The organism is Mesorhizobium newzealandense, assembly GCF_042682145.1.
Taxonomy (GTDB): domain Bacteria; phylum Pseudomonadota; class Alphaproteobacteria; order Rhizobiales; family Rhizobiaceae; genus Mesorhizobium; species Mesorhizobium newzealandense.
In genome coordinates this window covers 169,866-223,276 of record NZ_JBHUGZ010000008.1, presented here as the reverse complement: position 1 = coordinate 223,276, position 53,411 = coordinate 169,866, and the positions used below count along the sequence as shown (strand labels likewise).

Here is a 53,411-nt window from a genome sequence, read left to right as displayed (position 1 = left end):
AGGGTCGTCATCAGCGAGGCCGCCGAACAAGACCTCGTGGATTTGCTGACCTATCTGGTTCCGGAAGCCGGCGAAGGAATTGCGCGAGCCTATGTCGATCGCCTCATTGATTACTGTACGGGATTTGAGACGTTTCCCGAACGTGGTTTGCGCCACGATGACATCCGGCCGGGTCTCCGCACCGTGGGCTTTCGCCGGCGAGCGACGATCGCATTCACCATCAAGGACAAGACGGTGACGATCCTGCGAGTCTTTCATGGCGGGCGGGACGTTGTGCTCTCCGATGAAGATGACGCCTCCTGACGACCGTCTGCTCGTCACGGACCCATCAAGCCCGCCTCGACCCCTCCAGTGGCACGTCGCGGTCGCTCAGCATCTGCGCTTCGCTACGCACTCGCTGGCGCTCGTCGATGAACGCTGCCTGGATCGAAACCGCCACGCCCGGCAGCCCCTCGGCACGGCAGGCCGAACAGACGATGCGGCCTGAAAGGGCGGCCAGCGGCGTGTTCCCGGTCACACCGAACCGCTTCAGTTGATCGGGCCGCCACCACCTGTTGCGGCCGCAATCGGCGCACTCGACCGATATCGAGGCGACATGCGCGATCACTGGTTCCTTGCCTGGCAGTGGCATCGCCCCTCCTCGCCTTTTGTTCCTGATTTGTTTGCATATTCCTGCGTTTTCAACCCGGAGTCGAGTCGCGCCTTTCAAAGATTCCCAAAAGTTTCTCTTCTGCATTTATTTGAGTTATGCTTATATTAACTCACAAATGTGAGTCTGGCGCTAGCCACTTCGGCGCATCATATCCGGGAGCAACGATGGACGCCCTTGCCGCCGATTTCGCCCGCGCCTGCGGTTACACCGGCGACAGCCCCGCTCTGCTCGAAGCCTTCGAGGCGATCCGCCGCAACGGCATCGAGCGCGCCCGCCAGGATCATCTGAGGCGCAAGGCCGTCATCGATGAACTGAAGCATTCAGAGGCGCTGTTCCTGGCGGCGATCGGCCCGGCGCTGTCGGCTGAGGAAGCCATCGAGGACGCCGCCCGCTTCATCGCCTTCTGGCGCAACATGCCGCGCTGGCGCCAGGAGCGCCGCCTGCCCGACCTCATCAGAGCCAGACAGCAGCGGCTGGTGGCGCGCTTCTTCCGCCGCTACGGTCACCTTCTGTGGGCGCTGGCAGCGGCGTGACGCCCTACCTTCGCACCCGTGACTTCAGCCAGCGGTCGAACGCCACCGCCACGATCAGGATCAGGCCGATGACGATGCTTTGCGTGTAGGACGACACGTTGGTGAACTGCAGTCCGTTCTGCAGCACGCCGATCAGGGCCGCGCCCACCACCGTGCCGCCGACCGAGCCGATACCGCCGAACAGCGAGGTGCCGCCGATGACGACGGCCGAGATCACAGTCAGCTCGTAGCCGATGCCGGCCACCGCTTCGGATGAATTCAGCCGCGCCGACAAAACGAAGGCCGCGAGCCCGGCGAAGAACCCGACGATGACATAGACCGAGACCAGGATGCGGTCGACGCGCAGGCCCGACAGCCGTGCCGCCTCGGCATTGCCGCCAACGGCATAGACGGCACGGCCGTAGCGCGTGTAGCGCAGCACGATGTGGCACAGGATCGCGGCTGCCGCGAAGATGAGCGCCGGCACCGGCACCGGGCCGATCAGGCCGGTTCCGAACCAGCGCATCGAGGCATCGAAGCCGGAGATCGGCCCGCCGTTGGAGATGGTCAGCGTCAGCCCGCGAAACACCGTCAGCCCGCCCAGCGTGACGACGAAGGGCGGCACTTTCAGCCTGGTGATGACAAGCCCCTGCACGCCACCGGCGGCCGCTCCCACCACGACGGCGGCCAGCAGGGCCGCGAACCAGCCATAGCCCTGCGTGCCTGAGGTCGACAGCGACAGCGTGTTGGCGGTGCCGCCCTTGGCAACCACGGCAGCGACCATGCCGCAGAAGGCGAGCAGCGAGCCGACCGACAGATCGATGCCGGCGGTGAGGATGACGAAGGTCATGCCAAGCGCGATCAGCCCGGTGATCGAGATCTGCCGCGTGATGTTGAACAGGTTGATCGGGTCGATGAAGCTCGGCTTCAGCACGGTGAAGACGACGACCAAGGCGGCCAGGAACAGCAGCGGCCCAAAGCTCATCAAGAGCCGCGTCATGTTGATGCCGCCACGCTGGTTCTGTTCTCCCGCCACGCTCATCGTGCCTCCCCCTTCGCGTCTGGCCCCTTCGTGTCCTGTCTGTCGAGCGCCATCAGTTCCATCAGTTTTTCCTCGTTTGCCTCGACGCCCGGCATCTCGCCGGTGATGCGCCCCCGGCGCATGGTGACGATGCGGTCCGAAACCGCCAGCACCTCGGGCAACTCGGACGAGATCATCATCACCGCGATGCCGCGCGCCGCCAGCTGCACCAGGATCTGGTGCACTTCGGTCTTGGCGCCGACATCGACGCCGCGCGTCGGCTCGTCGACGATCAGCACCTTTGGATCGCGTGCCAGCCAGCGCGCCAGGATCACCTTCTGCTGGTTGCCGCCCGACAGGCCCTCGATCGCCTGCTCGGCCGAGGCCATGCGGATCGACAGCATTTTGCGAAAACCGGCAAGCGCGTCGCGCTCGCGCCGCTCGGCCATGAAGCCGAAACCATTGCTGAAGCTGCCGAGCGAAGCGACCGAGAAATTCGGCAGGATGCCGAGCGCCGCAAAGATCGCCTGGTGCTTGCGGTCCTCCGGCACCAGGCCGATGCCGAGCGCGATGGCGTCGGCCGGGGACGCCGGCGCGATCGGCTTGCCGTCGAGCGTGATGGTTCCGGCCGCGATGCGGTCGGCGCCGAAGATGGCGCGCGCCAGTTCAGTGCGGCCGGAGCCGACGAGACCGGCGACGCCGAGGATCTCGCCGGCCTTGAGGTCGATGTCGACACCGTCGAGCACGATGGCGTGCGGCGCCTCGGGATCGCGCACGGTGCGCAGGCCGCGCACAGACAGCCTGACATCGCCGGCGACCGCGCGCTGCGCCGGCCGTGCATAGAGTTCGGATGCGGCGCGGCCGACCATCCTTTCGATGATCCTGGGCAGCGCGATCGGTCCGCCTTCGCGGTTGAGATGCCCGGCCAGCCTGCCGTCGCGCAACACCGTCATGCGATCGCAGATGGCTGACGCCTCCTCCAGCCGATGGGTGACGAACATGATGGCGACCTTATCCCTGCGCAGCCGGTCCATGATCGACAGCAGGCGCTGCACCTCGGTCTCGGTCAGCGCCGAGGTCGGCTCGTCCATGATGATCAGCCGGCTCTTCAGCGACAGCGCGCGGGCAATCTCGACCAGCTGCTGTTCGGCCACCGACAGTGCCGAGACCGGCGTCATCGGGTCGATGGAGAGGCCGACGCGGGCGATGATCGCGCGCGAATCTTCCTCCATCTTGCGCCAGCTGACCAGCCCGAGCGGACCGACCGGCGCGCGGCCGATAAAGATGTTCTCGGCCACCGTCAGCGTCGGGATCAGGCTCAGTTCCTGGTAGATGGTGACGATGCCGAGCCGCTTGGCGTCCTGCGGGCTGGATGGATGATAGTCGGCGCCGTCGAAGATGATGTGCCCGCTCGACGGCGGCATGACACCGGACAGGATCTTCAGCAGCGTCGACTTGCCGGCGCCGTTCTCGCCCAGGAGGCCGAGGATTTCGCCGGGCCTTATGTCGAGCGAAACGTCGCTCAGCGCGGTGACGCCCGAGAAATGCTTGGTGACGCCCTCGACGGCAAGCAGGATGGGCTCGGGCGATGCGGCTTCAGCTGGCGACAAGGGTTGCTCCCGGATTGCTGCAGGCAGCGGGACAGCGCCCCCCTCTGTCCTGCCGGACATCTCCCCCACAAGGGGGGAGATTGGCAGTTTTGCCGGCAGCGCCTCTTCTGCAAGGCCGGCGATTGGCGAAAGCCAAAGCGACGGCCGATCTCCCCCCTCGTGGGGGGTAAGGAGTGGTCCGCGAAGCGGACGGAAAGCCAATTGCTTGGCTTTCCGAACGACGAACGCCCGGAGCGACAGCGAAGGGCTGGATCCGGCAGGACAGAGGGGGGGCGCGACAAAGCGCGACCTCCATCCGCCATGCGCCTGGCTCTCACAGACTACTTCGTCTCGCCAATCCGCTCGGCCTTGTCGAGATTGTCCTTGCCGATGACGATTGGCGTCAACAGCACCAGCTTCTCCTTCGGCTCGGTCTTGTCCTTGGCATAGGCGACCGCGATGCGCACCGCGGTGCGCGACTGCTCGCCGGGGAATTGCTCGACGGTGCCGGCAAGCTTGCCGTCGCGCACCGCGACCAGCGCTTCCGGCAGCGCGTCGAAGCCGTAGATCTTCACATCGGTGAAGTTGCGCGCCGCGCAGGCCTCCATGGCACCCAGCGCCATGTCGTCATTGGCGCAGACGATGGCGTCGGGCTTGCCGTTGGCGGCAAGGCCGGCTTCGGTCACCGACAGTGCCTCGGCGCGGGCGAAGTTGGCGGTCTGCTCGAAGACGATCTGGTACTTGTCCTTCAAGGGATCGAGCACGTTGTGCACGCCCTTGTTGCGGTCGATCGCCGGGCCGGCACCGGGCTGGCCCTGCAGGTGGAAGATCTTGGCGCCGTTCGGGAACGCCGCCACCATGGCGCTGGCCTCCGCCTCGCCGCCCTTGACGTTGTCGGCGCCGACATGGGCCAAAATACCCTCGACACCATCGACGCGGCGGTCGATCGTCACCACCGGAACACCGGCCTTGACCGCTTCCTCGATCGCCGGCGCCAGTGCGTTGACGTCGAGCGGTGAGATGACGATGGCGTTGACCTTCTGCACCAGCGCCGCCTCGATGTCGGCGGTCTGCTTGGTGGCCGAGTTCTGGCCATCGCTCTCGGTCAGGTTGACGCCTTGCGCGGCGGCCTCGGCCTTGATCTCGTTCAGCATGTGCACGAAGAACGGAAAGCCGAGATTGGGCACCGAGCCCAGGATGGTGAGTTTGTCCTCGGCAAACACCGAGGGTGCGGCAAGCATCATGGCGCCAAAGGCCGCGGACGACAGCAGGACTTCACGTCTGTTCATAGGATCCTCCTCCACAGAGACGCATCATCCCCAAGGCCGGGATCGGTCTTGGGAAGGGATCATGCGCCGGTTCAAAGTGTTGGAGCATCCTCCGTGCGCCCGAAGACGCGTGCCGCTCCAGCTGGTCGCCGCTGTTGAAAAGTGCCTCCCATCGACGTCAGCCCGGGGATGCTAACCCAGGGGCAACACTTTGCGCAATAATCGATGGAACGGAACTGTTGGGCAAATTATCGGAATTGTCGGATTTTTGGCGCGGGCGCCGCCTTACCGCTCGCAGACCGCTTTCAGAATGTGCAGGGTCGGCCCCCAGTAGAGATCGGCATGCGGGCGGATCGATGGCTCGGCGAAATCGCTCAAGGTCAATACCAGCAGCGTCCCGCCATCCGCCGGCGTCAGCTCGAAGCTGACCACCGTGTGGTTTTCGGGCGCGTCCGACAGCCGCGAAGCCGACAGCGTGCTCCAGTAACCGTAGGCGAAGCTGCTTTCCGGCTCGAACGCCCGGATGGTGCCGTGGTTCTCGAACGGCATTCCATGCAGCAGTCCGCGGATCATGATCTCCCCGCCGACGCGGTCCTGCAGGCTGACCGTCAGCTCCTCGTCGGACATCCATTGCGGGATCATCCCAGGCGTCGTCAGCACCTGCCAGACCCTGGCCGGGGCGGCTGCGATGACGACGGTCTTGATGATCGGCGCGGAGGAAACGCTCATGCCAATCGGCCCTGTCCGGCAGGCTCGGGCGCCAGCGTCAGCCCGATGTCTTCGGGCGCCTGCGTGGCGTGGCGTCGGCTCATGGCCGGCGTCGTGCACCGGCGGCGTGTGGCTCGCTGACATGCGGGCGCCAGCCATGGACCCGGTCCCGCCCCGCCACCTTGGCGCCATAGAGAGCCTCGTCGGCGCGCCTGAGCAGGTCGGCGATCTCGATCGAGGCGCTGCCCGGATCGAAGGTCCCCACCCCGATGCTGACGGTGACGATGCCCTTTTCGCTGCCGGCGTGTGCGAGCCGCAGGTCGCGCACGCCGCTTCTGAGATTTTCGGCGATCACGAACGCGCCCCGCGCGTCGGTTTCAGGCAGGATGAGGGCGAACTCCTCTCCCCCATAGCGGGCTGCCGCGTCGGCCGGCCGTCGGGCCGTGGCCTTGATGCAGCCGCTGACGGCGCGCAGGCATTCGTCACCCGCGGGATGGCCATAGTGGTCGTTGAACCGCTTGAACCAGTCGACGTCGATGATGAGCAGGCTCAATGGTGTCGCGTTCCGCTTGACGCGGGCATATTCGCGCGCCAGCGCTTCGTCGAAGGCCCGGCGCGTCAACAGCTCGGTCAGGCCGTCACGGTTTGCGAGCAGCTTCAACTTCTCGTTGGCCGCCAGCAGTTCAGCCTCGACATGCTTGGCCTCGGTGATGTCGGAATAGACGCTCAGGCTGCCGCCATTGCTGGTCGGCCTGGTCCTGACATCGAGCCAGCGCCCGTCGGCAAGCCTGACCTCCTGACGGTTGCTGGGAAGCTTTCGCGACGCCACGATGTCGCCGATCCAGTCCTCGACCCTGTCCGGCGGCACAGTCTGTTCGCCGCGCGCTGCCGAGCCGCGCAGGATGTCGCGATAGTCGGCACCGGGCACCCGGATGTCGGCCGTGTGGGGAAACATGGCAATGTATTGGGCATTGCTGAGCACCAGTTTGCCGTCCCGGTCGAACATCACCAGGCCGTCGGCCATATGCGTCAGGGCGTCCGCCAGCGTGACACGACTTTCCGCCAGTTCGGTCTCCAGCTGCTTGCGCATCGTGATGTCGCGATTGTGCGTGATCAGCCCGACGATGGTTCCGCCATGATCCCGAAAAGGCGCCTTCAATGTCGACAGCCAGCCGTTGGTCCCGTCGTCATGATGAAGGCGCTGTTCGATGGTGGATGGCACGCCGGCCGCGAGAATGGCGAGCTCGTCCTGGCGGAATTTTCGCGCCGTTTCTTGTGGGAAGAAATCGAAATCGGTTTTGCCGATCAGCGCCTTGGCGTTTGTTGCATGCATCAGGTCCGCCGTTGCCGGATTCGCGGCGATGAACCGCCCATCCAGGTCCTTGACGTTGAGGCAATCGGGCAATGCCTCCACCACCGCCTTGAAGATGCGCCTGGACTGCAGCGCCTCGAGGCGGCGCCGTTCCTGATAGAGTGCAAGTCCCGACAGCATGATCGAGACGAAGATCAGCAGCGAAGTCGGCAATGCCACCTGCGGCAGCACCGCCTGCATGATCTCCCGTGGCAAGGCGAGCAGGCTGAGCAGCGAGCCTGCGGCGGCCGTCGCGGCCAGGATCAGGACATCGACGCGTTCGGGGGCGCGGCCTCTCAGGACGAGATGACCGGCAATACCAATCAACGTAGCGATCGAGATTCCCATGGCGCCGGCGAACACGCCGATACCGCCTTCGTGGAAGCGGAAAGCAATCGCAAGCAACCCCGCGATGACGCAAGCGACCGGGCCGCCGAAGAAGCCTGCCAGTGCGATCATCGTGGCGCGCAGGTCGATGAAGACGCCCGGCTGCAACTGCATTGGCGTCAGCATCAAGGTGACGGCGCCAGCGCCCATCAGGAGGCCGAAGGCCGTCGCTCTCGTCAAGGCAGCCTTGCGATCCAGCCAGACATGCGTGTGGATCCAGACCGAGACGAACATCGCAACGACAGCAAGATTGGCCAGCAATTCGGACCAGGGCGAACCCATTGCGCGCCTTTCCTTTTGCATCGGCTTTCGCCGCATCGCCTCCTCGATATGCCTCCAATGACAACAAAGTGTTACGTCAGGCCAATTGGCCGGCGAGCAGAAAAGCGGTCAGGAGCCGTCGGCGGGCCGCTCGCCGTCGGTCTCCTGGCTGGACTTGATCCGCCGAGTAGGCCGGCTGACGACCTTCACCATCGCGATGACCGGCTGTGTCACGGTCCAGCGGAAACCAGACCCGATGGCTGCGGCAGGCGGCCCTCGAACAAAGCACTCTGGTCGCGGATGCGCGCCAGCATATGTTCGCGAAACACCCTGACGCGCTTGGTTCGCCGCAGGTCCGGATGGTAGAGCAGCCAGAGTCCGAGATCGTGGATCGGGTCCGGTTGGCGAAAGCGCTCCAGCTCCTCGGCGCTGTCGCCCATGAAGCATGGCAGATAGGCCAGGCCGAGCCCTTGTTTCACGGCGGCGAGCGTCAGCAGCGTGTCATCGACGAAGAAACTGTGCCGGTGTTCCGGGCATGCCGCATGGGTCCAGGATTGGTGGAATGCACAGCACTCGACGCCGATCCAGAGCGGCCTGGCACCGCTGGCGCGCAGCCCCTCCAGGTAGCGCCGTTCTCCGTAGACGGCCGAGGCCACAGTGGCGAGCCTGGTGCCGACCAGCGTGTCCAGCGGCGTATTGGTCAGCCGGATGGCGATGTCGGCATGACGTTCGGCCAGGCTGACATATTTGTTGGAGACCTGCACATGCAGCCGGATATCCGGATAGGCCTCGCTGAAACCGGCGAAGATCGGCATCAGCACGGATGAAGCCATGTTGTTGATCGCCGATACCCTGAGTTCCCCGGCGACACGGTCTTCCTGACCGCCGAGCGCGCCCTCGACCTCTAGCACCTCCAGTTCCATCTTGCCGGCCGCCATCCTCAGCTCGTCGCCGGCCGGGGTCAGCTCGTATCCGGATTTCTTGCGCTCGATCAGCCGCGTGCCAAGCTGCGTCTCCAGCAGCCGGATGCGGCGCGACACGGTCGAGTGCTGGATGTTCAAGCGTTTTGCGGCGCCGCTGATCGAGCCGTCGCGCGCGACGGCCAGGAAAATCCGCAAGTCGTCCCAATGCATCCTGGACCCCGATCCGTGCAATTTTGCAAAATGGGTGTCGAGATTTCGAGAATGGTACCAGAACTACGCGATCCGTACGGTTTGCGGCAAGGCAATACTGCCTTTGAGGAGCAAGCCATGACCGTGCAGCAACCGATTTTCGATCCGGTCAAGTTCAAGGACACCACCCGAAAGCAATGGGACAGCGCCGCCGAGGCCTGGAACCGCTGGGGTCCGCTGCTGACCCGCTGGCTGGGGCCTGCCACCGAACTGATGCTTGACATGACCGATATCGGCAAGGGCAGCCGGGTGCTCGATGTCGCCGCCGGTGCCGGCGAACAGACGCTGACCGCCGCGCGGCGTGTCGGGCCGACGGGCTATGTGCTGGCCACCGACATTTCACCGGGCATTCTCGGCTTTGCCGCCAGCAACGCCAGGCTGGCCGGCCATGCCAATGTCGGCACGGTCGTCGCCGACGGCGAAATGCTGGATGCCATTTCAGCCGAACCATTCGACGCCGTGATCTCGCGCGTCGGGCTGATCTATTTTCCCGACCAGAACCGGGCGCTGGGCGGCATGCGCGATCACCTCAAGCCGGGCGGCAAGGTCGGCGCCATCGTCTATTCCACCGCCGACAGGAACCCGTTCTTCTCGATCCCGGTCGGCATCATCCGCCGCCGTGCCGCCCTGCCCGCACCGCTACCCGGCCAGCCCGGGCCGTTCAGCCTGGGTGACCCGGCGGTGCTTGCCAAGCGCCTGACCGATGCCGGTTTCCATGACGTGCGCATCGAGAAGGTCGACGCGCCGGTGCGGCTGCAATCGGCCCTCGAATGCCTGCAGTTCGAGCAGGAGTCTTTCGGCGCCCTGCACCAGATGCTGGCCGGCCTGTCGCCCCGCGAACAGGACGACGCCTGGGCGGAGATCGAGACCGCGCTTGGCCAGTTCGAGCGTGACGGACAATTCGAGGGGCCGTGCGAAATGCTCGTCGCCGCCGCGACCAGATAGTCGGCCCTGCCAGTGGCTTGAGCCGGACCGGATGCGCGTGATAGCCAAGGCGCGCGTCGGCAAGCCCGACCACTCACCAAACGACCGTGTCGGCGGCAGGTCCGCCGGCATACCCAACCGGACACATCGTCCGGAATGACAAAGCAGGACATGACACCACGCCAGCCACGAACCACGGGCAAGCCAGCCGGCGTCAGCCTCAACCGCGCGCTGTCGAAGCTCGGCCTGTGCTCACGCACGCAGGCCGAGGTGCTGATCGCGGAAGGGCGCGTGCGCGTCGGCGGCAAGGTGGTGCGCAATGCCTCGCTGCGCGTCGACCTCAACCGCGACCGCATTGTCGTCGACGACAGGCCGGTGGTTGCCGAGCGCAAGGTCTATCTCATCCTCAACAAGCCGCGCGGGCTGGTCACCACGCGCGACGATCCGCAGCAGCGCGACACCGTCTATGCCTGCCTCGAAGGGCTCGACCTGCCCTTCGTTTCGCCGGTCGGCCGCCTCGACAAGGCGAGCGAAGGCCTGCTGCTGATGACCAACGACACCCAGTTCGCCAACCGGCTGATGGACCCGGCCTCGCACATGCCCAAGACCTACCATGTGCAGATCGGTACGGTGCCCGACGCTGCGATGCTGGCAAGATTGCGCGCCGGCGTCACCGTCGACGGCGAGACCCTGACCACCAACGCCATCGAGCTCTTGCGCAGCGGCGGCCGCACCGCCTGGCTGGAGATCGTGCTTGACGAGGGCCGCAACCGCCACATCCGCCGCCTGCTCGCCGCCCATGACATCGAAGTGCTGCGCTTGATCCGCATCGCCATCGGCCGCCTGCAACTGGGCGACCTCGCCAAGGGCACGGCGCGGCATCTGACGCCGGAGGAGTTGGTGTTGCTGGGCGGGTGAAATGGCGGCCTGCAGGAGCGCTCTATGGCGCCCACGCCGGTCCGGCCTGCGCTCTGACTGTCCTATTCGACAGTTACCTTCACGACCACGCTGCGGGCGTTTCCCGAGAACGTGTGGATCGAGAGACTGACCTGGTCCTGCCCCTTGAAACCTGGGGCTGACTTGTAAAACGCCTGTACTCCGTCATCGCCCTGCAGATTGCATTTGTAGCGCTCGCTGTCCTTGGGGAAGTTAGGATAGACCTTGCCATCCACGATCCGGATCGATCCGTGGCTTGGCCCCGATGTCGCCTGCACGTCGTCCAGGCCTGCACTCGTGCAGTCCGGGTTCAGGTTGGCATCCTCGAAAATATAAATCTCCTGCCCGGAAAGTGCTGTCTTTTCATAGGTTATCGGCCGGCTGCTCCCGGCCATCGCAGAGCCAGTAAACCCAACCATTGCAGTCATTGTTATGATACAAGCCATCCGGCGCGTCATTTAGCCTATCCTTCAGATGATAGAGTATTACCTCTAGTTTTTCTATAGAAATCGCAAACAACACGCCTTGCATTGGCGGCGTGATCGTCCGCACTATTTCAGATACCTGAAGCAGACGCGTCTATTTTAGCATTGTATAATCTTTCCGGCTGCCTTTGTACTGATACGCACGATCAAATTTCCGTCAGGGCCAGCGACAAACGCCGTTCACCCGGGAGCGCCCCGCCAAAGTTTCTTTTTGCCCCCACCGATGATTTCCACCCGCCCGCGCTGTCTTCACCTACAGGCGCCGGAATCCTCCGAGCCGGAAGAAGCGAGGTGAGCCATGCATTCGTTGAAAGGTCAAAATGTCGTCGTGGTCGGAGGCAGCCGAGGGGTGGGCCGCTCGATCGTGGAAGCTGCGCTCGGCGAGGGAGCAACCGTGCTTGCCGTTGCCCGCGGCGCGGCCGATCTGAAAGAACTCGCCTGGGAGGCGTCAGGCGTGAAGACGCTTGCCGCCGACGCCACGCAGGAGGCGGCGCCCGATGCGGTGTTCGCCGCACTTCAGCCCGACGTGCTGGTGATCTGCGCCGGCGCACTGGCCCCGTCCGCGCCTATCCCGGAACAAAGCTGGGAGGACTTCTCGGCGAACTGGGACATGGACGTCAAGGCGTCGTTCCTGTTCTGCAAGGCAGCATTGCAGGGCCGGCTGAAGCCGGGCAGCCGGGTGGTGCTGATCTCCAGCGGCGCCGCACTCAGCGGCGGGCCGCCGAACTCCGGCGGCTATTCCGGCGCCAAGCGCATGCAGATGTTCCTCGCCGGTCACAGCCAGAAGGAGGCCGACCGGCTTGGCCTAGGCCTGCGCTTCATGGCGCTGGTGCCGATGCGCATCATGGCCGGCACCGGTGTCGGCCAGCGCGGCATAACAGGCATTTCGGCCTATCTCGGCATCAGCCCGGCGGACTTCCTCGCCAGCATGACCGATGTGCAGTCGCCGGCCGATGTCGGACGCGCCGTGGTCACGCTCGCCGGCGGCAAGACGCAAGGCATCTCCTTCACGGTCAGCGGCAGCGGACTTGCGGCGGCGGCATGAGGCGCGCACGATGCCAACCGAAATCAGCACCACAGGCTCGAAATGACAGACGCTCCTGGCCCGCTTGAGCCATTGGGCACGCAAGGCCAGCCGATCCTCGATCGGCTGGCCTTCGAGCGCCTGACGGCAGCCCACCGCCGCGCGCTCAAGCTGCACTGCTACCGGATGATGGGTTCGCTGCACGAGGCCGACGACCTCGTCCAGGACACGTTTCTGAAGGCCTGGCGCGGCCGGTCGCAATTCGACGGACGCGGCTCGCTGCGCGGCTGGCTCTACACGATCGCCACCAACGCCTGCCTCAACGCCATCAAAGCGAGATCATCGGCGCATCGCATTGTCGAGCCGCCCGGGCGGCCGCCGACCGAGGGGCGCGCCGCCGGCGGGCCCGCCGCCGAACTCGCCTGGCTGGAGCCCTACCCCGACACCGAGCTGCCGGATCTCGTCGACGGCGAGCCCGGCCCGGAAGCGCGCTACGAGACCCGAGAGGCCGTGCAGCTTGCCTTCGTCGCCGCGATCCAGCTGCTGCCGCCCAGGCAGCGCGCCGCGCTTTTGCTGTGCGACGTGCTGGGCTGGTCGGCGCTCGAGACGGCACAATTGCTGGGCGGCTCGACCGCTTCGATCAACAGCGCCCTGCAGCGCGCCCGCGCAACGCTTGGCGAGCGTTATCCCGAAGGCCGTCCCCTGCAGCGCGCGCGAACCAACCGCGAAGAGAGCCTGCTGCTCGAACGCTACATGCAGGCCTGGCAGGCCGCCAATCTCGACGGCTTCATCGAACTGCTGCGCGAGGATGCCACCTACCACATGCCGCCATGGCTGGACTGGTATCAGGGCCGCGAGGCGATCCACGGTTTCTTCAGGACCGTCTGGGGCAATTTCGCCGGCTACCACGCGGTCGCCACCCGCGCCAACGGCCAGCCCGCGGTCGCGGTCTACGCGCGCCGCCACCAGGATCCCGAATGGCGCGCCCAGTCGCTGCATGTCATCGAGCCGGCCGATGGCGGGATCGCCTCACTGACGGTCTATGTCGGCCCGCTCGGCCCAGACCTTTTTGCTCCCTTCGGCCTGCCGCTTGTCTGGCCGGTTTCCTGACAGGAAGCTGTCAGGAGCCCTGGCCTATAAGGCGATCACGGGAGCCCGGCAGCGGCTTAGCAATCAGGGAACAAAACAATGAATTTCGTCTCCGTCCGCATCATCACGTCAGACGTCCGGCGCCTCGTGCACTTCTACGGCGAGGTCACCGGCATGCCGGTGACGATGTACACGGAAGACTTCGCCGAACTGGTGACACCGGCCTGCACGCTGGCGATTGGCAGCACGCGCACCTTGCAGCTGTTCGGCGGCGACGTCGCCCGTCCCGCCGACAACCACACCGCCATAATCGAATTCCGCGTCGGCGACGTCGATGCGGAGTTCGCCAGGCTGTCCGACACCATCAAGGACGCAACCGTGCAGAAACCGACCACCATGCCCTGGGGCAACCGCTCGCTGCTGTTCCGCGACCCGGATGGCAATCTGGTGAACTTCTTCACGCCCGTGACCGCCGAGGCGATCAAGAAATTCGACAAATAGCGCGTTGCCGACTGGCGACCCGGCTGCGCAGGCCGAAACGCGAGTCAGTTCGAATTCCGGGGGACCGGCGGGTGCTCGTCCAATAGTCCTGGGCGGTCGCATCCGTCCATTCCATGTCTGGCGCCAGCAGCGAAATCCAGGTCTCGGCAAGCTTGCCGCCCTCGATCCGGTAGCTTTGCATGCCGGCCCGGCTGCGCCGCTCTCCGGTCTCGGGATCAGGCCACACGAACGAAAAGCGAAACCACGCGCTGTCAGCCGTGAAGGCGTGATCATAGACGACGACACGTATGCCCGGCCGCCCTGCCCGGACGGCCGCGAGTTCCGCCGCATAGTCCTCTCGCGTCACCGTGCGGTCGCCTTTTTCGTCGTGCCTGATGTAGTGCGATCCGACGCAAGCCGGGATCAGGTCGTATTGGCCATCCACCCAAACCCGTTCCCACCTGTCGAACAGGTCGCGCACCAACTCCCTGGACATGGACAAATCCCCTTCTGACTCACGCGTCTACCATACACCGGAGGCGCGGAATTTCTGTCAGGAGACTGAAGCGCGCCGGAGCGGCAATTCGCTATTTCTGGTTCCATTTGCGAATGACCGGCTCGGTCAGGTCATGCTCGTAGCCGAGCACGCTGATGCTGGCCGTATCGAGCACGAACAGCGCGCCGCCTTCCGGCGGCAGGCCGATCCAGCGCGCCGCCAGCACGCGCAGGAAATGCGCGCTGGAAAACACCAGTATGCCAGTATTGGCCTTGCGCAGCGCAGCGATGATCGTATCGGCCCGCGCGCCGACATCGGCCTCCATCTCGCCTTTCGGGCAACCGTCGCGAAACACGTTCCAGCCCGGCCGCTCGGCCAGGATCTGTTTTGTCGTCAGCCCCTCATAGGCGCCATAGTCCCACTCCTGCAATTCGTCCTTCTTGATGCTCTCGGCGCCGAAGCCGGCCAGCACGCTGGTGTTGTAGGCGCGCTGCGACGGGCTCGACCACACAGCCGAGAACGACAGGCCCTTCAGCCGATCGGCGACGCCGCGTGCGGCGGCCTCCCCGGCCGGCGTCAGCGGCATGTCGGTGCGGCCGGTGTGCTGCCCCGAAAGGCTCCACGCCGTCTCGCCATGCCGGACCAGATGGATCTGCGGATATGCGCTCATTGTGATGCCCTTCGATGTCGCCGGCACCTTAGATCACGATCTGCCGAAGGGGAATCCGGCTGACGCGAAAGTGTGTGGTCGCCTGGCCCTGATCGGCAACCGAGATCCCGGTTCTGGTGGTTCGCTAGATCGCGGCCTCGCCCGCGAGATAGACCCCCAGCGCCAGCAGCCCGATGAAGAACACCATGCGGAAGGTCTCGACGCTCATCCGCCGGCGCAGCACCTGACCAGCGAACATGCCGGCCAGCGCCGGCACAAGGGCTGCGACCGATCCCGCCAGTTGCGCGGTTGGCGAGGCGAAGGCGCCGGTCCGGAACAGGCCGATGGCAAGGGCTGCCGTCGACACGGTGAAGGACAGCCCGAGCGCCTGGATCAGGTCCTCCCTGCCCAGCCGCAGCGATTGCAGATAGGGCACCGCCGGGATGACGAAGACGCCGGTGGCGCCGGTGACCAGCCCGGTCGCCACGCCGACCAGCGGCGACGCCCACGCCTCGTGGCGCGCCGGCGTGGTGAAGCCGGCCCTGGCGAGGCCGACAAGGGCATAGAGCACCAGCGCCGCGCCCAGCCCTGCCGACGCCAGCGCCGTGTGCGCGCCGGTCAAAAGACCGGCACCGGCCACGGTGCCGAGCACGACGCCGGCCATCATCGTCCACAGCCGCTTGCACAGGCCGGCGAAGGACGGGCCGGTGAGCAATTGCCAGAGATTGGTGACCAGCGACGGGATCAGCAGCAAGGCGGCGGCCTGCGCCGGCGGCATCGTCACCGCCAGCAGCCCCATCGCCACGGTCGGCAGCCCCATGCCGACGACACCCTTGACCAGGCCGGCGGCGAGAAAGACGGCGCCGATCCAGGCGATGACGCCGGCGCTCAGCACGGTGACAGCTTCAGGACAGCGGTCGGATCAGTCATGCAGCAGCATGTCCGTCGCGTCGGTATCCGGGCTTGCGGTATCGGGAGAGGCTTTTGCCGGCGCGGCATCGCGGCTGACGGAAGCGACCGTCGGCGTGCACCCCTGCAAGCCAGGCTCCGCCCGCGCCACGGCAAGGCTAGCCACCGCGATGGCCAGCACGATCGCCATGCTTTCAAGAATGCCGGGTCGGCCTGATGCTTGTTGGCTCATCATACATCTCCACCCGAAACCGTTTGACGCAGATGCGAGCCGGCCACAATGTGGAAGTTGCGGTGTCAGCCTTCGGCTAGGCCGAAGGCTGGAGTTGGAGGCCGCCCGGCTTTGCCTGGCTGTCCAACCGTTTGCAGGAGCAAGAAATGCGCTTCGATCTGGTCGATCTCCGGCTGTTCCTGCTGGTGGCCGAGCGCGGCAGCATCACCCATGGCGCCGAACTCGCCGGGCTGGCCCTGGCCTCGGCCAGCGCCCGCATCAAGGGCATGGAGGAGCGGCTCGGTGCGCCGCTGCTGGAGCGCCGCCGGCGCGGCGTGGTGCCGACGGCGGCCGGACAGGCGCTGCTGCATCATGCGCGCGCCGTGCAGAACCAGATCGAGGCGATGGCCGGCGACCTCGCCGCCTATGCCACCGGCCTGCGCGCCCGCGTCCGGCTGCTCGCCAACACCGCCGCCACCGGCGAATTGCTGCGCGACATCCTGCCGGCTTTCCTGGTCGCGCATCCCCGGATCGACATCGATCTCGACGAGCGCCCCAGCCACGAGATCGCCGAGGCGGTGGCCAGCGGTGCCGCCGATCTCGGCATCGCCGCGACCTGGGCCGGCCTTTCGCATCTCGAGCAGAAACCGTTCCTCATCGACCGCCTGGCGGTGATCGCCGCGCGCGACTGGCCGGGGCTGCCCGGCCTGCGTACCGCCAGCCTCGCCGACATTCTCGGCCAATCCTTCGTCGGCCTGAGCACCGGCCATGCGCTGCAGGAGCACATCACGCGCCAGGCCGCTCGCCTTGGCGGCCATCTGCATGTCCGTATCCGCGTGCCCGGCCTCGACAATGTCTGCCGGCTGGTCGCGCAAGGTGCGGGCATCGCCATCGTGCCGGAAAATGCGGCGCGCCGCTCGGCACGCACACTGCGCAGCCTGCGGCTGACCGACGACTGGGCGACGCGTCAGCTCAATCTCTGCGCCCGCCGCTTCGACGATCTGACGCCACAGGCGAAATTGCTGGCCGCAGCACTGGTCTGAAGCCGCGCCAGCATCTGCAACCGCACCCGGCCGGCGCCCGACATATCCCCATCGGCGTGAAATCATTACCTTGCATTTCAAAAATCAGTGACGTAGCTTGTTTGCACATTGGCAAAGAATTTGCCGTATTTTTTTCTTTTTATGAAAGACAAGGCCTTTGCGGGAACATCTCGATCTGACCGATCGGCGGCTGGTCAAACAGCTGTCGCAGGACGCGCAGCCGGGCATCAACCGCCTCGCCGAGATGTTGGCGATCTCGGTGCCGACGGTGCGCACGCGGCTGCGCAACCTGCTCGACCGCAACCTGCTCAAGATCGTCGGGCTCTTGAACCTGACCGAGCGCCCCGAGCTGATTTCGGCCATTGTCGGCATCAACGCCCAAGGCCGCGGCCGGGCCCGCGAACTGGCGCAGCGCATTTCCGAACTGCCCTTCGTCAACTCGGCTTCGGTGGTCACCGGGCGCTTCGACATCATCGTCGACGTGACGGTGGCCGGTGACGTCGCCGATCTCTACCGCGTCACCAGCGAGCTGATCCCGGGTGCCGGCGAGCCGGGCGAAGTCGTGCGCAGCGAGACCTTCGTCGTCATGGCGTCCTGCAACAAATGGGTCAGCCTGCCGGAAGGCTGCTGGTCGGACGACAGCATCCGCAAGGAGCCGGCATGAAGATCGCCGTTCTCGGCGGCCTCGGCCTGCAAGGCCGGGCGGCCATCGCCGATCTCGTCGCCAGCGGTGTCGAGGACGTGGTTTGCGTCGACACGGCACCGGATGGTGCGGCTCGCCTTGCCGGCCTGACCGATCTTGCCCGCGTGCGCTTCGTGGTACCCGAGGGTGCGATCGGCCCGGCGCTGGCCGGCGTGCTGGCGGATGTCGACGCCGTCATCGACCTGTTGCCGCAGCCGCTGATGCGCGAGGCGGTCCAGGCCGCGATCGCTACACGCACACCGCTGGTCACCACCAATTACGGCAAGGCCATCGCCGACCTGGCGCCGGCCGCCGAACAGGCCGGCGTCTCGATCATGACCGAATGCGGGCTCGACCCCGGCATCGACCTTGTGCTCTACGCCCGCGCCGCAAGGCAGTTCGATAGCATCGCCGCGATCGATTCCTATTGCGGCGGCATCCCCGAGCCGAAGGCGATGGCCAAGCCGCTGTGCTACAAGGTGAGCTGGAACTTCGACATGGTTCTGGTCAGCCAGAACCGCGACAGCGTGATGATCGAGGACGGCGAACGCGTCGCGGTGCCGGCCGGCCAGCAGCACGACAATCCTTTCATCCACGAGATCGAGGTCGCCGGCCTCGGCCGGCTTGAAGCCTTCCCCAATGGCGATGCGCTGCACTATGTCGAGATGCTGGACGCCGCCAAGGGGCTGCGCCGTTCCGGCCGCTACACGCTGCGCTGGCCGGGGTGGTCGGCGTTCTGGGCGCCGCTGAAGGAACTCGGTTTCCTCTCCGAAGACAAGGTTTCCGGCACCACTGTGAGCCCGCGTGAATTCCTCGGCCGGCTGCTCGGCCCGCAATTGCAATATGGCCCGGACGAGAAGGACCTGTGCGTGATGCGCAATGTCTTTTCCGGCCTCGAAGGCGGCCGCCGCAAGACGGTGACGTCGGATCTGATCATCGAGCGCGACCTGGCCTCGGGTCTGTTCGGCATGAGCCTCGGCGTCGGCTACCCCGCCAGCATCGTGGCGCAGATGTTGGCGCGCGGCGACATCAGCAAACCAGGCCTGCTCAACCCGCTGCTCGACGTGCCCGATGGTCCCTTCTTCGACGAACTGGCCAGGCGCGGCATCAAGGTCGCCGAGACGGTGGCCTGGGACTGAGGATTTTCGAACGGTGGCTGCCGCCGGCAACGGCGCTGCCGCTCAAAAAAGCACCCCGAAGGGTGAAGCAACAACGCGGAACAATAAAACAAGGAGGAATGCCAAAATGAAGATTGCCAGACTTTTCATCGCCGGACTTGCGCTCGCCGGGCTGACCACTGCGGCCAGCGCCGGAACGCTGGACGACATCACCAAGCGCGGCGAACTGCGCGTCGCCGTGCAGACACAGGGACCGCCCTTCTCGCTGGTCGGCGCCAATGGCGAACGCACCGGCAGTTCGGTCGAACTGGCCGAGCTGATGGCCAAGGAAATGGGCGTCAAGATCACCTTCCTCGACTTCGACTGGGACGGGCTGATCCCGGCGCTGCTGTCGGGTAAGGCCGACCTTCTGGTCGCCGACATGACGCCGACACTGGCGCGCGGCATGAAAGTCGCCTTCACCACACCTTACATGTATACGGGCAGCACCGTCTTCACCAAGGCCGACAGCAAGTTCAAGTCGACCGACGACTGCAAGGCCAAGGGCACCAAGATCGCCGTGCTGCTCGGCGCCACCGGCGAAAAGGAAGCCAAGACCGCCTTCCCCGATGCCGATATCAAGAGCTACAAGGGCGGCGGTCCGCTGCTGCTCGACGCCGTCAACAACGGCCAGGCCGATTGCGGCGTCAATGACGTCTCGGCGGTCAAGGGCCAGTCGACCGCCTATCCGGCCGGCACCTTCACCATCATGCCGGATCTCTTGTCGAAGGAGCCGCTTGCCTTCGCCACCCGCTATGACGAGCCGGACCTGCTGGTCTGGATGAACCTGTTCCTCAACCAGGTCAGCATCGACGGCCGGCTGCAGAAGAACCTCGACTATTGGGTCAATTCCGACGCCTGGAAGAAGGACCACTAAGCAGCACTTCGTTCGGACGAAACCGCGCCAGACTGGATCGGCGCGGTTTCGTCCAACACTGCCGTTACGGATAGACTTCGCTCTGGGGACTTACCCAACGATGCTCGAAAATTTCAGTTTCCGCACCATCGTCGAGTACCTGCCGCTGTTCGGGCAGGGCCTGGTCACGACCGTCTGGCTGTCGGCGCTGTCCTTTGTCGGCGCGCTCGTCGTCGGCATCGTGCTGTGCGCCATGAACCTGCAGCGCGGCTGGCTGTTTCGCACGCCGGCCAAGGTCTATATCGACGCGGTGCGCGCCACGCCCTTGCTGGCGCAGCTCTATTTCCTCTATTTCGGCCTGCCACGGCTCGGCTTCGTGCTGCCGGAGCTGGTCGTCGGCATCCTCGCGCTGTCACTGAACAGCGGCGCCTATGTCGCTGAAATCATTCGCGCCGGCATCCTGTCGATCTCGCGCGGCCAGGTCGAAGCCAGCGTCGCCTCGGGCATGACCTATGTCCAGCGCATGCGCCTGGTCATCCTGCCGCAAGCCTTCAAGGTGACGATCCCGCCGCTGCTCGGACAGGCGATCGTGCTGGTCAAGGACTCCGCACTTCTGTCGCTGATCTCGGTTGCCGAGCTGACGCGCGCCGGCCAGTTGCTCGCCTCCGACCGCTTCATGCCGGCGGAAGGGTTTCTCACCATCGCAGCCTTCTACCTGCTGCTCTACTACTGCCTGAAGGGACTGGCTTCTCTGTCCGGCCGCTGGCTCGGCACAGCGGGGGCGCGGACATGATCTGGCAACAGCTGCATAGCCTCGTCGGCAGCTATCCGCTGGCACTGCGCGGCCTCGGCATGACGGTGGTGCTGTCGCTGATCAGCCTGGTGCTCGGCACCCTGCTCGGCTTCGGCCTCGGCATCCTGCGGACCGGCGGCAACCGGCTGATCGGCAGCATCATCGGCGCCTGGGTCGACTTGATCCGCGGCACGCCGTTCCTGGTGCAGATCTTCCTGATCTTCTTCATCCTGCCGGAGTTCGGCATCGAGCTCGATGCCTTCACCGCCGGCATCATCGCGCTGACCAATCTTGCCGCCTGCTTCATCTGCGAGATCGTCGCCGCCGGCATCCGCTCGGTGCCGACCGGCCAGGTCGAGGCAGCGCTGGCGTCCGGCCTGTCGCGCTGGCAGCGCATGCGCCAAGTGGTGCTGCCGCAGGCGATGCGCATCGTGCTGCCGCCGCTGGTCGGGCAATATGTGCTGCTGATCAAGGATTCGTCGGTCGTCTCGGCGATCGGGCTCACCGACCTCACCCGGGTCGGCTGGCTGGTGGTGCAGCGTGTACCCAACGGCCTGCTGGTCTTCTTCCTCGTCGGCGTCGGCTATTTCATCGTCTGCTATCCGCTGATCATGCTCGCCCGCCGGCTCGAGCGGCGCATGGGTGCGGCGCATGGCGAGGTACAGTTATGACATCGAACCCCAAAGGTCCGGAAAATATGACCAAAACGGGCATGATCGACTTTCGCGGCGTCAACAAATGGTTCGGCACGCTCAATGTGCTGAAGGACATCACGCTCAGCGTCGAGCCGCGCGAAGTGGTCGTCGTCTGCGGCCCCAGCGGCTCCGGCAAGAGCACGCTGATCCGCTGCGTCAACGGCCTGGAGGCGATCAAGGACGGCGATCTCGTCGTCGACGGCCAGCGCCTCGGCGACCCCGCCACCAACATGACGCAGCTGCGCACCGAGATCGGCTTCGTCTTCCAGTCGTTCAACCTCTACCCCCACAAGACCGCGCTCGAGAACGTCACGCTCGCCCCCATCCATGTCCGCAAGATCCCGCGCACCGAGGCCGAAAAGGCCGGGCGCGAACTGCTGGCCAAGGTCGGCCTCGCCGACAAGGTCGACGCCTATCCCGCGCAGCTCTCCGGCGGCCAGCAGCAGCGCGTGGCGATCGCGCGTTGCCTCGGCATGCGGCCCAAGATCATGCTGTTCGACGAGCCGACCTCGGCACTCGACCCCGAGATGATTTCCGAAGTGCTAGACGTCATGGTGGCGGTCGCCGAGGAAGGCATGACCATGATGGTGGTGACGCACGAAATGGGGTTTGCCCGCAAGGTCGCCCAGCGCGTGGTGTTCATGGATGCCGGCGCCATTGTCGAAAGCGGAACGCCGGACGAGTTCTTCTCGCACCCCAAGACCGACCGCAGCCGCGCCTTTCTCAGCAAGATCCTGCGGCATTAGTCGCCAGGCTAGCGCGCCTCTTCCGGCCTGCCGCCAATCGCAAATGCAACCCGGCTCTCGCGCCGCCTCAGCAGCGCGATGGCGAGGAAGGCGATGACGCCACTCGCGGCGACGACGACCAGCACCCACAGCGAATTGGCGACGGATGTCCGCGCCATCATGAAGGCGAGCGCGAACGGCGCGAAGGCCGAGGTGAACTGGCGGGCAGCGCTCGCCCATCCCAGCCGAGCGCCATAGCCTTCGCGGCCGAAGAGCTCGAGCGGCAAGGTGCCGCCGACGATGCTGGTGAGGCCGGAACCGAGGCCGAACAGCAGCACGAACAGGAAGGCGCCGGGCAGCCACGGCGTGGTCAACAGCAGCGTGCACAGCCCCGCCGTGAGCAGCAACGCGGCAATGACGGCGAGATGCGTTTGCTGAAGGCGCCCGCCAAACAGCATGTTGATCAACCGGCTGGCGACCTGCGCCGGCCCGAACAGGGTCGAAACGAAGAGACCGGCCGCGCCGAGCCCCAGTGCCGCCGTCAGCGGCACCATGTGGATGAGGATCGCCGACAGCACGAAACCCTCGGTGGCGAACCCCGCCAGCATCAACAGGAACGCCGCGCGTCCACGCCGCGGATCGAGCGGCGCGCCCGCTGCATGGGCCGGCCCGCGCTCTTGCGGCGTGGCCGTCGCGTGTCGGCGCGACAGCCGCATCAGCCAGGCATGGATCGGCAGGCAGAGCCCGAGATTGAGCGCCGCGAACAGCAGATAGACCTCGCGCCATGTCAAATGCGCATGCAGCGCCGAGGTCAGCGGCCAGAACAGGGTCGAGGCGAACCCGGCGATGAGCGTCAGGTGGGTGATGCTGCGTTGCGGCTGGGGCATCCCGATCTGCACGATCGCCACGAAGGCGGCGCTGTAGAGGACGAAGCTGGAGGCCAGTTCCATCGCCAGCAATGCCAGAACATAGGTCAGGCGGCCGGGCGAGACGGCGCACAGCGCCAGCGCGACGGCTGCCGCGACCGAGCCGACGGTCATGATGCGTCCGGCGCCGAAGCGGTCGGCCCAGCGCCCGGCCGTGGGCGCGAACAGGCTGCCGGCAAACAGCGAGGCCGACAGGGCGCCGAACACCCACCCTTCCGCGAGGCCGAACTCCCCAGCCATTGCCGGCGCCAGGATCGAGAAGCTGTAATAGAGCGTGCCGTAGCCGATGATCTGGGTCAGCCCGAGTCCCCAGATCGCCTTGCGCAGGACAGACCGGTCAGGCATCGGCGCCTACGGCCTCCGTCGCCCTGGCACCAACCGAGGGGCGGCCTGTCGCGCAACCGCAGCCCGACGCGCCCTTTGCCTTGGCGTTCGCGTCCTCGATGCAGCAGGCATCGACGTTGGCGGGCGCAGGCCCGCCGCAGCAGCCTTCGCTGTCCGATCCCGTCACGATATCGGCGCTGCACACGCCGGTTTCCGGCAGCACCAGCCGCACCTCGCGGGCCGCGACATGGTCTCCGGCAATGTCGGCGACCACCGAGCGGACCTGCTCATAGCCAGTCGCCATCAGGAAGGTCGGGGCGCGGCCGTAGGATTTCGAGCCGACGATGGTGAAGCCGGGTTCGGGGTGCGCCAGTTCCCTTATGCCATGCGCGGGAACCGTGCCGCAGGAGTGGAAATTCGGATCGATCAGCGGCGCCAGCGCCGGCGGCGCTTCGACGGCGGGATCGAGCGCGATGCGGATTTCGCCGAGGAACGACAGGTCGGGCCGGAAGCCGGTGGTGACGACGATGCGGTCGACGGCAAGGCTGAACGGCTTGCCGGCCAGGCTGGCATCGACGGCAAGCCCCTCGCCCTGCGTCTCGATGCGGTTGACAGCGAAGGCCGCCAGCATGTTCAGCTGTCCGTCGGCCATCGCCTGCTTGGCGGCGAGGCCGAGCGCGCCACGTTCCGGCAACTGGTCGTTCAGCCCGCCTCCAAGCAGCCGGTCGACGCTGGCATGACGCAGCGCCCAGAAGATCTCGGTGCCGGGCGCCGTGTCCTGCAGTTCCATGAGCGCCAGGGCGACGTTAATGGCCGAGTGCCCGCCGCCGATGACGAGGACCCGCTTGCCCGCATAGCTGTCCCTGGCTTTGCCGACCACGTCGGGAATGCCGTAGGCGATGCGTCCGGAGGCCGCGCCTTCGCCGGCAACCGGCAGGCCGTCGACGCCGATGGGGTTTGGCTGCGACCATGTTCCGGACGCGTCGATGACGGCGCGCGCGAGAACGCGGTGCTCGCCGCCGGCATCGCGATAGCCGATAACGAAGGGAGCGTCCTTGCGGCCGTCATTGGCGACCTTGTCATGTCCCTGACGGGTGATCGCGGTGACCTCGGCGCCGAGCTTCAGGTTGCCGGCGATCCCGGGAAGTGCGGCAAGCGGCGCCAGATAGTCGCGCACGATCTCGCCGCCGGTCGGCAGGCCGCGCATGTCCGGCGCCGTCCAGCCGGAGCGGTCGAGCAGCGCCTGCGCCGCCGGGTCGATATTGTATTGCCACGGCGAGAACACCCGCACATGGCCCCATTCGAGCAGTGCGGCACCGACGCTTTCGCCACGTTCCAGGATGAGCGGACGGAGGCCGCGTTCGACGAGATGCGCGGCGGCGGCAAGGCCGACCGGGCCTGCACCGATCACCGCGACGGGAAGATTTGCCATCATGTCCATATGTTCGATCCTTCCGGTATCTTCGAATTACAGAGCAAAAAAATCAGGCCAGCGCCTTGCCGACGGCAGGCGCGCAGGTGGCATCGGCGCAGCACTCGTCGGCGAGATAGCCGATCAGGGCATTCATGCCGGGATAGTTGGCGCGGCAGATCAGCGTCGTCGCCTGCCGCTCCTGCGTCACAAGGCCGGTGTCGACCAGCCGTTTGAGGTGATGCGACAGCGTCGAGGACGGGATGTCGAGCTTGCCCTGGACGCTGCCGACGGCAAGCCCGCCGTCACCGGCGCGCACGAGGATGCGGTAGAGCTGAAGCCGCGTCGGGTTGCCGAGCGCTTCGAGCTGGGCGGCTGCTTTTTCGAGTTTCATGGAAATAAGATACGCGACGCCTGTCGAGTCGTCAACCCAATTTCGAAAAATGTGGAAATACCGTCAGCCGCCCCGCTTGCCCGAAGCGCCGATGACCACCTCGCCATCCTCCTTGGTGAACGCGCCGATGTCCGGGTTGGGCAGGATGTCGAGCACCTTTTCCGACGGCCTTGCCAGCACGACGCCGAGCGGGCTCACCACGATCGGCCGGTTGATCAGGATCGGATGCGCCAGCATGAAATCGAGGATCTCGTCGTCGGACCATTTCGGATCGGCGAGGTCGAGTTCAGCATAGGGCGTGCCCTTCTCGCGCAGCAAATCACGCGGTGTCATGCCCATGGCCGCGATCAACTCGACCAGCTTCTGCCGGGACGGCGGCGTCTTCAGATATTCGATCACCTCCGGCTCCTCGCCCGACTGCCGGATAATGGCCAGCGTGTTGCGCGAGGTGCCGCAGGCCGGATTGTGATAGATGGTGATGGTCATTTCGCGGCTCTCATCTGTCTGTTGGTTTCGGTTCGGCAAGCAGCCAGCCCGCCAGGGCCATGGCCAGCAGCGCTCCCAGCAATTCGGCGGCGATGAAACCCGGCAGGTCGACCGGACGGATGCCGGAAAACGTGTCGGACAAGGCACGGGCGATCGCGACGGCCGGATTGGCGAAGGAGGTCGAGGCCGTGAACCAGTAGGCGGCAGTTATGTAGAGCCCGACCAGCCAGGGGATCGCGTCGGAGCGGAAGCGCAGGCCTGCCAGGATGGTGAAGATGAGGCCGAAGGCGGCGACCGCCTCCGCGAGCCATTGCCCGGCGCCGGTCCGCACCGTCATGGAGGCCTGCAGGATCGGCAGTTCGAACATGGCGTGCGCCAGAAACGTCCCGGCGATGCCGCCTACCACCTGGGCGACGACATAGGCGAGCGCCGCGCTCGCCTCGATCTCGCGGCGGAGCGCGAACACCAGCGTGACGGCCGGATTGAAATGCGCCCCTGAAACCGGCCCCAGTATCGTGATCAGCACGACGAGGATCGCTCCCGTCGGCAGCGTATTGCCGAGCAGCGAAATGGCAACGTCGTGGGTCAGCCGGGCGGCCATGATGCCGGAGCCGACCACGGTCGCGACCAGCAGCGCGGTTCCCAGCGCTTCGGCGACGATGCGGCGTGGCAGATCGTCCGCCACGGCGTTCAGCCGGCCTTCGGCAGATTGCGGCCGATCTCGTCCAGCAGCCGCTTCTGGATCGCTCATCGGCGGGCTCCTAGCAATCACAGGTCACGGCATTGATGACGGGCCGGCAGAGTTCTGGCGCGCCGTTGCAGCAATCTTCCATCAGATAGGCCAGGAGGTCGCGGAAGCCGGTCATGTCGGCGACGTAGCGCACGATCCGGCCGTCGCGTTCGGGGTGGATCAGCCCGGCATGGGCCAGCACCTTCAGATGCGCCGACATGGTGTTCTGGACCGTCTCCAGCCTGGTGGCGATCTCGCCCGCCGGAATGCCTTGCGGACCGGCGCGCACGAGCAGCCGGAAGACATCCAGCCGCGTCTCCTGGCCAAGCGCTGCCAGTGCGTTCAAAGTGCTTTTTTTATCCATATATCCGTATCCTTGGATTTATGGATATCAACTTCACCGCGATCTGTAAAGCGATCCTGAGCAGCGCCTTGCAACGCGATGCCGGGCCGGCGGCAAAGGCGGGTTTTGTCGGCAAGCATCCTGAGTGATGTAAGGCTGACCGTGACCGGCTCCCGGCCGCTGAAGCATGATCCTGAAAAAGGGGAACCGGTTGTCCGAAGAGAGCGGGCTCCGAGAGAGAGCCCGCTTCCTGCCATCATGTGACCGCCAGCACCTTTCCCGTATCGTGCTGGCGTACGAAATCCACGCGGGCGCCGTCCCAATGGTAGCTGTAATGCCGACCCTGGACCGGAATGGTGATGGCGTCCGGCCAGAAGATGCCGATGCAGCCCCCGCCTGGCATGCGCACGCTGGTCCACACCAGCCCGTCGCTGCCGGCGGCCCGTAGCGCCCGCCCTTCCGCCTGCGAGGCGCTATAGTCGTCCGGATCGAGCACGCCGGGTACCGCGTTGACGTCATCGAGGTCGCGGTCGACGCTGCCGATCAGGACGCGGAAATCCGCCGTCCAGCCCGGATCCTCATTGGTGGCGCGCATGAATTTCTGATGGTGGTGGATGGTCTCGGCGAGCGCCACCTCTTCGCTGTCGCCGGCATAATAGAGTCCGTAACTGCCATCCGAGAACCGGCCCGGCCGCAGGGTCGAACAATGCACGAAGGGCGCCATCACGAAGCTGGCGCCGGGGCCTGAAATCCGCCGGGCGGCCGACACCTTGCCGAGATCGCCGATCTCGAGCCGGATGCGCGGGTTCGTCTTCTCCTCGACGGCGGCCAGCGCCTCCCAGTCGCGCGGGTCGGCAATGTCCTCGAACAGGTCGATCGGCGGATGGATGGAGCGGATGATGCGGAAGGTCTGGTGCCAGTGGACGCGGCGACGGACCGCTAGCCCACTCACCATGCACCACGCTCCGCATCAAGCCATTCGCGCATCGCGGCAAGGTCGGCGATCTCGCCGCGCAGCATGAGGTCGAGCGCCGATTGGCCGCCGAAGATGGCATTGGGCTTGCGGATCCAGGCATAGCCGCGCGCCGGCTCCGTGAAGAGATAGCGCAGGCCCTTGTGGATGCCCATCAGATGCGCCATGCGGGTGCGCAGGTCGCGGTCGATCCGGCCGATGCCGCCCTCCTTCAAACGTGCCCCAATCTTCCAACGTGCCCAGGTGCGCGCCGACATGCCGCCAAGCAAGATGCAGGCCTCCAGGTCGGTGAGATTCCAGGCCTTGAACAGGTTGACGGTGGTGCGCGCCAGCGCGCCCGCCTCGTCGTCGGTGATGACGCTTCCCACCGTGGCCGGTGTGGTGACTATGGGCTGAAGCTGCATTTTGCTCCTCACTATTGGCAGATATATAGCACGTATCTGCCAATTGGCAAGCATGGGGGGGTGGCGGGCCGCGCATCATCAGGGCGGCCCTTGGCGAAACCGGGTCGTACCTATTCGGCCGCCTCGTAACCGGCGATGCCCTTGATCTCGAGGAAATCCTCGAGCCCGTATTCGGCATATTCGCGACCGTTACCCGACTGCTTGTAGCCGCCGAACGGCAGGCCGGCGTCCCAGGTCGGATAGTTGATGTAGACATTGCCGGTGCGCATGCGCGCCGCCACTTCGCGCGCCTTCTTCATGTCCTTGGCCTGGATGTAGGAGGCCAGGCCGTAGACGGTGTCGTTTGCGGTGTCGATCACCTCGTCGACGCTGTCATAGGGCATGATCGCCAGCACCGGCCCGAAGATTTCTTCGCGGGCAATGCGCATGTCATGGGTGACGTCGGCGAACACGGTCGGCCTGATGTAATAGCCGCGGTTGAGTTCGGCGGGCCGGCCGGGGCCGCCGGCGACCAGCGTCGCGCCTTCGTCGATGCCGCTCTGGATCAGGTCCTGGATCTTGTCGAACTGGATCTGGCTGACGACCGGGCCGAGCCTGGTGCCGGCAGCGTCGGCCGGACCGACTGTGAACTTTTCCGCCGCCGCCTTGGCATAGCCGGCGGCCTCGTCGTGGCGGTCGCGCGGCACGAACATGCGCGTCGGCGCGTTACAGGACTGGCCGCTGTTGCCGAAGCAGCCGGCGACGCCCTTGGTGACGGCGTTGGCGAGGTCGACATCGGGGAACAGGATGTTGGCCGACTTGCCGCCAAGCTCCTGATGCACGCGCTTGACCGTGTCGGCGGCGGCCTTGGCCACCAGGATGCCGGCGCGGGTCGACCCGGTGAACGACATCATGTCGATGTCGGGGTGGCTGGACAGCGCCTGGCCGACGCCCGGTCCATCGCCATTGACGAGGTTGAACACGCCCTTCGGCACGCCGGCCTCGTCGAGGATCTCGGCGAAGATGATGGCGTCGAGCGGCGCGATCTCGGAGGGCTTGAGCACCATGGTGCAGCCGGCGGCAAGGGCGGGACCGACCTTGCAGGTGATCTGGTTCAGCGGCCAGTTCCACGGCGTGATCAGGCCGACGACGCCGATCGGCTCCTTGACCACCAGCGAGCTGCCCTTCACATGGCGGAACTCGAACGACTTCAGCACGTCGGCCATCTTTTGCAGATGCGCGAGGCCGACGCCGACCTGGCTGTCGAGCGCGAACTGGCGCGGCGCACCCATCTCGCGCGACACGGCCAGCGCCAGATCGGCGCTGCGCTTCTTGTAGACCGCGATGATGCGGTTCAGCAGCTCGAGCCGCTCGCCGACCTCGGTGAAACCAAACGTGTTGAAGGCGCGCTTGGCGGCGGCCACCGCCTTGTCGACATCGGCCTTGGAGCCGAGCGAAATCTGCGCGAAGGCATCCTCGTTCGACGGATCGATGACGTCGAACGTATTGGGCACAACCGGATCGACCCACGCGCCATCGATATAGAACTGCAGATTGTGTGACATGGTTTTCTCCCTGGGGTGCACCGCATGGCCGTGCCGGCCGTCATATGTGGCTGGAGATAACGATGCGCAAACGCCGCTGTCAAACGCAAGAGCCAAGTGATTGAGCCAGCGTGTGCAGTATGACTTCGTCGTCCTGGGGCGGACCGCTCCGCATCAGCCTGCAAGCCTCTTGCTCATATAGACCGTCACACCATTCATGAACGGCTCTTCCCGGTCCACGATATAACGGCATCTTTTGTAGAGCGACACATTGGCCTCGAAGGCGCCGTTGGTCAGCAGGCGCAACTCGCGGCGTCCCGCTTCGATCGCCTTGCGTTCGGCCTGCTCCAGCAGCAGCCGGCCGATGCCCCTGCCCTGCGCCTGCGGCGCAACGCAGACATTCTCGATCCAGAGGTGATCCTCTGCCAGCATGGTTTCGATCATCCCGACAATGGCGCCATCCTCGACGGCGAGATCGAATGGATGCTCGGCAACGGCCTTGGCATAGTCGGCGCGCATCGGCAGCGGCTCGCGGCCGATCACCGGCACCCATTTGGCATAGGCGGCGCGCACGATATCCCTGATCGCGGCGGCGTCCGCCGGCTCGGCCGGCCGAAGCCGGATGGAAGGATTGATGGTCATCGCATTGCTCCAGACATGAAAAACCCCGCCGGCGGCTGTCGCGGGCGGGGCTGGAAACGAACGAACCGGGTCTATCGTACCGGTCTTTGTCGTCGCGCAATCAGCTTGCCGCTCCGCACTGTGCAGGGGCGGCGTCGCTTGGTGTTGGCAGGCGCAAGGACGAACATGGCGTCAAGCTGGAGCAGGAAGAGCAGCGCTGTCAAGCCGGCCGCTCAATCGATAATGTCTCATGTCATGGAATCGCGACATGCCTTGCGGTAACGGCAATTGATCGATGGACGAAATATGACCGGGACGCTGAACAAAGCGGTGCGGATGGTCGCCATCCTGAACCTTGGTTATTTCGGAATCGAGTTTGCCGTAGCCGTTTGGATCGGATCGGTTTCGCTGTTCGCGGACAGCATCGATTTTCTCGAGGATGCATCCGTCAACCTGCTGATCATGGTCGCGCTGGGCTGGACCATCCGCAACCGAGCGCGGCTCGGAATGGCGCTGGCGGGAGTCCTTCTGATCCCGGCTTTGGCGACCCTTTGGACGGCCTGGGAGAAATTCAACATCCCGATCCCGCCAGCGCCCGTTCCGCTAACGCTTACCGCGGCTGGTGCGATCCTCGTTAACCTGTCGTGCGCGCTCATGCTGGCTCGCTATCGCCATCACAGCGGCAGTCTTACCCATGCGGCATTCCTGTCGGCCCGCAACGACGTCCTGGCGAATGTCGCGATCATTGCCGCCGGCCTGGTCACGGCATTCGTGTGGAACTCGGCCTGGCCAGATATCATTGTTGGCCTCGCAATCGCCGCCATGAATGCGGACGCCGCCCGCGAGGTTTTCACGGCCGCAAGACGCGAGTTCGCGCAAAGCCAAATTTCAAGCTGAGCTACTGCCGCCGATCCGAACGCGATCCTTGCGAGCTCAATACTCCTGGGCCGTCGGCCGGAACAGGATCTCGTTGATGTCGACCTCGTCGGGCTGGCTCATGGCGAAGACCACCGTCCTGGCGAAGGAATCGGCCGGGATCGCCACGCGGTCGTAGAGCGCGCGCACGCCTTCGGCGACATCGGGCTCGGTGACGCTGTCGGGCAATTCGGTCGCCACCGCGCCCGGCGAGATGATGGTGGTGCGGATGTTGTAGGGTTTTACCTCCTGGCGCAGGCCTTCCGAGATGATGCGCACCGCATGCTTGGTGGCGGCATAGACGGCGCCGCCCGGCCCGACCTTGTGGCCGGCCACCGACGACACGTTGATGATGTGGCCGCTCTTCTGCGCCTTCATGTGCGGCAGCGCGGCTGCGATGCCGTAGAGCACGCCCTTGATGTTGACGTCGATCATCCGGTCCCAGTCCTCGACCTTGCCGCGCTCCAGCGGCGAGTGCGGCATCAGGCCGGCATTGTTGATGATGACGTCGACCCGGCCATGAACCTTGACCGCATGATCGACGAGACGGCGCACCTGACCGACATCGGTCACGTCGGTCGCCAGGATGGCGTCCTTGCCCAGCGACAGCTCGCCGGCGAGCGCCTGCAGCCGGTCGAGACGGCGCGCGCCGAGCACCAGCTTTGCGCCCTCTTTCGCCAGAAGCCTTGCGGCGGCTTCGCCGAGCCCGCTGCTGGCGCCGGTGATAACAACAACCTTGCCCCTGATGTTCTCGCTCATGGTCTTTCCTTTCTGATTATTGCCTGTAGGCCGACGGCGTCAGTTGAGATCGCCGGCCGGGCCTGATCCGGTGGCGCTCAGCGATCGATCCTTGCCGCCTGTTGCGGGGAATAGCGCTCTCCCTGCACGGCAATCGCCGAGACCGCGCTCTCGATATTGCGAAGATCGTCCACCGTCAGCGCAACGGCGGACGATCCGATGTTCTCCTCGAGGCGATTGAGCTTCGTCGTGCCGGGGATCGGAACGATCCACGGCTTCCGCGCCAGCAACCAGGCGAGCGCGACCTGTGCAGGGGTCACCTTCTTCTCGGCTGCGATCGCGACGATCGCATCGACCAGAACCTGGTTCGCCTTCCGGGCCTCCTCTGCAAAACGCGGGACGGTGTTGCGGAAGTCGCTGCTGTCGAACGTCGTGTTGGCGTTGATGGCGCCGGTGAGGAAGCCCTTGCCCAGGGGGCTGAAGGGCACGAAGCCGATCCCCAGTTCTTCGAGGACCGGCAGGATCGCCTCCTCGGGCTCCCGCCACCACAGCGAGTATTCGCTTTGCAGCGCGGCGACCGGCTGCACCGCATGCGCGCGCCTGATCGTGCGCACGCCCGCCTCGGAGAGGCCGAAATGCTTCACCTTGCCGTGTTGGATCAAGTCCTTCACCGCGCCGGCCACCTCTTCGATGGGTACGACCGGATCGACGCGGTGCTGGTAGAGGAGGTCGATGTGGTCGGTCCTCAGCCGTTTGAGCGAGGCCTCGACGACGTCGCGAATATGCTCCGGCCGGCTGTCCATGCCGTCGTGTCCGGCTGTACCAGCGATGTCGATGCCGAACTTGGTGGCGATCACCACCTGGTCGCGGATTGGCTGCAGCGCCTCACCGATGACCTCCTCATTCTTGAACGGGCCATAGACCTCCGCGGTGTCGAAGAAGGTGACGCCGCGCTCGAACGCCGCCCGGATCAGGCGGACAGCATCCGCCGTCTCCATCGGTTGCCCGTATGACTGGCTCATGCCCATGCAGCCCAGCCCGATGGCCGAGACTTCGAGACCGCTGTTTCCAAGTGTGCGCTTTTGCATTTTGTTCTCCTTGTTGCTTAACGATCAATCGCGGCGTCGAGCCCCGCCGACAGCGGAGCGCCCTTGATGTCGATGGTGGCAAAGGCTGCGTCGATTTCGGCCAGGTCTTCGGCCGTCAGTTCGACGTCTGCCGCAGCCAGATTGTCATCGAGATGCGCCACCTTCGTGCCGCCCGGTATCGGTACGATCCATGGCTTCTGGGCCAGCAACCAGGCGAGCGCGATCTGCGCCGGTGTGATGACCTTGCGACTGGCAAGCCCCTTCAGGAAATCGACCACCTTGAAGTTGGCCTCCAGTGCATCCGGGGTGAAGCGCGGGAAATCCTTTCGCAGGTCGTTGGGGTCGTCGAACGTCATGTCCCTGGTGATCGCGCCGGTGAGGAACCCCTGGCCAAGCGGCCCCCAGGCGACGAGGCCGATGCCAAGCTCTTCGCAGACTGCAAACTTCGTCTGCTCGGGCTCGCGCATCCACAAGGAATAGTGGTCCTGGATCGCCGCCACCGGCTGCACGGCATGAGCCTTGCGGATGTTCACGGTGCTCGCCTCGGACAGTCCGAAATGCTTGACCTTGCCTTCTGCGATGAGCGCCTTCACCGCGCCGGCGACATCCTCCATCGGCACGGCCGGATCGACCCTGTGCTGGTAAAGAAGGTCAATGCGGTCGGTCCGCAGACGCTTCAGCGAAGCGTCGACAACCTCGCGGATATGCGCCGGCCGGCTGTCGAGCCCAACCATCTCGCGCTTCTCGTTGATCTTGAAGCCGAACTTCGTGCAGATCAGAACCTGATCGCGAACCGGCTCAAGCGCCTCGCCGACCAGTTCCTCATTGACGAACGGTCCGTAGCCCTCGGCGGTATCGAAAAGGGTCACGCCGCGCTCAACGGCCGACCGGATCACGCCAATTGCCTCTTTCATGTCCGTGGCAGGCCCGAGACCGAAGCTCAGCCCCATGCAGCCGAGGCCGATCGCCGAAACCTCCAGGCCGCTTGTTCCGAGTGTGCGTTTTTGCATCGTGGTTCTCTCTCAATTCCTGTTTGAAGGCCGCTGGCCCTATCCTATCTGGAGCTCAGGCGTTCGCGCCGGTCACAACCGCCTGTGCCGCCTTGCGCGGCCGCACGATCAGCGCGCAGACGATCAGCAGCGCCAGCGCCAGCATGGCGGAGCCGGCGGTGAGTGCCGTGCCGACGCGGTAGGCGAGCAGCTCTCTTCCATCGAGCGCGCCGGCGCCGACCGCGGCGACGGCAACAAGCACGCCGAGGCCGAGCGAATTGCCGAGCTGGTGGGCGACGTTGACGACGCCCGAGGCGGCTCCCGCATCCTGGGGGGCCACGCCGGCAATGCCCGACGTGGTCAGCGGGCTGAGCGCCATGCCTTGCCCGGCGCCGATCAGCACCATCGGCAGTGCCACCCCGGTCAGGTAGGCCGTGTCGAACGAGGCGCGGCTCAGCCAGGCCATCCCCAGCAGGCAGAGGGTGAGGCCGCCGGCCAGCAGGCGGCCATTGCCGAACCGGCGCGTCAGCTGCGGCACCACCATCGCCACGGCGAAATTCACCATGGTCATCGGCAGGAAGGCCATGCCGGTCAGCGACGCCCTGTAGTTGAGCACGCCTTGCAGATATTGCGTGGTGAAGAAAAAGAAGCCGATCATGGCACCCAGGAACAGGATGCGGGCAGCGTATGCACCGGCGCGCTCGCGGCTGGCGAAGAGCCGCAGCGGCATGATCGGCTGCCTTGCCTTCCACTCGTTGACGACGAAGACGCCAAGCAGCAGCACGGCGCCGGCCAGCGACGCGATCGTGCCGGCATTCGTCCAGCCGGTGTCGGCCGAGCGGATGAAGCCGTAGACAAGTGCTGTCATGCCGACGGTCGAGGTCAGGGCGCCCACGATGTCGAGCGCACCGGCGCGCCGCTCGGTTTCCACGATGTATCGGCGCGCGGCGATGATCATGGCGATGCCGATGGGGAGATTGATGAAGAAGCCGACGCGCCAGGAGATCCAGTCGGCAAGCACGCCGCCCAACACCAGGCCGACGCTTGCCGCGACGCCGGCCACGGCGCTGTAATAGGACACGGCACGGGTGCGCTCGGAGCCTTCGGCGAAGGTGGTCTGCAGCAAAGCGAGCGTCGAGGGCGCCAGGATGGCGGCGCCGAGGCCCTGGATTGCCCGCGCGCTGATCATCCAGGCCGCCGATTGCGCCATACCGATCGCCAGCGAGGCAACCGTGAACAGGGCGAGACCGACGATGAGCATGCGCCGGCGGCCCAGAATGTCTCCCGCACGCGCCCCCAAAAGCAGGAAGCCGCCGAAGGTCAAGGTATAGGCGCTCTGCACCCATGCCAGCCCGGCATCCGTGAAGCCGAGGCCTTGATGGATCCTGGGCAAGCCGGTGAGCACGATCGAGGTATCGAGCACGATCATGACATAGCTGACGAGGATGATCGCCAGGATGGCCGTCTTGTGTGGTGCGGTCGCGGGCATGGACATTTCTTGCTGGCTCCGGCAATCAGGCCTGGTATTGCGCGTCGCTGACGTGCTCCATCCAGTCGACGGCCTTGCCGTCCAGCGCTTCCTGGATGGCGATGTGGGTCATGGCGGTGGTCGGTGCCGCGCCATGCCAGTGCTTCTCGCCCGGCTCGAAGCGAACCACGTCGCCGGGCCGGATCTCCTCGACCGGGCCGCCCTCGCGCTGCACGCGACCGCAACCGGCGGTAACGATCAGCAGCTGGCCGAGCGGGTGGGTGTGCCATGCGGTGCGCGCGCCGGGCTCGAAGGTGACGGCATTACCGGCCGCGCGCGCCGGTGCGATGGCTTGAAACAGCGGATCGATGCGCACCGTGCCGGTGAACCAGTCGCCCGGACCCTTGCCCGAGGCTTGAGAACCGCTTCGCTTGATATCCATGGTTTTGTCCCTTTTCCTGGGCCCGCCTTCAAACGAGGCAAGTAGCTGCCGCCATTTCTCATGGCCGCCTGATTTTGGGCGCCCGATTGTGATGACGCCTATTTAGGGCCTGCGATTGGCCGCGATTAGCTGCTATATCCGGCATGAACTTATGAGAAGGACTCATGAATGCCCCGCGATAATCTCAACGAGCTGACCGCCTTTCTCGCCGTGGCGCGTGAAGAGAGCTTCACCCGGGCGGCGGCCAAGCTCGGCGTCTCGCAATCGGCGCTCAGCCACACGGTGCGCGCGCTGGAGGAACGGCTGGGCCTGAGGCTGTTGACCCGCACCACGCGTAGCGTCTCGCCGACCGAGGCGGGCGAGCGCCTGTTGCGCACCGTCGGACCAAGGCTCGATGAGATAGAGACCGAGCTGACCGCGTTGAGCGCGTTGCGCGAAAAACCCGCCGGCACCATCCGCATCACCGCCGGCGAGCACGCCGCCGATGCTGTCCTGTGGCCGGCGATCGCCCGGCTGCTACCGCACTATCCCGACATCAAGATAGAGATCATCGTCGACTATGGCCTGACCGACATCGTCGCCGAGCGCTACGACGCCGGCGTGCGGCTTGGCGAACAGGTGGCTCGCGACATGATCGCGGTGCGCATCGGTCCCGACATGCGCATGGCCGTGGTCGGTTCACCTTCCTACTTCGCCACCCGGCCAAAGCCGCGCACGCCGCAGGACCTGACCACCCATAACTGCATCAATTTGCGCCTGCCGACCTATGGCGGCCTCTATGCCTGGGAATTCGAAAAGGCAGGACGCGAACTGAAGGTGCGCGTCGAGGGCCAACTGGTGTTCAACACGGCCGCGCTGCGGCTGAATGCCGTGCTTGCCGGATTGGCTCTTGCCTATCTGCCCGAGGACCAGGTGCGGGTGCACCTTGCCAGTGGCGCAGTGGTGCGGGTGCTTGCCGATTGGTGCCCGCCCTTCCCCGGCTACCACCTCTATTACCCCAGCCGCCGGCAGGCGACGCCCGCCTTCTCGCTGCTGGTCGACGCCTTGCGCTATCGCGGCTAGACGGAGTTGACGAAGCAGGATCGCATCGGCATCATCGGCGCGGCGTGGCCTGCGCCGAACCTCCAAGGGCTGTCCCCAGCACGGTCTTGAACGGAGGCAAAGGGACTTCGAGTCTCAGGCCGCTGTCTTTGGTCCGATCGTTTCGCATGAGGTTGCTGGGGAACTCCATTCGGGACGTGAAAGGCCATGACAATGACGCAAAACGCAAATTTCAAACGTAGTGTGCGAGCTCGCGCTGCCAAGACGGGCGAGTCCTACACGGCCGCGCTCAGGCATTTTCACAGCAGTGGGCCGGACAATCCGGAGCCCGAAGCCAGGTCGCTGCGATTGGCCGTGGCGCAAACCACTGTCCATGATGACCCTCGCAACATCTCCAAGCTGCGCGACAGCGGGCTGGAGATGCGACGCCTGATGAAAGAGGCGCGGCAGGCCGGAGCAAGGTTGCTGCACTTTCCCGAAGGTGCGATCTGCTCCCCCAACAAGCGCATCATGTCCGCCAGCGGTCCCCAAGCAATCGGGCCTGCCGATTGGACCCGGTTCGAATGGACCGTCCTGCGCGAGGAATTGGAGGCGACGCGCGCACTTGCACGCGAGCTTGGATTGTGGACGGTCTTCGGTTCGGTGCATCAGCTCAGCCAACCGCGCCGGCCGCACAACAGCCTGTATGTCGTCTCCGATCGGGGCGAACTGGTGACGCGCTACGACGAGCGTATGCTCTCGATCACCAAGATCTCGTTCATGTACACGCCAGGTTCGATCCCGGTGACGTTCGAGGTCGATGGGCTCCGCTTCGGCTGCGCGCTTGGCATGGAATCGCACTTTCCGGAGATTTTCGTCGACTATGAGAGGCTCGATGTCGATTGCGTCCTGTTCTCGACAACCGGCTCGGCCGCCGATAGCCCGGCTCTCGCCGTCGAGATGCAGGGACACGCGGCAAGCAACAACTATTGGGCCAGTTTCTCGGTCGCTGCGCAACACGGCCTGACCGCCCCTTCGGGCATCGTTGCTCCCGGCGGCCGGTGGGCGGTGCAATGCCCAGCAGATGGAACACCCTCGATCGCCGTCGTCGATATCGACAACAATCCGGGAGACCCGGCCCGGCCGTGGCGGCGAACGGCACGAGCCGGAATTTATCAGCCGCATCTGGTGGAAGACGACCGGCGGAGCAACGACCGCGGCATGTTCTAGCCAGGCGCATTCGAGCCGGGCGTCACGCCCAGGGGTCGGCTGGCGGCTGCCGGTCGACCGCTGGACTACTGACGTCGGAGTACAATCCATCTGGATTGAATCCGCGGTCGTTCTATCTTCCCATTTTGAGCTGTGCCGAACCGCAAGTTCGGGATTTGCACCGGAGCCATCGCCGTGACCGACACCGATCTTACCGACACCTATCTCGGCTACATCGCTTGCCTCAACAATCAGGACTGGCGAAATCTCCATCGCTTCGTTCACGACGAGGCGCACTACAATGGCGACCGGATCGGACTGGCCGGGTATCGCAAGATGCTGGAGCGGGACTTTTCCGAGATCCCGGACCTGTATTTCGACATCCAATTGCTGGTCTCCGACACGCCGTTCATAGCCAGCCGGCTTCAATTCAACTGCACGCCAACGGGAAACTTCCTTGGACTGCCGGTGAACGGCAGGAAAGTCTCCTTCAGCGAGAACGTCTTCTATGAATTTCTCGACGGCAGGATCAGGCATGTCTGGTCGGTCATAGACAAGGCGGCCATCGAAGCGCAGCTCTAGCGGATGTCGCCTAAAAGTACCTGCTGATCCCTGCATCGAGGCGAAACCGCAATCGTTCGTAAAAATCGATCATTCTGACGAAAATAATTCGTTGGAAAGATCGGTCCAGGAATGGCATTCCTCCGGCGTACTCGCCTGGAGCATTGCATTGTCTTCCCTTATCCACATCGCGAACGATATTCCGAAAAGTCTGATTTCCGCCGAACTCGCCCAAGGGCGAAAGTCGCTCAATTCGGTATGGAACGGCATCGTGCCTGGCATCGTGCTTGTCGCGATGATCACCGGTGTCGCCTTCTCGGCCCGCAATGTCTCCGGCTTCGCTCTGTTCAGCCCGATGATCCTCGCCGTCGTCGCCGGCATGATCTATTCCAACGTGCTCGGCACGCCCGCCCACGCCAGGGCCGGCATCGCCTTTTCGCAGCGCCGGCTGCTGCGTTTCGCCATCGTGCTGCTCGGCTTCCAGCTGACGCTTGGCCAGGTGGTGTCGATCGGCGCCGGTGGTGTCGGCATCGTCGCGCTGACGCTTGGCGCCACCTTCGTCTTCACCATCACGCTCGGCCGGCTGATCGGCGTCGACGCCAGGCTGGCGCAGCTGATCGCCGCCGGCACCTCGATCTGCGGCGCCTCGGCCATCGTCGCCACCAACATCGTCACCGAGGCGCGCGACGAGGACGTCACCTACGCCGTCGCCTCGATCACGCTGTTCGGCACCGTCGCCATGCTCGGCTTCCCGCTGCTGGCGCCCCTGCTCGGCCTCGACCAGCACGCTTTCGGCCTGTGGGCCGGCGCCTCGATCCACGAGGTCGCGCAAGTCATCGGCGCCGGCTTCCAGAACGGCACCCAGTCCGGCGAGATCGCCACCGTCGCCAAGCTGACCCGCGTCGCCATGCTGGCGCCGATGGTGATCGCGCTCGGCCTGATGGCGCGCCGCAAGGGCAGCGACCCGTCGGCGGCGCGACCGCCCATGCCGTGGTTCGTCGCCGCCTTCGTCGCCGTGGTCGCGCTGAACAGCCTCGTCACCGTGCCGGCCGAGGTGAAATCGGCGATGGCGCTTGCCACCACCATCATGCTGACCATGGGGCTGGCCGCCATGGGCCTGCAGGCCGACATCTCACAGTTGCGCTCGCGCGGCCTGCGCCCGCTGGCGCTCGCCTTCTCGGCCTTCCTGTTCATCGGCTGCTTCAGCCTGATATTGGTGAAGTTCGACTGAGAACCGCGCAATCGGCGAGTTTGGGAATCAAAACCACATCGGCTACGGTCCGCTGCGCATCAGCACACGAGCCCGCAACCGACCATGCCGTTTGTTCCCCTGCCCTTTGTCGTCGCCCTGTTGCTGTTCATCCTGCTTTGGGTCGTCGCCAGGCGGGAGGATGAGGCAGCACCCAACCTGCCGTTTCTCGGCCTGATCCTGCTCGCCGCGCTGCAATCGGTGCTCACCGGCCTGCGCTGGGGCTATGGCATCAGCGCGGTGGGCTACATCGCGCCCGTGTCCGCCGCGATCATGCCATCGCTGCTCTATGCCGGCGTCTCCAAGCTCGTCCGCACCAACGACCGCCGATGGCCGGCCTTGCTGGCACTCCATGCGACGCCAGCCGCCATCGTCTTCGTGCTGGTGATTGTCTGGCGCGACGCGGTCGACGCAGCGCTGGTATCAATCGATTTCATCTACGCGGCCGCCATTCTCTGGCTGCTGCGTTCCGGCGCCGACGGCCTTCGCCTGGCGCCTTTCGACGGCGCGGTCCCGGCCTACCGCGCCATCATCGCTGCGGCCGTGACGCTGTGCCTGTCGGGAATGGTCGACATGTTGGTGTCCTTCGAGGTGGCATCCGGCCACAGCGACCGCGCGGCGACGGTGATCGGCATCGCCAACCTTTTCATCCTCGTCCTTGTCGGCGTGGCGGCGGCGGCGGCCAGCCAGAGCCATGTCCCGCTCAACGCCCCGGAACCCGCCGAGGCCTCCTCCCCGATCGACACCGGTGAAGACGCCGACACTCTTCGTAGGGTCGAGGGACTGATGCAGGAGAAAAAGCTCTACCGGGACGCCAACCTGAACCTCAACCGCCTTGCCCGGCGCGCCGGCATTCCAGCACGGCAGATTTCGGCGGCGATCAACCGGGCGACCGCCAGGAACGTCTCGCAATATGTCAACGAGTACCGCATCGCCGAGGCCTGCCGGCTGCTGACCGACACCGATCAGTCGGTGACCGAGATCATGCTTGCGGTCGGCTTCCAGACCAAGTCGAACTTCAACCGCGAGTTCCGCCGCATGACGGACATGACCCCGCTCGCCTGGCGAGACCGGAACGCGCAGGGCACATCCCCCTCGCCTGCAACCCTGGCCAGCAGCTAAAGCCCTGCACGCCATCCGGCATCGGGCGGTACCAAATCGCGATCAAGCACGTCCTCGATCGCGATCGAGGTCGCCGGCTTCGTTCGGCTCCGCTGATATCGCGGCGTGAACACAGCAACCGAAGATGACCGTCAACTGGCCGAGAAGCTCAAGTCGCCTTCTCTCCGCCATGGCGCCAGGCGTTCGACAATGGAGATCTCAATGAAATTCTGGACCATACTATGCGCCATCGTTGTTTCCATGGCGCTGATGCCACACGCGGCCGACGCCAGCGACAATGTCGGCGTGCGTCAGCTTCCTGCCCCTTCCAGGGAGCGCGGCATCAATCTCGATGTGACAGTCTGGTATCCGGCACAACCGGGCGGCGAGGCGGTTACGCTTGGCGACAACGCGTTGTTCGTCGGCACGCCCGCCATGCGCAATGCGCCAATCTCTGGCGGAAAATTTCCGCTCATCCTGCTTTCGCATGGCGCCGGCCTGGCGGGAAACCCGCAAGCCTTGAGCTGGATTGCGACGCCCTTGGCTAGGCAGGGATTCGTCGTCGCCGCCCCGACGCATCCAGGCAATACGGGGAGAAACAAGTCCGCAGCCGAAACGATGAAACTCTGGTTGCGGCCCGCCGACCTCACCGCAACCCTGAATGCAATGGGTAGGGACCCCTTCTTCCAAAATCACCTCGAGCAAGGCAAAATTGCCGCCCTTGGTCTTTCCATGGGCGGCAACACAGCGCTCGCAATAGCCGGCGCCCGCGTCGACCCTAAGCTGCTGGTGGCCTATTGCGATACCGACCTGCTCAATGTTTCTCTTTGCGACTGGGTCAGGCAAAGCGGGGTTGATCTTCATGCCATGGATTTGCAGCCCGCCGGCCGTGACAACCGGGATGAGCGCATTCAATTTGCCATGGCGATCGATCCCGCCCCAGCCGATATCTTTGACGACAAAAGTTTTGCCGGCATCAGTATTCCGGTCGATATCGTCAATCTTGGCCGACCGGGGAAGATCCCGGTGACCACCGACGCCTCCGGGATTGCAAAAGCGATTTCAAAGGCAAGCTATGCGACGATCGACGATGCGAGCCACTACAGCATGTTTGGCGAGTGCAAACCCGGCGCTTCCGAGATCATTGCGTCCGAACAGATCGGTGATCCGGTTTGCGACGATGGCGGAGAACGATCGCGCGGTGCTATCCACGCGCAACTGATCGATATGACGGCCGCAGCTTTCACTCGCGAGCTGAAGACCAATCCATAGGTCCGGCTTGACAGGGCCGGCATCCCAAGCAGGACTTGCGCGACCCGCCGACCTGCTCAAAAAATGGTGCGGTTCAGTCCTCGAACGAGCTCGCGGCGGCATAGATCGCCGCCAGCGTCTCGATGCCGGCCTGGTCGGCCTTGTCGAAGCGGCCGGGCAACGGACTGTCGAGATCGAGCACGCCGAAGACGCCGTCATCGTCCTCGAGCAGCACGACCAGTTCCGAGCGCGAGTCGGCGTCGCAGGCGATGTGGCCGGGGAAATCGTGCACGTCCTTGATCAGCATAGAGGTGCCGAGTTCGACCGCCGTTCCGCAGACGCCCTTGCCAACCGCGATGCGCACGCAGGCCGGCTTGCCCTGGAAGGGGCCGAGCACCATTTCCTCATCGGATTGCAGGAAATAGAAACCGGCCCAGTTGAGGTCCGGCACCATCTGGAAGATCAGCGCCGCGGTGTTGGCGGCGTTGGCGATCGAATCGCGCTCGCCGTCGAGCAGCGCTTTCAGTTGCGTGGCGAGGTCGCGGTAGAACGCCGCCTTGTCCGACGTGTCGATGGCCTTGGCCGCAAACATGGCTTGTCTCCGTATCGAGAATCGCGGTTTCGTTTCCGCAAGCTCCCTGCACCAAACGACCACCGCACGATACTAGCGTGAATTACGGTCGCCGCGAAAGTCGGGAGAAGATGCGCCATCCGACACTCGGGCAGCACGGCACGTCCATCGAACCGTGCTGCCTTGATCAAGAAGGCAAGTCCTATCAGCCCGCGGGTTTGTACGCGCCGGCAGCCTTGTTGGCAGCCGCGATCACTGCCTTCATGTCGAGTTCTTCCAGGACAACCATCTCGGTCAGCGAGCCGCTCGCCCGCACCGCAAGGGACATGCCAATCCCCGCGGACTGGTCCGGCACCTCGCCATTGACGACGACGTCATAGATGCCGCGCGTGAACATCACGCTGGTCACCTTGCCGCCAACGCTTTCAAAAAGCGCCTTGACCGCAGCTTGCCTGTCCGAGCCTTGCATCAATCCTTTGGCGGCATGAGGCGCATAGTTTGCCAAAATAATCACTTTCATGGGTATTTCCTCCAAATGTCATTGTCTCGTGGCTGCTCCATAATTCGAGCGGCACGGAGCGATTTATTTTTCGGAACAACTGCAGGCGCCCTTGGACGCCTTGGCGGCCAAGGGCCCACTGCCGGATAAATATGCGCTGAAGCTAATATAATGACAATACCGGACACGCCGATACCGCCGACAGGAAGGTGTCTGGCTGGACCACGCTCGGCCCGCGCGGTCGACCCGCGCCTCTGACGTGCGATGTGGTGCCGGCGTTGCGTGGAAGGCAGCGGCGGCGCCGCAGATTCACATCGGGCGTTTGGGTTCGCCCTTTTGTGGCGTTGCCGTGTCCGAGTCGGATTTCTTGTGCTTGTCGGCGGCAATCCTGCGGATGCGGTCGAAGCGGCTTTCCTCGGTGGGTTCGGTCGTGACGACCGTCTCTGGCTTCTGCACGAACGTGATCATGGATCCGTCTCCTGGGCTAGAGGCCTGTGCGCCGGGAGAAAATCCCCCGGCGGTATTTATCTCGATGTCGACTCCGGTAAGAGCCAGCGTGGCGAGATTCAGGTCAGGCCGAGTCGAAAACGGTGGTTTCCGAGAACCGGAGCGGAGCGTACTTTTCGTACGTGAGCACCGGAAGCGCAGGAAACCGCCGTTTGCAGGCCGGCATCACCTGAATCTTTAGTAGCCGCCCATGCCACCGCCGCCGCCACCCGCAGGTGCGGCATCCTTGGCCGGGATGTCGGTGATCATCGCTTCCGCGGTGATCAGAAGGGCCGCGATCGAGCCTGCATCCTGCAGTGCGGTGCGCACCACTTTCGCCGGGTCGACGATGCCTGCCTTGATCATGTCGACATAGACCTCATTCTGGGCATCGAAGCCCTGATTGTGGTCCTTGCTGTCGGTGAGCTTGCCGACGACGATCGAGCCTTCGACGCCTGAATTCTCGGCGATCTGGCGGATCGGCGCTTCGAGTGCCCTGAGCACGATCGAGATGCCCGCGGTGACATCCTCGTTGGCGCCGGTCAGGCCGGCAAGCGCCGACCTTGCGCGCAGCAGAGCCACGCCGCCGCCGGGCACGATGCCTTCTTCAACCGCCGCGCGCGTCGCGTTCAGCGCGTCGTCGATGCGGTCCTTCTTTTCCTTGACTTCCGACTCGGTGACGCCGCCGACGCGGATGACGGCAACGCCGCCGGAGAGCTTGGCCAGCCGCTCCTGCAGCTTTTCCTTGTCGTAGTCGGACGTCGTCTCCTCGATCTGGCCCTTGATCTGCGCGACACGCGCCTGGATGGTCGCCTTGGTGCCGGCGCCGTCGATGATCGTGGTGGTGTCCTTCTCGATCAGCACGCGCTTGGCGCGGCCGAGCATCTCGATGGTGACGTTTTCGAGCTTGATGCCGAGATCCTCGGAGATCATCTGGCCGGCGGTGAGCACGGCGATGTCTTCCAGCATCGCTTTGCGGCGATCGCCGAAGCCGGGCGCCTTGACGGCCGCGACCTTGAGGCCGCCGCGCAGCTTGTTGACGACCAACGTGGCGAGCGCTTCGCCTTCGACGTCCTCGGAGATGATCAGCAGCGGCCTGCCGCTCTGCACCACCGCTTCGAGGATCGGCAGCATCGCCTGCAGATTGCCGAGCTTCTTCTCGTGGATGAGCACGTAGGGCTCTTCCAGCTCGACGCGCATCTTGTCGGCATTGGTGACGAAATAGGGTGATAGATAACCGCGGTCGAACTGCATGCCCTCGACGACGTCGAGTTCGGTCTCGGCGGTCTTGGCTTCCTCGACGGTGATGACGCCGTCATTGCCGACCTTGTCCATCGCCTTGGCGATCATGTCGCCGACGCTGGCATCGCCATTGGCGGCGATGGTGCCGACCTGTGCGATCTCGGCCGACGACTTGACCTTCTTGGCCCGCGCCTTGATTTCCCCAACGACGGCGGTGACCGCCTGGTCGATGCCGCGCTTCAAGTCCATCGGGTTCATGCCGGCGGCGACCAGCTTGGCGCCTTCGCGCAGGATCGAGGCGGCCAGCACGGTTGCGGTGGTGGTGCCGTCACCGGCGAGGTCGTTGGTCTTCGAGGCCACTTCGCGCACCATCTGCGCGCCCATGTTCTCGAACTTGTCGGCAAGCTCGATTTCCTTGGCGACAGTGACACCGTCCTTGGTGATGCGCGGCGCGCCATAGGCCTTGTCGATGATGACGTTGCGGCCCTTGGGGCCGAGCGTGACCTTCACCGCATTGGTGAGGATCTCGACGCCGCGCAGCATGCGGTCGCGCGCGTCGGTGGAGAATTTGATTTCCTTGGCAGACATTTTTTTAATCCCGTTCGTGTGGTGGAGTGAACCGCTCGCCGGAGCCTGGCAAAGGCCGGCTCCTCATATGGTCAGGCGGCCTTCTTGGCCTCGACGGCCTTGTCGATGACGCCCATGATGTCGGCTTCCTTCATGATCAGCAGGTCCTCGCCGTCGATCTTGACCTCGGTGCCCGACCATTTGCCGAACAGGATGAAGTCACCGGCCTTGACGTCGAGTGCGATCAGCGCACCGCTTTCGTCGCGTGCACCCGGGCCGACGGCGATGACTTCGCCTTCCTGCGGCTTTTCCTTGGCATTGTCGGGGATGATGATGCCGCCCTTGGATTTGGTATCGCCTTCAGCGCGACGAATGACGACGCGGTCGTGGAGTGGCCGAAATTTCATGGGAACTTCTTTCTGGGGCCGGCACAGGCGGCCACGCCCGTCCTATATAGACGCGTTGGCACTCGATAGATAGGAGTGCCAAAAATTATTCGCCGCCGGAATTAAATATTCAAAAGTATTATTTCGGTACCTGGTTTCGTGATATCGCGGGTTGGTCAAATAATTCAAAAAATTGAATTTTGCCGATTGAGTGCCTATTTATCGGACAAGTTCGTTTTCACGATTTCAGGGACAAGGGAGATTTCTTCGATGGCCGAAGGCAATCAGACGATCATGGAAAAAGCTGAAGCCCGCTTTGTCGACAAGCAGAAGAAAACGGCGGAGCGCAACAAGGCAACCGCCGAGTACATGTCCGAGGCAAGGGCCAGGGAGATCAAGACGGCAAGACTGCGGGAACTGCGGCTGGCCAAGGAAGAGGCCGACCGCGTCGCCGAAGCCCTGAATCCGACGCCCAAGAAGAAGCGCGTGGTCAAGAAGGCCGCCGCCACGGAGGTGAAGACATGAGCCTGACATTCCCCAACCGCAGCCGCAGCTATGACGAAGCCGGCAAACGCATTCGCTTCGTCGGCCATGACGGCATGTTCCAGATTTCGTTCTCCGTCGCCGCCGATGCCATGGCCAAGATGCAGCCGGGCGCCGCGGCCAATGAAGCCGGCTACCTCGCCACGTTCGACACCGAGAGCAGCGCCATCCGCGACGTGGCGTCGAGGGCCTACGACCGCACCCGCAAGAGCATGTATGTGCTGACGGCCGCCGACTTCGGCTGATCAGCCCAATGTGTCGCTCAAGAGCGGCCCCGGTTTTGAGACAACGACATGCATGGAAACGAAGATTAATCGTTCTCGACCATCGTGCGTATCTTTTCAGCCTTTTCAAAATGGTCGAGGCGGTGGGTTCTGATCCACCATTCGGCGGCTTCCATCAGCAGGTCGGGGTCGTCGTTCCTGTTGGCGAAAAACGCATAGAACGACACGCCGACGCCAGGCCCTTTTTCGGAAATCTTGCGGTCGCAGACCTCCAGTATCTTCTGCTTCAGGCTGGCTCTCACGGGAATCCTCTGGTTTGCGGTGCGGCAGGCCAGTGCCGGCGGCAAGGCGACGCCGTCGGGCAGTGCCTGCGGCAAGTTCAGGCCTTGCGCTCCTCCGCCCTTTCGCGGCGCTTGACGTCGCGGACATTCATCTGCACGACCATGTCCTCGGCCTCGCGCGGCCCCATCCCGACCATCACCTTTTGCCGGATCACAGCAGGCTGGCCGGTGAAGACATCGACGATGGTCCAGCTCTGGGGCAGTTCCATGCGCAGCGTGTAGCGGTTGGCCATCTCTGTCAGCCCTGCATCATGAAAAACACCGCGGCCAGGATCAGCACCGTCCAGGCGATGACCGACAGCTTCAGCACCATGCCGCCATGCTCGGCCAGAATCTCCCGCAGCCGCAACGCGACGCCTGCCGACGAGGCCGGCGCCGTGACAGTGGCGACAGGCGCCTTGACGCCAAGTTTTCCGAACACAGGCAGCAGCGATGGTTCACGCACGGAAATGACCTCGAATGTCGGGAAGGGGCCGGAGCAAGTTTGCTCGCTTGCCTGTCATAGCACCCTTTCGCGAATGCCCTGCATGCCAAATGCAGATGGACGCCACGGATTGCATTGGCGCGAGATGGGCGGGCCCCCTTCGGCGAGGCCGTACAACAAGCCGCCGCTAGCCCTCAGGCCGCGGCGCTGCGGCCTTTCGCGGCGGCGTCCAGCTTGAAGATGCGGAACGTGTTGCGCCCTGCCGCCTTGGCGGCGTAGAGCGCGGTGTCGGCCTGCATGAACAGGTCGCACGGCATGGTCGCTTTGGCGAAGGCGATGCCGACCGAGGCGCCGAGCCTGAGCGACTGGCCGCATGCCGTGACCGGCTTGCCCATTGCCTCGATGATGCGGCGCGCGACGCCGGAGACCGCGCCGCGGTCGAGATGCGGTCCAAGCAGCACCGCGAACTCGTCGCCGCCGACGCGCGCCACCAGGTCGGCCTCGCCGCACCCGTCGGCAAGCCGCTTTGCCGCCTCCTTCAGGCATTCGTCGCCGACGACGTGACCGAACGTGTCGTTGACGGCCTTGAAGCCGTCGAGATCGATCAGCAGCAGCGCGCCGAGCGGGCGGCCCTCGTCGGCATGTGCAAGCCGCGCCTGGAAGCGGCCGCGGTTGGCCAGCCCCGTCATGACGTCATATTCGGCCAGATAGCGCATCCGGTCCGACAGGATCTTCTCCTCGGTGATGTCCTGTTTCATGCCGAAGATACGCACGGGAACACCGTCCTCGCACTCGACGGTCGCGGTGATGCGGATCCAGCGGCTGCGGCCGGCAAAGGTGGTGATCTCGGCATCGAGATTGAAGCCGTTGCGCTCGGCGATCGCCCGGCCGCGCAGGCTTTCCAGCGCCTTGCGCGACTCCGCCGGATAGCACTTGACGATCTCTGAGCGATCGAGCACCGAGCCGCGCGGCAGGTCGAACAAATCATAGACCACATCGGTCCACATAAGCCGCTCGTCGGGCAGGCTGCATTCCCAAACGCCAAGGCGCGCGGCGGCCGAGGCGCGGTCGAAGATCTTGCGGCTGTGGGCCAGCGAAAGCTCCTGCCTGGCGATCAGCGCCGCCTGCGCCGCGAGTTCCGCCTTGAGCCGGGCGATGGCGGCGGCCTCGCGGCGACGCTCGTCGGAGCGGCTGTCGCGCCCTGCCCGCCTGCCGGGCTGCGAGGCCCGCGCCGGGCCTTTCGGACTGTAAGGCGTATCGGACATGTCGAGGCTCTGCTGTCTTGGCGGGAGACCACCATGGCGGGCAAGCGATTAACACTTCGCTGACGGTGGCCCGGCTTGCCCACGATTACCGCGAAAATCCCACCCCTCGGACGGCTGCAATTTTTCTCTTGAACAAGCCCCGGATGTAGCCTAGCCTTGATTTGAGAAAAGGTTTTTCCAACAGTTTTGACTGGGTTGGCCGCAAGGCTGGCCGTTTCTTCGGATTGTAAGAGAAAACCTTTTCCCAGCTAAGGATTCTCGGCGCGATGGCATCGGACGATCAGCCTGTCCAGGTCTTTCCCAAGCCCGTCACTCTGCGTGACGTGGCGGGCGAGGCCGGCGTCAGCGTCGCCACCGCCTCGAAGGCGCTCAACGATCAGGGGCGGATGACCGCCGAGACGCGCGAGCGTATTCGCGAGACGGCCCGGCGTCTCGGCTTCCGGCCCAACAGCCTGGCGCAGAGCCTGCTCAGGCGGCGCAGCTTCACCGTCGGCCTGCTCACCAACGATACCTATGGCCGCTTCTCGCTGCCGCTGATGTCGGGCATTTCGGACGCACTGGTCGACAACGGCGTCTCGGTATTCCTGTGCAATGTCGAGGAGGATCCGCGCCTCGGCCAGATGCATGTCGACGCCATGCTCGACAAGCGCGTCGACGGCATCATCGCCACCGGCAAGCGCATCGACCGCCATCTGCCCATCGACCTCGGCAATCTGCGCGTGCCGGTGATCTATGCCTTCACGCAGCCCGATCCGGACGCCATCGCCTTCGTCTCGGACGATGCCGGCGGCGCCCGGCTGGCCGTCGAGCATCTGTGCCGGCTCGGCCGCAAGCGCATCGCCCACGTGACCGGGCCAGCGAGCTTTGCCGTGGTGCACGCGCGGGCGCAGGCCTATCGCGACGTGCTGAGCGAAAACGGCTTGCCGGTCACCGAGCCGCTGCTCGGCTCCTGGTCGGAAGCCTGGGGCCACGAGGCGGTGACGCACCTGTTCGATGGCAAGCTCGAAAAGCCGGACGCCGTCTTCTGCGGCAACGACCAGATCGCGCGCGGTGTCATCGATGCCTTGCGCGAGCGCGGCCTCGGCGTTCCCGGCGATGTCGCCGTCATCGGTTTCGACAATTGGGAGATCCTGGCCGAGGCAACGCGCCCGCCGCTGACCTCGGTCGACATGAACCTGGTCGCACTCGGGCGCGAGGCGGGGCTGACCCTGCTGTCGCTGGTCGGCGGCCAGCCCGCCGCGCCGGGCATTCGAAAACTGCCTTGCCGGCTGGTGGTGCGGCAGTCATGCGGCCATCCGCTGGATGGCTGAAAACCAAGCGCCGCGCAATCGGCGCCAAGCCGCGGACCGCGGCCAAACTGGAGGAGGAGAACATGAGGAACCTGATTGCCAAACTGGCCCTGGCCGCTGCCGTTCTGGGTGGCGGCATCAGTGCCGCGGCCGCCGAGACGGCCAACATCTGGGTGCGCGCCGACGGCTCCAATTTCATGCCGAGGATCGTCGACGCCTACAACAAGGCGCACACCAACCAGGTCAAGCTGGACATCATCCCCAATGCCGAGATCATCCCGAAATATGGTGCGGCGGCCGCCGGCGGCACGGCGCCCGACGCGCTGTCGCTCGACCTGATCTACACGCCGTCCTTCGCCGCCGCCGGCCAGTTGGAGGACATCACCGATTGGGCGAAGTCGCTGCCCTATTTCTCGAGCCTGTCGCCGGCGCATGTGAAGACCGGCACCTACAAGGACCACATCTACGGCCTGCCCTTCTCGGCCGACGCCTCGGTGCTGATCTGGAACAAGAAGCTGTTCAAGCAGGCCGGCCTCGACCCTGAAAAAGGCCCGACCAACTGGGCCGAGATCGCCGCCGACGCCGAAAAGGTCAACGCGCTCGGCGGCAACATCAAGGGCTTCTACTTCTCCGGCAATTGCGGCGGCTGCAACATCTTCACCTTCACGCCGCTGATCTGGGCGTCGGGCGGCGACATCCTCAGCGAGGACGGCTCCAAGGCGACGCTGGACAGCCCGCAGCTGCGTGGCGCCATCGATCTCTACCGGTCGATGGTCAAGAAGGATCTGGTGCCGGCAGGCGCGCAGACCGACACCGGCGCCAACTTCTTTGCCGCCTTCGCCGCCGGCAATATCGGCATCTCGCCGTCCGGCGCCTTCGCCATCGGCGCGCTCAACACCCAGTATCCCGATATCGACTATGGCGTCACCTTCCTGCCGGGCAAGGACAGCGGCTGGTCGTCCTTTGCCGGCGGCGACAATTTCGTCGTCACCAAGGGCACCACGAAACTCGCCGTGGTGAAGGAGTTCCTCGATTTCGCCTATTCGCTCGAGGGCCAGACCATCCTGGCCAAATACGGCAGCCTGCCCGTGCGCGGCGACATCGCCAAGGACGCGCTGAAGGATCTCGATCCGCGCTACCAGATCGCCGCCGAGGCCATGGCCAAGGGCCGCACGCCCTATTCGGTGGTGTTCAATGACCTGATCAACTCCGCCAACGGCCCGTGGACGCAGATGATCAACGAGGTCTTCTTCGGCGACGATGTCGATGGCGCCATCGCCAATGCGCAGGAGACCATGCAGTCGATCATCGACCAGGCGCCGCAGAAATAAGGGCTGGCCGACGGCAGGGGGTGCGCAACGCTCCTGCCGTCCAAGGTCCTGATCCGGTCGCCCGCCCGTCTCCCTGGTCGGGCGGCCGGTGCGCTCCTTACCCTCCCCTTGTGGGGAGGGTCGCTGCGAAGCAGCGGGGTGGGGCGGCGCCAAGCCCCCCACCCGGACCTGCGGTCCGACCTCCCCACAACGGGGAGGTAGGGCGCCCACTGGATCCAACGGAAGAACAGCATGGCCTCCACCATCGCAGCAACCCCTGCCCCACCACGCGCCCGAAAGCTCATCGGCGCCGGCCGCCGGCAGTGGATCGGCCTGCTCTATGTCGCGCCGGCCGTCGCGCTGGTCGTCGTCTTCTTCCTCATCCCGCTTGGCATGACGGCGTGGATGTCGCTGCACAACTGGCCGCTGATGGGCGAGCACAGCTATATCGGCCTCGGCAACTATGTCGCCATCCTGCGCGACACCAGGTTCTGGAACGCGCTCAAGTTCACCGCCTACTACACCGTGATCGTCACCATCGTGATCTTCGCGGTGGCGTTTCCGCTGGCGCTGTTCGTCGAGCGGCCGCGTCCGCTGACCAATCTCTACCGCACCATGTTCTTCATGCCGGCGGTTGTCGGCTTCGCCTCGGCCAGCCTGCTCTGGTCATGGCTGCTGAATGTCGATTCCGGCCTGTTCAGCCCGGCCGCCTACGACCTCGGCCTGATCGACAAGAAATTCAACCTCCTGGCCACCTTCCAGCCGGCCTTCTGGTCGATCATCGCCATGGTCGTCTGGAAGGTCGCCGGCTTCACCATGATCATCCTGATGGCCGGCCTGCAATCGATCCCGCAGGACCTGCAGGAGGCGGCCGTCATCGACGGCGCCGGGCCGTTCGCCAGGTTCAGGGCGATCACACTGCCGCTGATGCGCCGCACCTTGGCGCTGGCGCTGATCCTGTCGGTCGCCGGCTCGATCCTCGCCTTCGACCAGTTCTACATCATCCTGCGCGGCGGCCCGCGCAACCAGACGCTGACGGCGGTCTACTGGATCTTCAACCAGTCCTTCGTGTCGTTCAAGCTCGGCTATGGCGCCGCACTCTCCATGGTGCTGCTGGTGGTCCTGGTGGCGCTCAGCCTCGTCCAGCTGTGGCTGCTGCGCAAGCCGGAGGGTCTCGACTGATGGCGCAGGCCGCCTCCCGCAACCGCAAGCTCGCTGCCCGCATCGCCGAGCACTCGACCGGCATCATCGCCTCGGTGCTGTTCGCGGCGCCGATCGTGTGGGCGGTGCTGTCGGCCTTCAAGCCGGCACAGGAAGCGCGCCTGCCGCCGCTGCCGCCCTGGCCGACGACAGGATTCTCGCTGGAGAACTATGCCACGCTCAACACCTTTGGCGATGGGCTCTGGGTGTCGGCGCAAAACAGCATCTATGTCTCGGTGATGACCGTGGTGCTGTCGGTCGCCGTCAGCGTGCTGGCCGGCTACGGCTTTTCGCGCTTTCGGTTTCCGTTCAAGGACCTGTTCTTCATTCTCATCCTGTCGACGATCATGATCCCGTTCCAGTCGATCCTGACGCCGATCTTCCTGGTGCTGACCAAGCTTGGCCTGCACAACACGCTCACCGGCCTGGTCGGCGTCTATGTGACGCTGCAACTGCCGTTCTCGATCTTCATGATGCGCAACGCCTTCGACGCGGTGCCGCGCGAGATCGAGGAAGCTGCCCGCATGGACGGCGCCAACAACATCACCATGCTTTTGAAGGTGATGCTGCCGCTGGTCTGGCCGGGCGTCGTCACCATCGCGCTGTTTGCCTTTCTCGGCGCCTGGAACGAGTTCCTCGCCGCGCTCGTGCTGATGACCGACCAGTCCAAATTCACGCTGCCGGTGATGATGACGGCGCTGCAGTCGGGCCGCTTCGGCGCCATCGACTGGGGCGCGGTGCAGGCGGGCGTCACCGTGATGATGGTGCCGTGCCTCATCCTGTTCCTGGCCCTGCAGCGCTTCTACATCCGCGGCCTGATGGC

General features: G+C 64.9%; 63 protein-coding genes (2 of these 63 cut by a window edge). 27 read left to right on the top strand and 36 right to left on the bottom strand.

The annotated features are described in order from the left end of the window. Positions 1 to 303: the 3' portion of a type II toxin-antitoxin system RelE/ParE family toxin gene (locus ACFSOZ_RS14110; protein WP_379098795.1), read on the top strand. The gene continues 9 nt to the left of window position 1, outside the view; the window shows 303 of its 312 coding nt (coding positions 10-312); its start codon lies beyond the left edge, outside the window; the stop codon is at positions 301 to 303. A 25-nt stretch (positions 304 to 328) separates the two neighbouring features. On the opposite strand, the gene ACFSOZ_RS14105 is transcribed toward ACFSOZ_RS14110, so the two are convergent. Then, positions 329 to 631, bottom strand: coding sequence for a hypothetical protein (locus tag ACFSOZ_RS14105; protein WP_379098792.1), 303 nt, complete (start codon positions 629 to 631; stop codon positions 329 to 331). A gap of 185 nt (positions 632 to 816) precedes the next feature. On the opposite strand from ACFSOZ_RS14105, the gene ACFSOZ_RS14100 reads away from it, so the two are divergent. After that, positions 817 to 1,185 (top strand): hypothetical protein, encoded by a 369-nt coding sequence (locus ACFSOZ_RS14100; protein WP_379098789.1) that lies wholly within the window; start codon positions 817 to 819, stop codon positions 1,183 to 1,185. Positions 1,186 to 1,189: 4 nt separating this feature from the next. Here ACFSOZ_RS14100 and ACFSOZ_RS14095 read toward each other — a convergent pair whose 3' ends face one another. The 6 genes from ACFSOZ_RS14095 to ACFSOZ_RS14070 all read right to left on the bottom strand — a co-directional run bounded on the left by ACFSOZ_RS14095 (position 1,190) and on the right by ACFSOZ_RS14070 (position 8,882). Next, entirely contained in the window at positions 1,190 to 2,206 is a 1,017-nt protein-coding gene (locus tag ACFSOZ_RS14095; protein WP_379098785.1) for an ABC transporter permease, read from the bottom strand. Continuing rightward, on the bottom strand, positions 2,203 to 3,855 hold the full coding sequence (locus tag ACFSOZ_RS14090; protein WP_379098782.1) for a sugar ABC transporter ATP-binding protein: 1,653 nt from the start codon (positions 3,853 to 3,855) through the stop codon (positions 2,203 to 2,205). The genes ACFSOZ_RS14095 and ACFSOZ_RS14090 overlap by 4 nt, the downstream gene beginning before the upstream one ends. Before the next feature lie 260 nt (positions 3,856 to 4,115). Continuing rightward, the gene (locus tag ACFSOZ_RS14085; protein WP_379098779.1) at positions 4,116 to 5,063 is read right to left on the bottom strand and encodes a substrate-binding domain-containing protein; all 948 of its coding nucleotides are present in this window, start codon (positions 5,061 to 5,063) and stop codon (positions 4,116 to 4,118) included. A 264-nt stretch (positions 5,064 to 5,327) separates the two neighbouring features. Then, positions 5,328 to 5,771 carry an SRPBCC family protein gene (locus ACFSOZ_RS14080; RefSeq protein WP_379098776.1) on the bottom strand — a complete coding sequence of 148 codons (444 nt, stop codon included), beginning with the start codon at positions 5,769 to 5,771 and terminating at the stop codon, positions 5,328 to 5,330. Positions 5,772 to 5,850: 79 nt separating this feature from the next. Beyond that, positions 5,851 to 7,770 (bottom strand): diguanylate cyclase, encoded by a 1,920-nt coding sequence (locus ACFSOZ_RS14075; RefSeq protein ID WP_379098773.1) that lies wholly within the window; start codon positions 7,768 to 7,770, stop codon positions 5,851 to 5,853. 209 nt (positions 7,771 to 7,979) lie between these two features. Then, positions 7,980 to 8,882, bottom strand: a complete 903-nt coding sequence (locus ACFSOZ_RS14070) for a LysR family transcriptional regulator (protein ID WP_379098770.1) — start codon at positions 8,880 to 8,882, stop codon at positions 7,980 to 7,982. Positions 8,883 to 8,999: 117 nt separating this feature from the next. On the opposite strand from ACFSOZ_RS14070, the gene ACFSOZ_RS14065 reads away from it, so the two are divergent. Together ACFSOZ_RS14065 and ACFSOZ_RS14060 are read left to right on the top strand one after the other, a co-directional pair. Then, a complete protein-coding gene (locus tag ACFSOZ_RS14065) occupies positions 9,000 to 9,866 on the top strand; it encodes a class I SAM-dependent methyltransferase (protein ID WP_379098767.1) in 867 nt (288 codons plus the stop codon). Between the two features lie 135 nt (positions 9,867 to 10,001). Next, positions 10,002 to 10,763, top strand: coding sequence for a pseudouridine synthase (locus ACFSOZ_RS14060; RefSeq protein ID WP_379098765.1), 762 nt, complete (start codon positions 10,002 to 10,004; stop codon positions 10,761 to 10,763). A 62-nt stretch (positions 10,764 to 10,825) separates the two neighbouring features. Here the strand turns inward: ACFSOZ_RS14060 and ACFSOZ_RS14055 are convergent, their stop codons facing one another. Further along, the gene (locus ACFSOZ_RS14055; protein ID WP_379098762.1) at positions 10,826 to 11,239 is read right to left on the bottom strand and encodes a hypothetical protein; all 414 of its coding nucleotides are present in this window, start codon (positions 11,237 to 11,239) and stop codon (positions 10,826 to 10,828) included. 325 nt (positions 11,240 to 11,564) lie between these two features. On the opposite strand from ACFSOZ_RS14055, the gene ACFSOZ_RS14050 reads away from it, so the two are divergent. The 3 genes from ACFSOZ_RS14050 (at position 11,565) to ACFSOZ_RS14040 (ending at position 13,880) form a co-directional block, all read left to right on the top strand. Next, positions 11,565 to 12,311 carry an SDR family NAD(P)-dependent oxidoreductase gene (locus ACFSOZ_RS14050; RefSeq protein ID WP_379098759.1) on the top strand — a complete coding sequence of 249 codons (747 nt, stop codon included), beginning with the start codon at positions 11,565 to 11,567 and terminating at the stop codon, positions 12,309 to 12,311. 42 nt (positions 12,312 to 12,353) lie between these two features. Continuing rightward, a complete protein-coding gene (locus tag ACFSOZ_RS14045) occupies positions 12,354 to 13,400 on the top strand; it encodes a sigma-70 family RNA polymerase sigma factor (RefSeq protein WP_379098756.1) in 1,047 nt (348 codons plus the stop codon). A gap of 78 nt (positions 13,401 to 13,478) precedes the next feature. Next, positions 13,479 to 13,880 (top strand): VOC family protein, encoded by a 402-nt coding sequence (locus ACFSOZ_RS14040; protein WP_379098753.1) that lies wholly within the window; start codon positions 13,479 to 13,481, stop codon positions 13,878 to 13,880. Here the strand turns inward: ACFSOZ_RS14040 and ACFSOZ_RS14035 are convergent. The 4 genes from ACFSOZ_RS14035 to ACFSOZ_RS14020 all read right to left on the bottom strand — a co-directional run bounded on the left by ACFSOZ_RS14035 (position 13,861) and on the right by ACFSOZ_RS14020 (position 16,145). Next, positions 13,861 to 14,340, bottom strand: a complete 480-nt coding sequence (locus tag ACFSOZ_RS14035) for a nuclear transport factor 2 family protein (RefSeq protein WP_379098750.1) — start codon at positions 14,338 to 14,340, stop codon at positions 13,861 to 13,863. The genes ACFSOZ_RS14040 and ACFSOZ_RS14035 overlap by 20 nt on opposite strands. Before the next feature lie 106 nt (positions 14,341 to 14,446). Next, on the bottom strand, positions 14,447 to 15,025 hold the full coding sequence (locus ACFSOZ_RS14030; protein ID WP_379098747.1) for a histidine phosphatase family protein: 579 nt from the start codon (positions 15,023 to 15,025) through the stop codon (positions 14,447 to 14,449). A gap of 124 nt (positions 15,026 to 15,149) precedes the next feature. Continuing rightward, complete coding sequence (locus ACFSOZ_RS14025) at positions 15,150 to 15,899, bottom strand: sulfite exporter TauE/SafE family protein (protein ID WP_379098744.1); 750 nt, start codon at positions 15,897 to 15,899, stop codon at positions 15,150 to 15,152. 27 nt (positions 15,900 to 15,926) lie between these two features. Beyond that, positions 15,927 to 16,145 (bottom strand): hypothetical protein, encoded by a 219-nt coding sequence (locus tag ACFSOZ_RS14020; protein ID WP_379098741.1) that lies wholly within the window; start codon positions 16,143 to 16,145, stop codon positions 15,927 to 15,929. Positions 16,146 to 16,291: 146 nt separating this feature from the next. Between ACFSOZ_RS14020 and ACFSOZ_RS14015 the strand changes: the two genes are divergently transcribed. The 7 genes from ACFSOZ_RS14015 (at position 16,292) to ACFSOZ_RS13985 (ending at position 22,096) form a co-directional block, all read left to right on the top strand. After that, positions 16,292 to 17,167, top strand: a complete 876-nt coding sequence (locus tag ACFSOZ_RS14015; RefSeq protein WP_379098738.1) for a LysR substrate-binding domain-containing protein — start codon at positions 16,292 to 16,294, stop codon at positions 17,165 to 17,167. A 157-nt stretch (positions 17,168 to 17,324) separates the two neighbouring features. After that, on the top strand, positions 17,325 to 17,831 hold the full coding sequence (locus tag ACFSOZ_RS14010; RefSeq protein WP_379098735.1) for an Lrp/AsnC family transcriptional regulator: 507 nt from the start codon (positions 17,325 to 17,327) through the stop codon (positions 17,829 to 17,831). Then, complete coding sequence (locus ACFSOZ_RS14005) at positions 17,828 to 18,988, top strand: saccharopine dehydrogenase family protein (protein ID WP_379098732.1); 1,161 nt, start codon at positions 17,828 to 17,830, stop codon at positions 18,986 to 18,988. The genes ACFSOZ_RS14010 and ACFSOZ_RS14005 overlap by 4 nt, the downstream gene beginning before the upstream one ends. A 106-nt stretch (positions 18,989 to 19,094) precedes the next feature. Next, positions 19,095 to 19,883: an ABC transporter substrate-binding protein gene (locus tag ACFSOZ_RS14000; protein ID WP_379098729.1), complete on the top strand. Its 789-nt coding sequence runs from the start codon at positions 19,095 to 19,097 to the stop codon at positions 19,881 to 19,883. Between the two features lie 100 nt (positions 19,884 to 19,983). Next, positions 19,984 to 20,655, top strand: coding sequence for an amino acid ABC transporter permease (locus ACFSOZ_RS13995; protein WP_379098726.1), 672 nt, complete (start codon positions 19,984 to 19,986; stop codon positions 20,653 to 20,655). Then, positions 20,652 to 21,326 carry an amino acid ABC transporter permease gene (locus ACFSOZ_RS13990; protein ID WP_379098723.1) on the top strand — a complete coding sequence of 225 codons (675 nt, stop codon included), beginning with the start codon at positions 20,652 to 20,654 and terminating at the stop codon, positions 21,324 to 21,326. Before ACFSOZ_RS13995 ends, ACFSOZ_RS13990 begins: the two co-directional genes overlap by 4 nt. A 26-nt stretch (positions 21,327 to 21,352) precedes the next feature. Then, positions 21,353 to 22,096, top strand: coding sequence for an amino acid ABC transporter ATP-binding protein (locus tag ACFSOZ_RS13985; RefSeq protein WP_379098720.1), 744 nt, complete (start codon positions 21,353 to 21,355; stop codon positions 22,094 to 22,096). 8 nt (positions 22,097 to 22,104) lie between these two features. Here ACFSOZ_RS13985 and arsK read toward each other — a convergent pair whose 3' ends face one another. From arsK to ACFSOZ_RS13935, 10 genes are all read right to left on the bottom strand, one after another. Beyond that, complete coding sequence (gene arsK / locus ACFSOZ_RS13980) at positions 22,105 to 23,346, bottom strand: arsenite efflux MFS transporter ArsK (RefSeq protein ID WP_379098717.1); 1,242 nt, start codon at positions 23,344 to 23,346, stop codon at positions 22,105 to 22,107. Beyond that, positions 23,339 to 24,766, bottom strand: a complete 1,428-nt coding sequence (locus ACFSOZ_RS13975) for an NAD(P)-binding domain-containing protein (RefSeq protein WP_379098714.1) — start codon at positions 24,764 to 24,766, stop codon at positions 23,339 to 23,341. The genes arsK and ACFSOZ_RS13975 overlap by 8 nt, the downstream gene beginning before the upstream one ends. Positions 24,767 to 24,809: 43 nt before the next feature. Further along, positions 24,810 to 25,130 carry an ArsR/SmtB family transcription factor gene (locus ACFSOZ_RS13970; protein WP_111543255.1) on the bottom strand — a complete coding sequence of 107 codons (321 nt, stop codon included), beginning with the start codon at positions 25,128 to 25,130 and terminating at the stop codon, positions 24,810 to 24,812. Positions 25,131 to 25,193: 63 nt separating this feature from the next. Then, on the bottom strand, positions 25,194 to 25,616 hold the full coding sequence (gene arsC / locus ACFSOZ_RS13965) for an arsenate reductase (glutaredoxin) (protein ID WP_379098712.1): 423 nt from the start codon (positions 25,614 to 25,616) through the stop codon (positions 25,194 to 25,196). Positions 25,617 to 25,626: 10 nt separating this feature from the next. Beyond that, positions 25,627 to 26,301 (bottom strand): aquaporin, encoded by a 675-nt coding sequence (locus ACFSOZ_RS13960; RefSeq protein WP_379098833.1) that lies wholly within the window; start codon positions 26,299 to 26,301, stop codon positions 25,627 to 25,629. A 76-nt stretch (positions 26,302 to 26,377) separates the two neighbouring features. Continuing rightward, positions 26,378 to 26,710 (bottom strand): ArsR/SmtB family transcription factor, encoded by a 333-nt coding sequence (locus tag ACFSOZ_RS13955; protein ID WP_379098708.1) that lies wholly within the window; start codon positions 26,708 to 26,710, stop codon positions 26,378 to 26,380. Positions 26,711 to 26,945: 235 nt separating this feature from the next. Continuing rightward, a complete protein-coding gene (locus ACFSOZ_RS13950; protein ID WP_379098705.1) occupies positions 26,946 to 27,644 on the bottom strand; it encodes an RES family NAD+ phosphorylase in 699 nt (232 codons plus the stop codon). Then, entirely contained in the window at positions 27,638 to 28,066 is a 429-nt protein-coding gene (locus tag ACFSOZ_RS13945; RefSeq protein WP_379098702.1) for an MbcA/ParS/Xre antitoxin family protein, read from the bottom strand. The genes ACFSOZ_RS13950 and ACFSOZ_RS13945 overlap by 7 nt, the downstream gene beginning before the upstream one ends. 110 nt (positions 28,067 to 28,176) lie before the next feature. Continuing rightward, positions 28,177 to 29,610 (bottom strand): aldehyde dehydrogenase family protein, encoded by a 1,434-nt coding sequence (locus ACFSOZ_RS13940; RefSeq protein WP_379098699.1) that lies wholly within the window; start codon positions 29,608 to 29,610, stop codon positions 28,177 to 28,179. Between the two features lie 153 nt (positions 29,611 to 29,763). After that, positions 29,764 to 30,231: a GNAT family N-acetyltransferase gene (locus ACFSOZ_RS13935; protein ID WP_379098696.1), complete on the bottom strand. Its 468-nt coding sequence runs from the start codon at positions 30,229 to 30,231 to the stop codon at positions 29,764 to 29,766. A 285-nt stretch (positions 30,232 to 30,516) separates the two neighbouring features. Here ACFSOZ_RS13935 and ACFSOZ_RS13930 point away from each other — a divergent pair, with 285 nt between their 5' ends. Beyond that, the gene (locus tag ACFSOZ_RS13930; protein ID WP_379098693.1) at positions 30,517 to 31,107 is read left to right on the top strand and encodes a cation efflux transmembrane domain-containing protein; all 591 of its coding nucleotides are present in this window, start codon (positions 30,517 to 30,519) and stop codon (positions 31,105 to 31,107) included. Positions 31,108 to 31,143: 36 nt separating this feature from the next. On the opposite strand, the gene ACFSOZ_RS13925 is transcribed toward ACFSOZ_RS13930, so the two are convergent. The 5 genes from ACFSOZ_RS13925 to ACFSOZ_RS13905 all read right to left on the bottom strand — a co-directional run bounded on the left by ACFSOZ_RS13925 (position 31,144) and on the right by ACFSOZ_RS13905 (position 35,850). Next, a complete protein-coding gene (locus ACFSOZ_RS13925; protein WP_379098690.1) occupies positions 31,144 to 31,884 on the bottom strand; it encodes an SDR family oxidoreductase in 741 nt (246 codons plus the stop codon). Between the two features lie 77 nt (positions 31,885 to 31,961). Further along, complete coding sequence (locus tag ACFSOZ_RS13920; RefSeq protein WP_379098687.1) at positions 31,962 to 32,951, bottom strand: aldo/keto reductase; 990 nt, start codon at positions 32,949 to 32,951, stop codon at positions 31,962 to 31,964. Positions 32,952 to 32,968: 17 nt separating this feature from the next. Beyond that, positions 32,969 to 33,961: an aldo/keto reductase gene (locus tag ACFSOZ_RS13915; RefSeq protein ID WP_379098684.1), complete on the bottom strand. Its 993-nt coding sequence runs from the start codon at positions 33,959 to 33,961 to the stop codon at positions 32,969 to 32,971. Positions 33,962 to 34,016: 55 nt separating this feature from the next. After that, positions 34,017 to 35,429: an MFS transporter gene (locus ACFSOZ_RS13910; RefSeq protein WP_379098681.1), complete on the bottom strand. Its 1,413-nt coding sequence runs from the start codon at positions 35,427 to 35,429 to the stop codon at positions 34,017 to 34,019. Positions 35,430 to 35,454: 25 nt separating this feature from the next. Further along, a complete protein-coding gene (locus ACFSOZ_RS13905) occupies positions 35,455 to 35,850 on the bottom strand; it encodes a (R)-mandelonitrile lyase (protein ID WP_379098679.1) in 396 nt (131 codons plus the stop codon). Between the two features lie 168 nt (positions 35,851 to 36,018). Between ACFSOZ_RS13905 and ACFSOZ_RS13900 the strand changes: the two genes are divergently transcribed. The 6 genes from ACFSOZ_RS13900 (at position 36,019) to ACFSOZ_RS13875 (ending at position 42,262) form a co-directional block, all read left to right on the top strand. After that, a complete protein-coding gene (locus ACFSOZ_RS13900) occupies positions 36,019 to 36,912 on the top strand; it encodes a LysR family transcriptional regulator (protein ID WP_379098675.1) in 894 nt (297 codons plus the stop codon). A 192-nt stretch (positions 36,913 to 37,104) separates the two neighbouring features. Continuing rightward, complete coding sequence (locus tag ACFSOZ_RS13895; protein WP_379098668.1) at positions 37,105 to 38,100, top strand: carbon-nitrogen hydrolase family protein; 996 nt, start codon at positions 37,105 to 37,107, stop codon at positions 38,098 to 38,100. Positions 38,101 to 38,274: 174 nt separating this feature from the next. Next, entirely contained in the window at positions 38,275 to 38,661 is a 387-nt protein-coding gene (locus ACFSOZ_RS13890) for an ester cyclase (RefSeq protein ID WP_379098665.1), read from the top strand. 148 nt (positions 38,662 to 38,809) lie between these two features. Further along, the gene (locus ACFSOZ_RS13885) at positions 38,810 to 39,871 is read left to right on the top strand and encodes a YeiH family protein (RefSeq protein WP_379098830.1); all 1,062 of its coding nucleotides are present in this window, start codon (positions 38,810 to 38,812) and stop codon (positions 39,869 to 39,871) included. Positions 39,872 to 39,955: 84 nt separating this feature from the next. Continuing rightward, complete coding sequence (locus tag ACFSOZ_RS13880) at positions 39,956 to 41,011, top strand: helix-turn-helix domain-containing protein (protein ID WP_379098662.1); 1,056 nt, start codon at positions 39,956 to 39,958, stop codon at positions 41,009 to 41,011. 201 nt (positions 41,012 to 41,212) lie between these two features. Beyond that, positions 41,213 to 42,262: an alpha/beta hydrolase family protein gene (locus ACFSOZ_RS13875; RefSeq protein WP_379098659.1), complete on the top strand. Its 1,050-nt coding sequence runs from the start codon at positions 41,213 to 41,215 to the stop codon at positions 42,260 to 42,262. A gap of 73 nt (positions 42,263 to 42,335) precedes the next feature. Here the strand turns inward: ACFSOZ_RS13875 and ACFSOZ_RS13870 are convergent, their stop codons facing one another. The 5 genes from ACFSOZ_RS13870 to ACFSOZ_RS13850 all read right to left on the bottom strand — a co-directional run bounded on the left by ACFSOZ_RS13870 (position 42,336) and on the right by ACFSOZ_RS13850 (position 46,013). Continuing rightward, complete coding sequence (locus tag ACFSOZ_RS13870; protein WP_379098656.1) at positions 42,336 to 42,833, bottom strand: GAF domain-containing protein; 498 nt, start codon at positions 42,831 to 42,833, stop codon at positions 42,336 to 42,338. 184 nt (positions 42,834 to 43,017) lie between these two features. Further along, positions 43,018 to 43,332 carry a GYD domain-containing protein gene (locus ACFSOZ_RS13865; RefSeq protein WP_379098653.1) on the bottom strand — a complete coding sequence of 105 codons (315 nt, stop codon included), beginning with the start codon at positions 43,330 to 43,332 and terminating at the stop codon, positions 43,018 to 43,020. 288 nt (positions 43,333 to 43,620) lie between these two features. Then, on the bottom strand, positions 43,621 to 43,779 hold the full coding sequence (locus tag ACFSOZ_RS13860; RefSeq protein ID WP_379098650.1) for a hypothetical protein: 159 nt from the start codon (positions 43,777 to 43,779) through the stop codon (positions 43,621 to 43,623). Positions 43,780 to 43,995: 216 nt separating this feature from the next. Further along, positions 43,996 to 45,627 (bottom strand): chaperonin GroEL, encoded by a 1,632-nt coding sequence (groL, locus tag ACFSOZ_RS13855; protein ID WP_379098647.1) that lies wholly within the window; start codon positions 45,625 to 45,627, stop codon positions 43,996 to 43,998. A gap of 71 nt (positions 45,628 to 45,698) precedes the next feature. After that, positions 45,699 to 46,013, bottom strand: a complete 315-nt coding sequence (locus ACFSOZ_RS13850) for a co-chaperone GroES (RefSeq protein ID WP_379098644.1) — start codon at positions 46,011 to 46,013, stop codon at positions 45,699 to 45,701. A 249-nt stretch (positions 46,014 to 46,262) separates the two neighbouring features. Between ACFSOZ_RS13850 and ACFSOZ_RS13845 the strand changes: the two genes are divergently transcribed. Both ACFSOZ_RS13845 and ACFSOZ_RS13840 read left to right on the top strand, forming a co-directional pair. Then, complete coding sequence (locus ACFSOZ_RS13845) at positions 46,263 to 46,517, top strand: hypothetical protein (protein ID WP_111543236.1); 255 nt, start codon at positions 46,263 to 46,265, stop codon at positions 46,515 to 46,517. Beyond that, positions 46,514 to 46,780, top strand: coding sequence for a DUF1488 family protein (locus ACFSOZ_RS13840; protein ID WP_379098641.1), 267 nt, complete (start codon positions 46,514 to 46,516; stop codon positions 46,778 to 46,780). The genes ACFSOZ_RS13845 and ACFSOZ_RS13840 overlap by 4 nt, the downstream gene beginning before the upstream one ends. 65 nt (positions 46,781 to 46,845) lie before the next feature. Here ACFSOZ_RS13840 and ACFSOZ_RS13835 read toward each other — a convergent pair whose 3' ends face one another. The 4 genes from ACFSOZ_RS13835 to ACFSOZ_RS13820 all read right to left on the bottom strand — a co-directional run bounded on the left by ACFSOZ_RS13835 (position 46,846) and on the right by ACFSOZ_RS13820 (position 48,789). Then, positions 46,846 to 47,061 (bottom strand): DUF6500 family protein, encoded by a 216-nt coding sequence (locus tag ACFSOZ_RS13835; RefSeq protein ID WP_379098827.1) that lies wholly within the window; start codon positions 47,059 to 47,061, stop codon positions 46,846 to 46,848. Between the two features lie 77 nt (positions 47,062 to 47,138). Continuing rightward, positions 47,139 to 47,333: a hypothetical protein gene (locus ACFSOZ_RS13830; RefSeq protein ID WP_379098638.1), complete on the bottom strand. Its 195-nt coding sequence runs from the start codon at positions 47,331 to 47,333 to the stop codon at positions 47,139 to 47,141. Between the two features lie 5 nt (positions 47,334 to 47,338). Beyond that, entirely contained in the window at positions 47,339 to 47,545 is a 207-nt protein-coding gene (locus tag ACFSOZ_RS13825; protein WP_379098635.1) for a hypothetical protein, read from the bottom strand. 173 nt (positions 47,546 to 47,718) lie between these two features. Then, a complete protein-coding gene (locus ACFSOZ_RS13820; RefSeq protein ID WP_379098632.1) occupies positions 47,719 to 48,789 on the bottom strand; it encodes a diguanylate cyclase domain-containing protein in 1,071 nt (356 codons plus the stop codon). A gap of 266 nt (positions 48,790 to 49,055) precedes the next feature. Here ACFSOZ_RS13820 and ACFSOZ_RS13815 point away from each other — a divergent pair, with 266 nt between their 5' ends. From ACFSOZ_RS13815 to ACFSOZ_RS13800, 4 genes are all read left to right on the top strand, one after another. After that, positions 49,056 to 50,099 (top strand): LacI family DNA-binding transcriptional regulator, encoded by a 1,044-nt coding sequence (locus ACFSOZ_RS13815; protein WP_379098629.1) that lies wholly within the window; start codon positions 49,056 to 49,058, stop codon positions 50,097 to 50,099. Positions 50,100 to 50,161: 62 nt separating this feature from the next. Continuing rightward, complete coding sequence (locus ACFSOZ_RS13810; protein ID WP_379098626.1) at positions 50,162 to 51,409, top strand: ABC transporter substrate-binding protein; 1,248 nt, start codon at positions 50,162 to 50,164, stop codon at positions 51,407 to 51,409. A gap of 231 nt (positions 51,410 to 51,640) precedes the next feature. Then, entirely contained in the window at positions 51,641 to 52,570 is a 930-nt protein-coding gene (locus ACFSOZ_RS13805; RefSeq protein WP_379098623.1) for a carbohydrate ABC transporter permease, read from the top strand. After that, positions 52,570 to 53,411: the 5' portion of a carbohydrate ABC transporter permease gene (locus tag ACFSOZ_RS13800; RefSeq protein WP_379098621.1), read on the top strand. 16 nt of this gene lie beyond the right edge of the window; 842 of the gene's 858 nt are visible here — the first part of the coding sequence; the start codon lies at positions 52,570 to 52,572; the stop codon falls past the right edge of the window. Before ACFSOZ_RS13805 ends, ACFSOZ_RS13800 begins: the two co-directional genes overlap by 1 nt.

Coding starts and splice junctions, on each gene's coding strand:
- ACFSOZ_RS14105 (WP_379098792.1), bottom strand. CDS start 631: ATGCCACTGCCAGGCAAGGAACCAGTGATCGCGCATGTCGCCTCGATA.
- ACFSOZ_RS14100 (WP_379098789.1), top strand. CDS start 817: ATGGACGCCCTTGCCGCCGATTTCGCCCGCGCCTGCGGTTACACCGGC.
- ACFSOZ_RS14095 (WP_379098785.1), bottom strand. CDS start 2,206: ATGAGCGTGGCGGGAGAACAGAACCAGCGTGGCGGCATCAACATGACG.
- ACFSOZ_RS14090 (WP_379098782.1), bottom strand. CDS start 3,855: ATGTCCGGCAGGACAGAGGGGGGCGCTGTCCCGCTGCCTGCAGCAATC.
- ACFSOZ_RS14085 (WP_379098779.1), bottom strand. CDS start 5,063: ATGAACAGACGTGAAGTCCTGCTGTCGTCCGCGGCCTTTGGCGCCATG.
- ACFSOZ_RS14080 (WP_379098776.1), bottom strand. CDS start 5,771: ATGAGCGTTTCCTCCGCGCCGATCATCAAGACCGTCGTCATCGCAGCC.
- ACFSOZ_RS14075 (WP_379098773.1), bottom strand. CDS start 7,770: ATGGGTTCGCCCTGGTCCGAATTGCTGGCCAATCTTGCTGTCGTTGCG.
- ACFSOZ_RS14070 (WP_379098770.1), bottom strand. CDS start 8,882: ATGCATTGGGACGACTTGCGGATTTTCCTGGCCGTCGCGCGCGACGGC.
- ACFSOZ_RS14065 (WP_379098767.1), top strand. CDS start 9,000: ATGACCGTGCAGCAACCGATTTTCGATCCGGTCAAGTTCAAGGACACC.
- ACFSOZ_RS14060 (WP_379098765.1), top strand. CDS start 10,002: ATGACAAAGCAGGACATGACACCACGCCAGCCACGAACCACGGGCAAG.
- ACFSOZ_RS14055 (WP_379098762.1), bottom strand. CDS start 11,239: ATGACGCGCCGGATGGCTTGTATCATAACAATGACTGCAATGGTTGGG.
- ACFSOZ_RS14050 (WP_379098759.1), top strand. CDS start 11,565: ATGCATTCGTTGAAAGGTCAAAATGTCGTCGTGGTCGGAGGCAGCCGA.
- ACFSOZ_RS14045 (WP_379098756.1), top strand. CDS start 12,354: ATGACAGACGCTCCTGGCCCGCTTGAGCCATTGGGCACGCAAGGCCAG.
- ACFSOZ_RS14040 (WP_379098753.1), top strand. CDS start 13,479: ATGAATTTCGTCTCCGTCCGCATCATCACGTCAGACGTCCGGCGCCTC.
- ACFSOZ_RS14030 (WP_379098747.1), bottom strand. CDS start 15,025: ATGAGCGCATATCCGCAGATCCATCTGGTCCGGCATGGCGAGACGGCG.
- ACFSOZ_RS14020 (WP_379098741.1), bottom strand. CDS start 16,145: ATGAGCCAACAAGCATCAGGCCGACCCGGCATTCTTGAAAGCATGGCG.
- ACFSOZ_RS14015 (WP_379098738.1), top strand. CDS start 16,292: ATGCGCTTCGATCTGGTCGATCTCCGGCTGTTCCTGCTGGTGGCCGAG.
- ACFSOZ_RS14005 (WP_379098732.1), top strand. CDS start 17,828: ATGAAGATCGCCGTTCTCGGCGGCCTCGGCCTGCAAGGCCGGGCGGCC.
- ACFSOZ_RS14000 (WP_379098729.1), top strand. CDS start 19,095: ATGAAGATTGCCAGACTTTTCATCGCCGGACTTGCGCTCGCCGGGCTG.
- ACFSOZ_RS13995 (WP_379098726.1), top strand. CDS start 19,984: ATGCTCGAAAATTTCAGTTTCCGCACCATCGTCGAGTACCTGCCGCTG.
- ACFSOZ_RS13990 (WP_379098723.1), top strand. CDS start 20,652: ATGATCTGGCAACAGCTGCATAGCCTCGTCGGCAGCTATCCGCTGGCA.
- ACFSOZ_RS13985 (WP_379098720.1), top strand. CDS start 21,353: ATGACCAAAACGGGCATGATCGACTTTCGCGGCGTCAACAAATGGTTC.
- arsK (WP_379098717.1), bottom strand. CDS start 23,346: ATGCCTGACCGGTCTGTCCTGCGCAAGGCGATCTGGGGACTCGGGCTG.
- ACFSOZ_RS13975 (WP_379098714.1), bottom strand. CDS start 24,766: ATGGACATGATGGCAAATCTTCCCGTCGCGGTGATCGGTGCAGGCCCG.
- ACFSOZ_RS13970 (WP_111543255.1), bottom strand. CDS start 25,130: ATGAAACTCGAAAAAGCAGCCGCCCAGCTCGAAGCGCTCGGCAACCCG.
- arsC (WP_379098712.1), bottom strand. CDS start 25,616: ATGACCATCACCATCTATCACAATCCGGCCTGCGGCACCTCGCGCAAC.
- ACFSOZ_RS13955 (WP_379098708.1), bottom strand. CDS start 26,710: ATGGATAAAAAAAGCACTTTGAACGCACTGGCAGCGCTTGGCCAGGAG.
- ACFSOZ_RS13950 (WP_379098705.1), bottom strand. CDS start 27,644: ATGGTGAGTGGGCTAGCGGTCCGTCGCCGCGTCCACTGGCACCAGACC.
- ACFSOZ_RS13945 (WP_379098702.1), bottom strand. CDS start 28,066: ATGCAGCTTCAGCCCATAGTCACCACACCGGCCACGGTGGGAAGCGTC.
- ACFSOZ_RS13940 (WP_379098699.1), bottom strand. CDS start 29,610: ATGTCACACAATCTGCAGTTCTATATCGATGGCGCGTGGGTCGATCCG.
- ACFSOZ_RS13935 (WP_379098696.1), bottom strand. CDS start 30,231: ATGACCATCAATCCTTCCATCCGGCTTCGGCCGGCCGAGCCGGCGGAC.
- ACFSOZ_RS13930 (WP_379098693.1), top strand. CDS start 30,517: ATGACCGGGACGCTGAACAAAGCGGTGCGGATGGTCGCCATCCTGAAC.
- ACFSOZ_RS13925 (WP_379098690.1), bottom strand. CDS start 31,884: ATGAGCGAGAACATCAGGGGCAAGGTTGTTGTTATCACCGGCGCCAGC.
- ACFSOZ_RS13920 (WP_379098687.1), bottom strand. CDS start 32,951: ATGCAAAAGCGCACACTTGGAAACAGCGGTCTCGAAGTCTCGGCCATC.
- ACFSOZ_RS13915 (WP_379098684.1), bottom strand. CDS start 33,961: ATGCAAAAACGCACACTCGGAACAAGCGGCCTGGAGGTTTCGGCGATC.
- ACFSOZ_RS13910 (WP_379098681.1), bottom strand. CDS start 35,429: ATGCCCGCGACCGCACCACACAAGACGGCCATCCTGGCGATCATCCTC.
- ACFSOZ_RS13905 (WP_379098679.1), bottom strand. CDS start 35,850: ATGGATATCAAGCGAAGCGGTTCTCAAGCCTCGGGCAAGGGTCCGGGC.
- ACFSOZ_RS13900 (WP_379098675.1), top strand. CDS start 36,019: ATGCCCCGCGATAATCTCAACGAGCTGACCGCCTTTCTCGCCGTGGCG.
- ACFSOZ_RS13895 (WP_379098668.1), top strand. CDS start 37,105: ATGACGCAAAACGCAAATTTCAAACGTAGTGTGCGAGCTCGCGCTGCC.
- ACFSOZ_RS13880 (WP_379098662.1), top strand. CDS start 39,956: ATGCCGTTTGTTCCCCTGCCCTTTGTCGTCGCCCTGTTGCTGTTCATC.
- ACFSOZ_RS13875 (WP_379098659.1), top strand. CDS start 41,213: ATGAAATTCTGGACCATACTATGCGCCATCGTTGTTTCCATGGCGCTG.
- ACFSOZ_RS13870 (WP_379098656.1), bottom strand. CDS start 42,833: ATGTTTGCGGCCAAGGCCATCGACACGTCGGACAAGGCGGCGTTCTAC.
- ACFSOZ_RS13865 (WP_379098653.1), bottom strand. CDS start 43,332: ATGAAAGTGATTATTTTGGCAAACTATGCGCCTCATGCCGCCAAAGGA.
- ACFSOZ_RS13860 (WP_379098650.1), bottom strand. CDS start 43,779: ATGATCACGTTCGTGCAGAAGCCAGAGACGGTCGTCACGACCGAACCC.
- groL (WP_379098647.1), bottom strand. CDS start 45,627: ATGTCTGCCAAGGAAATCAAATTCTCCACCGACGCGCGCGACCGCATG.
- ACFSOZ_RS13850 (WP_379098644.1), bottom strand. CDS start 46,013: ATGAAATTTCGGCCACTCCACGACCGCGTCGTCATTCGTCGCGCTGAA.
- ACFSOZ_RS13845 (WP_111543236.1), top strand. CDS start 46,263: ATGGCCGAAGGCAATCAGACGATCATGGAAAAAGCTGAAGCCCGCTTT.
- ACFSOZ_RS13840 (WP_379098641.1), top strand. CDS start 46,514: ATGAGCCTGACATTCCCCAACCGCAGCCGCAGCTATGACGAAGCCGGC.
- ACFSOZ_RS13830 (WP_379098638.1), bottom strand. CDS start 47,333: ATGGCCAACCGCTACACGCTGCGCATGGAACTGCCCCAGAGCTGGACC.
- ACFSOZ_RS13820 (WP_379098632.1), bottom strand. CDS start 48,789: ATGTCCGATACGCCTTACAGTCCGAAAGGCCCGGCGCGGGCCTCGCAG.
- ACFSOZ_RS13815 (WP_379098629.1), top strand. CDS start 49,056: ATGGCATCGGACGATCAGCCTGTCCAGGTCTTTCCCAAGCCCGTCACT.
- ACFSOZ_RS13810 (WP_379098626.1), top strand. CDS start 50,162: ATGAGGAACCTGATTGCCAAACTGGCCCTGGCCGCTGCCGTTCTGGGT.
- ACFSOZ_RS13805 (WP_379098623.1), top strand. CDS start 51,641: ATGGCCTCCACCATCGCAGCAACCCCTGCCCCACCACGCGCCCGAAAG.